This is a genomic window from Flavobacterium frigidimaris, assembly GCF_002217275.1.
Lineage (GTDB): Bacteria > Bacteroidota > Bacteroidia > Flavobacteriales > Flavobacteriaceae > Flavobacterium > Flavobacterium aquidurense.
Map to the genome: position 1 here is coordinate 57,672 of NZ_MUGV01000021.1, position 43,533 is coordinate 101,204.

32 protein-coding genes (1 of these 32 cut by a window edge) are annotated in these 43,533 nt (G+C 33.9%); 16 read left to right on the plus strand and 16 right to left on the minus strand.

Annotation, left to right across the window (positions count from 1 at the left end; all coding sequences use genetic code 11):
* Both B0A65_RS13430 and B0A65_RS13435 read left to right on the plus strand, forming a co-directional pair.
* Positions 1 to 1,049 carry the 3' portion of a TIGR03364 family FAD-dependent oxidoreductase gene (locus tag B0A65_RS13430; protein WP_074663008.1) on the plus strand. 109 nt of this gene lie to the left of the window's left edge, so only the last 1,049 of its 1,158 coding nucleotides appear in the window; its start codon lies off the left edge, out of view; the stop codon is at positions 1,047 to 1,049.
* A gap of 86 nt (positions 1,050 to 1,135) precedes the next feature.
* Positions 1,136 to 1,816: a phosphonatase-like hydrolase gene (locus B0A65_RS13435; RefSeq protein WP_074663006.1), complete on the plus strand. Its 681-nt coding sequence runs from the start codon at positions 1,136 to 1,138 to the stop codon at positions 1,814 to 1,816.
* Positions 1,817 to 1,982: 166 nt separating this feature from the next.
* Here the strand turns inward: B0A65_RS13435 and B0A65_RS13440 are convergent, their stop codons facing one another.
* Complete coding sequence (locus tag B0A65_RS13440) at positions 1,983 to 2,567, minus strand: helix-turn-helix domain-containing protein (RefSeq protein ID WP_089069635.1); 585 nt, start codon at positions 2,565 to 2,567, stop codon at positions 1,983 to 1,985.
* Between the two features lie 712 nt (positions 2,568 to 3,279).
* Here B0A65_RS13440 and B0A65_RS13445 point away from each other — a divergent pair.
* The 3 genes from B0A65_RS13445 (at position 3,280) to B0A65_RS13455 (ending at position 7,019) form a co-directional block, all read left to right on the plus strand.
* Positions 3,280 to 4,263, plus strand: a complete 984-nt coding sequence (locus B0A65_RS13445) for a BstXI family restriction endonuclease (RefSeq protein WP_074663000.1) — start codon at positions 3,280 to 3,282, stop codon at positions 4,261 to 4,263.
* Positions 4,264 to 4,577: 314 nt separating this feature from the next.
* Positions 4,578 to 5,849 (plus strand): MFS transporter, encoded by a 1,272-nt coding sequence (locus B0A65_RS13450; protein WP_074663132.1) that lies wholly within the window; start codon positions 4,578 to 4,580, stop codon positions 5,847 to 5,849.
* Between the two features lie 93 nt (positions 5,850 to 5,942).
* Positions 5,943 to 7,019 carry a Ppx/GppA phosphatase family protein gene (locus tag B0A65_RS13455; RefSeq protein ID WP_074662997.1) on the plus strand — a complete coding sequence of 359 codons (1,077 nt, stop codon included), beginning with the start codon at positions 5,943 to 5,945 and terminating at the stop codon, positions 7,017 to 7,019.
* Positions 7,020 to 7,243: 224 nt separating this feature from the next.
* Here B0A65_RS13455 and B0A65_RS13460 read toward each other — a convergent pair whose 3' ends face one another.
* Positions 7,244 to 8,509: a hypothetical protein gene (locus B0A65_RS13460; protein WP_074662994.1), complete on the minus strand. Its 1,266-nt coding sequence runs from the start codon at positions 8,507 to 8,509 to the stop codon at positions 7,244 to 7,246.
* A gap of 74 nt (positions 8,510 to 8,583) precedes the next feature.
* Positions 8,584 to 8,961: a hypothetical protein gene (locus tag B0A65_RS13465; protein WP_074663129.1), complete on the minus strand. Its 378-nt coding sequence runs from the start codon at positions 8,959 to 8,961 to the stop codon at positions 8,584 to 8,586.
* 1,594 nt (positions 8,962 to 10,555) lie between these two features.
* Between B0A65_RS13465 and B0A65_RS13470 the strand changes: the two genes are divergently transcribed.
* The 6 genes from B0A65_RS13470 to B0A65_RS13495 all read left to right on the plus strand — a co-directional run bounded on the left by B0A65_RS13470 (position 10,556) and on the right by B0A65_RS13495 (position 16,746).
* A complete protein-coding gene (locus tag B0A65_RS13470; RefSeq protein WP_242670282.1) occupies positions 10,556 to 11,590 on the plus strand; it encodes a helix-turn-helix domain-containing protein in 1,035 nt (344 codons plus the stop codon).
* 87 nt (positions 11,591 to 11,677) lie between these two features.
* Positions 11,678 to 12,217 carry a DUF3575 domain-containing protein gene (locus B0A65_RS13475; protein WP_074662989.1) on the plus strand — a complete coding sequence of 180 codons (540 nt, stop codon included), beginning with the start codon at positions 11,678 to 11,680 and terminating at the stop codon, positions 12,215 to 12,217.
* Positions 12,218 to 12,593: 376 nt separating this feature from the next.
* Positions 12,594 to 13,148 (plus strand): porin family protein, encoded by a 555-nt coding sequence (locus B0A65_RS13480; RefSeq protein ID WP_074662987.1) that lies wholly within the window; start codon positions 12,594 to 12,596, stop codon positions 13,146 to 13,148.
* A 267-nt stretch (positions 13,149 to 13,415) separates the two neighbouring features.
* Positions 13,416 to 14,114, plus strand: a complete 699-nt coding sequence (locus tag B0A65_RS13485) for a DUF1826 domain-containing protein (protein ID WP_074662985.1) — start codon at positions 13,416 to 13,418, stop codon at positions 14,112 to 14,114.
* A 216-nt stretch (positions 14,115 to 14,330) separates the two neighbouring features.
* Positions 14,331 to 15,458, plus strand: a complete 1,128-nt coding sequence (locus B0A65_RS13490) for a helix-turn-helix domain-containing protein (RefSeq protein WP_074662982.1) — start codon at positions 14,331 to 14,333, stop codon at positions 15,456 to 15,458.
* Between the two features lie 151 nt (positions 15,459 to 15,609).
* Positions 15,610 to 16,746: a serine hydrolase domain-containing protein gene (locus tag B0A65_RS13495; protein WP_074662980.1), complete on the plus strand. Its 1,137-nt coding sequence runs from the start codon at positions 15,610 to 15,612 to the stop codon at positions 16,744 to 16,746.
* Positions 16,747 to 16,966: 220 nt separating this feature from the next.
* Here the strand turns inward: B0A65_RS13495 and B0A65_RS13500 are convergent, their stop codons facing one another.
* The gene (locus B0A65_RS13500) at positions 16,967 to 17,542 is read right to left on the minus strand and encodes a helix-turn-helix domain-containing protein (RefSeq protein ID WP_207556434.1); all 576 of its coding nucleotides are present in this window, start codon (positions 17,540 to 17,542) and stop codon (positions 16,967 to 16,969) included.
* A gap of 101 nt (positions 17,543 to 17,643) precedes the next feature.
* On the opposite strand from B0A65_RS13500, the gene B0A65_RS13505 reads away from it, so the two are divergent.
* From B0A65_RS13505 to B0A65_RS13530, 5 genes are all read left to right on the plus strand, one after another.
* Positions 17,644 to 20,529, plus strand: a complete 2,886-nt coding sequence (locus B0A65_RS13505) for a TonB-dependent receptor (protein WP_074662974.1) — start codon at positions 17,644 to 17,646, stop codon at positions 20,527 to 20,529.
* Between the two features lie 60 nt (positions 20,530 to 20,589).
* Entirely contained in the window at positions 20,590 to 22,104 is a 1,515-nt protein-coding gene (locus tag B0A65_RS13510; protein ID WP_083370513.1) for an alkaline phosphatase D family protein, read from the plus strand.
* A complete protein-coding gene (locus tag B0A65_RS13515; protein WP_074662969.1) occupies positions 22,097 to 23,182 on the plus strand; it encodes a zinc-binding dehydrogenase in 1,086 nt (361 codons plus the stop codon). Before B0A65_RS13510 ends, B0A65_RS13515 begins: the two co-directional genes overlap by 8 nt.
* 119 nt (positions 23,183 to 23,301) lie before the next feature.
* Positions 23,302 to 24,606, plus strand: a complete 1,305-nt coding sequence (locus B0A65_RS13520) for a M20/M25/M40 family metallo-hydrolase (RefSeq protein WP_074662966.1) — start codon at positions 23,302 to 23,304, stop codon at positions 24,604 to 24,606.
* Between the two features lie 840 nt (positions 24,607 to 25,446).
* Positions 25,447 to 26,409: a CorA family divalent cation transporter gene (locus tag B0A65_RS13530; protein ID WP_074662960.1), complete on the plus strand. Its 963-nt coding sequence runs from the start codon at positions 25,447 to 25,449 to the stop codon at positions 26,407 to 26,409.
* A gap of 58 nt (positions 26,410 to 26,467) precedes the next feature.
* Here B0A65_RS13530 and B0A65_RS13535 read toward each other — a convergent pair whose 3' ends face one another.
* The 12 genes from B0A65_RS13535 to B0A65_RS13590 all read right to left on the minus strand — a co-directional run.
* A complete protein-coding gene (locus B0A65_RS13535; protein ID WP_074662952.1) occupies positions 26,468 to 27,841 on the minus strand; it encodes an MFS transporter in 1,374 nt (457 codons plus the stop codon).
* 33 nt (positions 27,842 to 27,874) lie between these two features.
* A complete protein-coding gene (uxaC, locus tag B0A65_RS13540) occupies positions 27,875 to 29,287 on the minus strand; it encodes a glucuronate isomerase (RefSeq protein ID WP_074662949.1) in 1,413 nt (470 codons plus the stop codon).
* A 146-nt stretch (positions 29,288 to 29,433) separates the two neighbouring features.
* Positions 29,434 to 30,618 (minus strand): mannonate dehydratase, encoded by a 1,185-nt coding sequence (uxuA, locus tag B0A65_RS13545; RefSeq protein WP_074662946.1) that lies wholly within the window; start codon positions 30,616 to 30,618, stop codon positions 29,434 to 29,436.
* A gap of 26 nt (positions 30,619 to 30,644) precedes the next feature.
* Positions 30,645 to 31,457 carry an SDR family oxidoreductase gene (locus B0A65_RS13550; RefSeq protein ID WP_074662944.1) on the minus strand — a complete coding sequence of 271 codons (813 nt, stop codon included), beginning with the start codon at positions 31,455 to 31,457 and terminating at the stop codon, positions 30,645 to 30,647.
* Between the two features lie 20 nt (positions 31,458 to 31,477).
* Positions 31,478 to 32,140 carry a bifunctional 4-hydroxy-2-oxoglutarate aldolase/2-dehydro-3-deoxy-phosphogluconate aldolase gene (locus B0A65_RS13555; RefSeq protein WP_074662941.1) on the minus strand — a complete coding sequence of 221 codons (663 nt, stop codon included), beginning with the start codon at positions 32,138 to 32,140 and terminating at the stop codon, positions 31,478 to 31,480.
* Positions 32,141 to 32,171: 31 nt separating this feature from the next.
* On the minus strand, positions 32,172 to 33,179 hold the full coding sequence (locus tag B0A65_RS13560) for a sugar kinase (RefSeq protein WP_074662938.1): 1,008 nt from the start codon (positions 33,177 to 33,179) through the stop codon (positions 32,172 to 32,174).
* Between the two features lie 63 nt (positions 33,180 to 33,242).
* A complete protein-coding gene (locus tag B0A65_RS13565) occupies positions 33,243 to 35,522 on the minus strand; it encodes a glycosyl hydrolase family 28 protein (RefSeq protein WP_207556435.1) in 2,280 nt (759 codons plus the stop codon).
* 493 nt (positions 35,523 to 36,015) lie between these two features.
* Entirely contained in the window at positions 36,016 to 37,689 is a 1,674-nt protein-coding gene (locus B0A65_RS13570) for a c-type cytochrome (RefSeq protein ID WP_074662933.1), read from the minus strand.
* 8 nt (positions 37,690 to 37,697) lie between these two features.
* The gene (gene mgrA, locus B0A65_RS13575; protein ID WP_074662931.1) at positions 37,698 to 38,687 is read right to left on the minus strand and encodes an L-glyceraldehyde 3-phosphate reductase; all 990 of its coding nucleotides are present in this window, start codon (positions 38,685 to 38,687) and stop codon (positions 37,698 to 37,700) included.
* A gap of 61 nt (positions 38,688 to 38,748) precedes the next feature.
* A complete protein-coding gene (locus B0A65_RS13580; protein ID WP_074662929.1) occupies positions 38,749 to 40,236 on the minus strand; it encodes a glycoside hydrolase family 28 protein in 1,488 nt (495 codons plus the stop codon).
* Positions 40,237 to 40,250: 14 nt separating this feature from the next.
* Positions 40,251 to 42,362 carry a hypothetical protein gene (locus B0A65_RS13585; protein WP_074662926.1) on the minus strand — a complete coding sequence of 704 codons (2,112 nt, stop codon included), beginning with the start codon at positions 42,360 to 42,362 and terminating at the stop codon, positions 40,251 to 40,253.
* Between the two features lie 25 nt (positions 42,363 to 42,387).
* Positions 42,388 to 43,533 (minus strand): glycoside hydrolase family 88/105 protein (locus B0A65_RS13590; RefSeq protein ID WP_207556436.1); only part of this gene is annotated, 1,146 nt, incomplete at its 5' end.

Consider the following 43,533-nt stretch of genomic DNA (forward strand, 5'->3'; position numbering starts at 1 on the left):
GCAAGCCGGAAGGTGCTACTGTTAGAAATTTTGGTCAGGTTGTGCCGTCAGGAATGGACAGGAAATGGCAAAACTTCGGAAAAGAAAGTTTAAAGATTTACAAAGATATTCAATCGCAGTTTGATATCAGTATTCGCCAAAACGGAACGGTTTATTTGGCTTCAAACGAAGAAGAAATGCAATTAATAGAAGAATTGCATCAAATAAATAGCTCAAATGATTATGAATCTCATTTGCTGACAAAAGAGCAATGTCTGGTAAAATACTCGGGTTTGCTATCTGATTATTGTACTGGAGGTTTGTTTTTTCCACAGGAAGTTACCGTTGAACCAGCCACGATGATTCATAAGTTACACCAATTCATGACTGCAAATTTAGGTCTGGATCTAGTGATGACGACGACCGTTGTGAATACTGAAAGCAGAAATGGCGGAGTGGTAGCAACCACTTCCACAGGAAAAGAATACAAAGCCTCAAAAATGATTATTTGTAACGGAAGTGATTTCAAAATTCTTTATCCTGAAATTTACAACAACAGCGATTTGGTTGTTTCTAAGCTTCAGATGTTGCAAACCAAGCCGCAACATAATTACAAATTAGAGGGTTCTATTTTGACAGGATTGACCATTAGAAGATATGAGTCTTTTGAAGAATGCAAATCGTATGCAGCAATTAAATCAAAAGAAAATCAGGATAGTTTTGAAAAGAAATATGGTGTTCATATTTTATTCAAACAAGCGTTGGACGGATCTGTAATTTTGGGAGATTCGCATGAATATGCTTTGGCAAAAGATATTGATTCTCTTGGATTTGATTTGAATATGGACATTGATAATTTCATGATTGAAGAAGCTAAAAAGATAATCGATTTGCCAACTTATGAAATTCAAAACAGATGGTTTGGTCTGTATTCACAATGTAAAACCAAAGATATTTTTGAACATACGATTGGTGAGAATATTCATATCATAACCGGAATAGGCGGTAAGGGAATGACCGGAAGTGCCGGATTTGCCAAACACAACATTGATAAGATTTTTAATGTTTAAGACAGAAAAAACTTAAAATAGAAAAGGATTTAAATAGTAAGGTAACATGCAAATGGCATGTTTATAAAAAATAAATACACTTAAAAATGAAAATTAATGAAATTGAAATGGTTGTTTTTGATATGGCGGGAACAACAATAGATGAACAGAATATCGTTTATAAATCATTACATAAAGCCATTAATAAATTTGGAATTGATGTTTCTTTAGAGTTGGTTTTGGCTATTGGTGCCGGTAAGGAAAAATATCAGGCAATAAAAGATATTTTATCTCATCTTGACAATAATGATTTGGATAAGACAGCATTAATATTTGAATATTTCAAAGAGATACTGGACCAGGAATATCTTACCGCTTCGGTTTTTCCAATTGAAGGAGTTGAGGAAGTTTTGGAGAAATTAAAAAAAGACGGTATAAAAATAGTCCTGAATACAGGATATAGTAGTGAAGTTGCCAATACGTTATTGGAAAAATTAAAGTGGACAGAAGGCAATCAATATGATGCTTTAATCACAGCCAGTGATGTTGTAATTGGACGACCTTCTCCGGAAATGATTGTAAAAGCAATGGAGTTGTTTGGTATTGTAGATGCTTCTAAAGTACTGAAAGCTGGAGATTCTGTTATAGATATCGAAGAAGGTAAAAATGCGAACTGCGGACTGACAATTGGTGTTTTGTCAGGAGCTCAGACGAGATCGCAATTAAAAGAGGCTAACCCTGATTATATCCTGGATTCCCTGGCATCATTATACTCTGTTATAAATTAGAATTACCGAAGAATTAGTTTATGTTTTTTTATTTTTAAAAGGTTATCTCTGTTTTAGAGGTGGCCTTTTTTGTTTAACCGCAAAATTCGCAAAGTTTTATAGTCAAAGCTTTGTGAATTTTGTGTTTTATTTCATTGCGCTCCTTGCGATTAAGTATAATAAAGATTTAACTATTGCTTTCAGAATAAAAATAAAGGACCAGCATAATGCAGTTTTCTTTGGTCCTGTTTTCAGGCACGTGCGGATGTCTTCCGTTGAAGCATAAAGAATCGCCTTCGTTTACTATTACTTCAAGTTCATCAATAATATAGGTTACACTTCCTTTTATGATATACTTGAATTCCCAGGCATCCGTAATAACTTTATCACGTTTGCTATTTGGTTCAACTTCTAATATAACGGCTTCAAAACCAATAGAGTTTATACTTTTGCTAAAAATGCTGTAATAATTAAAACCCTTTGTTTCAGATCGGTCTTCCTTTTCTATTTTTTGGTAATCTTCTTTTTTGATGTGTATGTATTTGGCATTTTTTGTATTCTCAACACCTTCAAAAAAATAACTTACATCTGTATTTAAAGATTGTATTAATTCGATCAAAACAGGTAAGGATGGAATCGTTCTTCCATTTTCAATTCTGGAAATTAGACCGTTGCTAACACCAGCTCTATTTGCGACCTCGTGTATGGTTAGTGCATTCTTCTTTCTAATTTCTTTTAGTCTTTTTCCAATACCAATTAAAAAATCATCCATTTTAAAAATCTTCTGTTTTAATGGTAAATATAGCATAATTATTATCAAAGACAGTAGTACTCAGCAAATAACCTTGGGCTTAAATTTCTTCTTTTTTAAATTCCACGTGTTCTTTTTTAAACAGGTGGGCTCGCTAATTTTATAAAAAGATGAAAAGTGCTTTTTCTAAAAAAGAGAATGCTGTAATCCATCAAAAAAAAACAGATTATCTATTCTTTTTTGTAAGATGAAAAAATCAGATTTGCTTTAACAAGTGTTTAAGTTGTTAAAATTTTAAAAAGTTCAAATCCTTAGGAATGCTGATTTTTGTTTACGTACGAAATAACTCATTCATAAGGTGTCATATGCCGTTTTCAGGTATTTTTACGTAGGAAATAAAGCTTTATTTTGAAAAATTGGCATAAATAAAAATCCGTAAAAGCCCTGAAATTTTAACTAAAAAAGTTCCACAAATTTGATAATAATTGTTAATATTGTTACAATAAAAAAGCCTTTTAGATTTTCGTGATTATTTTTTTGAGCCTAAATTTGATTTTATAAAGCTTTCATAAATTGTCTATATGCCTATGATTTAACATCAGTCTATTCAAGTTAGTTAAATTGCTATACCCCTTCAGATTATGGATTTATTTTTTTAAATAAAATTTACTAATGTATTTCCTGATCTGGCAAATCTATAATAAACCAAAAACAACCAACTAAACAATAACCTATGGCAAAACGACTACCCAAACTACCTCCTCTACTGCAAAGTAAAATCTACAAGACCGGGCAAACCAGAAGTGCAAATGATGATGTAATTTATCAAAACAGGGCCAATAGAAATGGTACTGTTTTAATACCTTTTGAATCAGTCCATTTATTCGATACTTCCGTTTTTACTTCAAACAGATTTGAAAGTGGATTTATTGTTGTCCTTAGTCCTGAGGATTATTACTCAAATCCTGATGCATTAGTTATGATGAAAACCAAGAAATTAAAACTTGGTGTCAATGCGATCTTGCTTTACGAGACAAGGGCGCAATGGAATGAATTTAACCCTTATAAAAATAAGCTTGCTATAGCCGAAAAAAGAACATCTCCTATAGAAGGTCATTTTGTCGCAAGAATACTATCGTCAACTTCAAAAGACGAAGAGAAGATTGTCCTTGGTTTTAATACCAGCAGTTGCAAAGGAGCCGGAATCAGAGTAGCAGAATACGCCTCTCTTTTAACGATAAAATCCTGTCACTTACAATTAGAGTATTTATTCTGGCTTTGCTATAATGCTAAAGAAGTAGCACTAGACGCCGGAATGACAGAAAGTGAGATCGAAGACCGAATGGCAGCTATCAATGCAGCATGTAATAATCAAAAATTATCTAATACCGACCGACTTTACAAGACCCGAATTATCGATAGTGCCAAAAACACTATTTGTCCCCTTTGTTTAAAAAAATTAAGTGCTGAGGCTTTTCTGCTTAACTTCTTTGAATCTCCTGAGAAATCAGATAGCGATAAAGATATTAGCCCAATAAACCTTTTTTATATTAATCAGCTGAAAACAGGAGAATTCAATCATTCCCCTTACAATCTGGCTTGGGGGCATCAAAACTGCAATATGATTTGTAAAGAAACGGGCGTAATCGAAACTATTAAATGGATGAAAGAAGTAGTGGTAAACACTATTATTTTCAACAAGGATTCATCTAATTAAAGATTAAAAAGGATTTAAGATAGGTTTAGCCGGATATTTTGAATAAAAATAGTGCCTGCTAAAAAATGGAATAAATCCATTGAATAATAAATCAAACTATTTAAAAAAAGCGATTTGTAGTTAAAGTAACTTCTATCCAGAGATAGGAAATGTTTAGTATCGCGCTTTTTTGTCTTGGTTTTAAAAGTCATCTTTCATATCAATTATTCAGGTTTATAAAAGTAAGAACAGAATAGCGATTTAAAAAAGTTGTCTTTTTGATTTATTTAAAATTATATCAAAAAAATAAAAAAACTTCATCAAAAAAAAAAGAAATGATTAGCGACTTAAGAAAAAGATATATAGAAAATTATAGTGGTTTTCCAAAAGAAATTTGGATTTTAACCCTAATAACTTTTATAAACAGAACGGGAACAATGGTAATTCCGTTTCTCTCGAAATACATGAGAGAGAACCTGCATTTTGAATACAATCAGATTGGTTGGGTGATGGTTTGTTTTGGTGTTGGTTCCTTTATAGGCACCTGGCTAAGTGGCGTATTGTCTGATAGAATTGGGTTCTACAAAGTAATGATTGGAAGCCTTTTTGGAAGTGGACTAATATTCTTTGCATTACAGTATACAACATCATTTGAAGGATTTTGTATTGCAATTCTGCTCTTAACAACTATTGCAGATATGTTCAGGCCGGCAATGTTGGTATCCTTAAATACCTATACCCGAAAAGAAAATAAAACCAGAGCGTTGTCTTTAGTAAGAGCAGCAACAAGTCTGGGTTTTCTGTTTGGTCCTCCTTTGGGTGGTCTTATCATTATATTGATAGGTTACAAATATCTCTTTTATGTAGATTCCGCTACGTGTATTTTGGCAGTTTTAGTTTTTGTTCTTCTAGTTAAAGAAAGAAAATTACCTTTTAAACTCAAAAAAAACAATATAGGAGTAGACAAATATGCAATATTAAAAGATAAAACTTTTTTAACGCATATGTTCATTTCGCTTATTACAGGAATTATGTATTTTCAGGTGTTTACTACATTAACCCTGTATCACAAAGAGCAATTTAATTTGTCTGAAGTAAACAGTGGTTTGCTTTTAAGTTTTAGCGGTATACTAACATTGCTGTTTGAATTACCTATTGTTAATTATGTCGAAAAAAACAAAATGAATAAGCTTAACGTAATAATGGTTGGTTTATCCTTTATGGTGCTTAGTTATATTCTTTTGCTACTGAATGACAAATGGTATGGAATATTGTACGTAATGATGTTTTTTATGACGCTGGGGGTAATGTTAACTTTTCCTTTTTCAAACTCATTTGCCATGACGAGATCGCACAATAATCAGGAGGGAAGGTACATGTCTGTTTTTACCATGAGTTTCAGTCTTGCGCATATACTTAGTGCAAAGACAGGTATGGAGATTGTCGCGTATGCAAGTTACAGAGCCGACTTTATATTTATGAGTTTAATTGGTGTATTGGCCATTACGCTTTGTTATTGGTTGGTGAAGATGGTTGAGAAAGAAGCCATCGAAACTAAAATAAAAATAGTGCAATCCATTTTTGTTGATAAGAGTAAGAAGCACTAATCTGCTTTGACAGGAAAATGAGTTAGTAATTCTTTTTCAATGTTTGAATACAATTGAGCTACTCTTATTATTAAAAAAAAACACCCATTTAAGATGAAAAAATGTATTGCACTAAAAGTCATAATTATTTTTATTTTTTTAATTTCTCCGAGTTTAATTTCACAAGAACTCTATGCCGGAATTGAAATAGGAAGTAAGGGGGTAAAAATGTCGGTAATAAATGTCCAAAACATTAAAAAAGGAAAATATGAAGTAGTTGATTTCTGGACAGAAAATGTAGCTATCGCCAAAGGTATAGCTGTGGATAAAAAATTAGCGGACAATGATATTGACACGGCCTTTAATGTAGTGGTGAAAAATTATACCAAACTACTTAAAGAAAATAAAATTGAAGAAAAGAACATCTTTATAGTGGTATCCTCAGGAGTTGGAATGGCTGAAAATGTAGATATTTTACTCCAGAGATTGTACGTGTTTACTAATATTAATGTAGGGATAATTACTGCTGAAACAGAAGCAAAGTTATTATTAAAAGGATGTATTCCGCCAAAAGAGTATTCCAATTCTTTGATTTTGGATATTGGCGGCGGAAATACGAAAGGCGGATATGTGGAGAAATTCAGTGAAGATGATATTTTGATATTTTACCCCGTAACATTAGATTTAGGGACGGTTACTTTTACAGAGAAAATAAACAAAAAAGCAAAGACCAATTCGATTACTGAATTTAACGAATTATTGTCTGCAGCATTACCTGAATTAAGAGAACAGACAGATCATTTATATCAGCAAAGTCCAAAAATTTTCAATAAAGATAACATCTACATGTCCGGTGGTGCAGTTTGGGCTTTTTACACCTTGTATAAAGGAAATGGTGCGATAGAAAATTTTAGTCCATTTGAGGTAAAGGATGTACAAGCGTACAATACAATGTTAGAAACAGATTATGCAAAATTTGAAGCCCTGGCACCACAAAACAAGGATGTTGAGAAAGTATTGAAAACCTATTCTCAAAAATACTTACTTGCAGCAAATTCATTATTGCTGACGTTATTAGAGAAAATGCCCGATATCAAATCTAAAAAGATCTATTTTACAAAACAGGGACAAATGGCGTGGTTGCTTTCCTATATTGCTGATTCTGCAAAAAGAGCAAAAAATATTCATTAAGCTTAACTCGTATTTTGACTATACTTGTCTTGATAAAGCATTAAAAGAGTTGTATTGATAATTTAGACAACAAGTAGCGTTGTTCACTGATGGAAAATAAAAAACCCAGTAATCTAATCGATTACTGGGTTTTTTATTGATTTTTTGTAAAGAATGGTCTTTCTGTTAAACTACGCTTTATAGCAATCAAATGTGGTTTTGCAAAGGAATGATAAGCAGTTAGTTTAGCTTTTAATTCTAAAATCGGGTTTTCTTCTCATAGATGCGTTGCTAAATAACTCATCATTTTTAAGTTTTATAAACTCTATTGCGAATTGCTTTGTTTGATACCAATTACTGATTAAGGAATTGAAGTTTGTGTTTTGAGTTGTTCCAATAATCTTTGTGTCATTAATAAGCAGATCTTTTAAGGTTATTTTATTTAAATACTCGTTAGAAATTGGAATTGTATCTGCAAATAAAATAAGGTGACTAAATCCTGATACTACTGAATTGGTTAAGGTTAAAAAAGTATTTTCGCGAATTAATATTGCTTCGTGCTTAAGTCCTTCGGTTTCACTTCCAATATCTTCCGTATGCATCATTGTCATATTCTCAGCATTTACACGTGTCATTTCTTTTTTGCTGTCTAAAACTTCTCCTTTTCTGGTGTCTACAGTTTCCATTTCAAAACAGCGGGACCCGTAGTTATCAGACAAGAACGGACTTCTAATGGCAATACTATTAGAGATATTACATTGAACACCCTGAGTAAAATCAAAGTCATCATCAGCTGATCGCAAAGATATTAGATGGTTGGTATTCACATATCCTCCGTAGAATTGAAAGGAATCGTCATCACATGAGGTAACCTGTATGTATTCTAATTTTGTTTTTCTTCCAACTCCTGCTAATGATAACCCATTTATAGGCTTATTGGCACTTGTTTTTTTTCCTGAAAATTCAATTCGAACATATTTTAAAATACCAGAGTCGCTATCCTTGTTGTCTCCGCCATATAATGCTTTTTGCGGATCAAGTTCGAAATCCAAAGTACCTATTCCTCCGGTTTTGTTTATTGGTGCATCGCCTAAAAGAATAATACCTCCCCAGTCACCGGCATTTCGGTCTCCTGAACCTTTGTTCGAGGTAAAAACAATGGGGTCAGTTTCAGTACCTTCCGCGATAATTTTAGCTCCTTTTGTAATAACTAGTGTGGTCAAAGTAGTTGCATCACATCTTACCAGTGTACCTGGCTGAATGGTTAAAGTTGCATTTGGAGCAATATATACTGTACCAACCAAAAGATAGACATTTTCTTTTTTTAATGTCATGTTTGAAGTAATAGTACCCGTAATTATTATGGAGGCGTCGTTATAGCTAGTGGTTTTAGGATTGAAATTTGTCCACATGTTCAACCAATTGGTATCACCACTGATACCTTTAGTATTCTGCGCATTAATTAGTATCGTGAAAGTAAAAAATACAAGTAACAGTAATTTCGTTTTCATAACTTCTTTTTTTAAAATTTATTTAAAAAAAAGGCCAACCATTAAAAGTCAGCCATTTTACAATTTCAAATCAATTATAGTTTAGAAGCAATTTCTTTTTTATACTTGTTAAGAATTGATTTAGTCATCCCTAAATTAGCTTTGGTTGAATCAACTGCGAGATAGATCATGTACATGTTATTATCAGAAATATCAATAATATGAATTTGAGATGATAGTGTAATCATGATATCCGAAACAATTTGGTTTTTTAGTCCCAGAGCACTAATTGCGTTCATTTTTGCTTTTACAACTTCAAGGTTGAAAGCAGATGCTAACTCAGGATCAAATTCTGGAACTACAGAAAGTGAAAAGTAGGACATTCCACTTTGAATTTCCGCAATTGAAACTGCGATGAAACCTGGTACATTTTTTTCAAGATCTTCTCCGAATTGGTTTAAAAAGTCTGACATAGTTTTAGTATTAAGTTGTTTTTTTCTATTTTTTTTCATTTGTTTTCAACTGCAGTATTGACTTCACAAATATATTTCTAAAAACATTTTGTATTCTTTTCTATTTCAAATGATTTCTTACTTTTTTCTTGTTTTTTTTAGACTAATACCTTTTTTTTAGAAACATTTTTTGAAAAACACTGAGAATGAGTCATTTGTGTTTGATTATTTTATAACCATTCAGTGGTAGTTTTTTTGAATATTTAAATTATTCGCTTTTAAAGATTAATTGATTGATAATTAGGTATTTATGTTTTATTTTTTTTACCATCTAATGGTGTTGTTATTCTTAATTTTTAGTTACTTTATTTTGTTTAAACCTCTTGTTTCGTATAGGTTATATCTTATAATTTTATTTTTCACCCCTTCAATGGTTTTGTTTTGATATAAAACAACCTTTTTATTCTCATGAATTATATGATGAAAAGAAAAAAGGGCGATATCTGAGTATTTTTATATCAAAAACGTCGTAAAACTTAGGTTTGATTTCACTTAAATAAAGTAGTAGCGATAAATAATAGTATTAGGAAAGCTTATTTACAAAAGGAATTAATGTCATTGTTCTGAAACAAAACTCTGAATTTAGAAGTTTAAGTAGAAAAGCAGCAGGATAAAAACGAAAAGGTCTTATTAAAGGAAGCGCAATTCAAACCAATGTAATTCCAACAATACCACATTTTAATTTTGAATAAAGTGCTTATGTAACAGTTTGTCACGATAACTTTTTATGGTAGTATAAATTAAAAAACCTGCAAACCCTTATAATTGCAGGCTCTGAATGTTTTGGAGTGCTATTAAATTTGGCGTAGTTTTAAATTTGTAATATAAATTCTGCACATTTGTAGATTTTTTACTACAAGCTATCGGGCTTAATTTTTACCTTATACCATTATATTTGTTACAGAGAGATTTTGTTACTGTTTATGGTAAAAGCCCAACTTGTCGACGTGATGAGTTGGTTTTTTTTTGTAATAAAGTTATTCTTTTGTACTACGCTATGTTCGCAATTTTATAATTGCATTATTTTTATCTCAAATCACTTTTTGAAATCTTTTCCCCATTACGTTAGCTTCACATTATTCCAGGTAACCTCTCTTTCAAATTCTATATTTTCGCTATAGAACTGCGGAGACATATTTGTTTTGCCGTTAATTAATTCAGGGACCAAATGACACTTTTTCACAATATAATAATAGTATTTAATTTTGAAAACTATTTTTAAAAGAGAAGAATAAGTCAATTAACTTCTTGTGGCAAAAGCTATCAGCGCCATTATTTTTTTATATAAATTAAGTATTCATTTTAGTTAATCATTTCTTAATCCATTAAGGAAGTCATCAGTATTACTATAAATTCGCCTTGTAAATTAGTATGAAATAAGCTATGTTTTAAAAATGGCAGATTAACAAAATATTCCAAAGCAAATCTTAAAAACAACTTTTAGAATAAAAAATTGATTTATACAACACTTTTAAATATAGCGGTTTTTCAGGGAATAATCTTAGGCTTAATTATTTTAAAGTCTTCCTTATTCAATAGTAATTCAAATAAATATTTGGCATACTTACTATTTACGCTTTCAATTATTTTACTGAATCATGTTTTTGAGGTTGAAGACGCCTTTACTCCTTATCCCTTTCTTCGTTTTATTGACCATATCGAGTGGGAATTTCTAATTCCTCCTTTCTTGTTTATGTTTATTATACACCGGATTGATGACACTGTAAGAAGCAAACAAAAAATTTATTTGTGTTTTATTCCATTTGTCTATTCCGCTGTCCTTACTATTTCACAAGATCTTGATCGTGTTGCCGGAATTTATACTATTCCTGAGTCAGGCAGTGTTCTCATCGAAATACTTGGTTTAATTCATCTTGTCTTAGCCATTACCTTCATTCCATTCCTGTCGCTTTACTCTTATTTTATGGTAAAACATTTAAAAGATACACAGGAAAAAAAATGGATCATTACCTTATTGACAATTGTTACTTCATTGTTATTCGCTTTTCTTATTATTTATCTGGCCAGCTTATTTATTCCCTTTGATCTTTCTTCTACTATGAGCATTTTGGCTTTATCTGCAACATTCATAATTCACTGGACTGCTTATATAGGCATTTACAAATACAAACTGGCCAATAACAAAGATGCTGTTTATAATTTTCTAAATACAGATCTAACTCTTTCGTATAGTAATCTTCAAATTGTAGACAATAGTGCATTACAGGAATATAGGGAGCCTATGACGGCAGATAATCTTTATTTTCAAAAACTGGAACTTCTTTGCAAAGAGCAGCACATTTATACAGACAGTACCTTAAACAGAGAAAAGGTTGCCGAAAAACTAGGTATAAGCGCGGGCTATGTTTCACAAATTATAAACACTATCACAGGAGATAACTTTGCCAATTACATCAATCAATACCGGGTTGAAGCGGTCAAGGAAATGATCTCCAATTCTGAATATGAAAACTATAATTTGCTGGCAATGGGACTAGAATCCGGGTTTACTTCAAAAACCACTTTTTATAAAGCCTTTAAAAAAGTTACGGGCCAGACGCCAAACGAATATAAAAACACCAACAAATAAGTACCAATTTATACAGTTTTAAGCTTTTGAAACCTTTTATAGTTTTTCTTATATGAATTTTGAATTAAATAATTCAAATCACTTTTTATGAAAAAAAACTTTTTACTACTGATCATTTTGTTTGCCTTTCATTGTATCAATGCTCAAAATGGAGCGGATCCTTATCAGAAAAATAATGAAATTAAATCAAATGCTCTTGCTCCTTTAGGGCAATCCTTTCAGGTTGGTTACGAAAGACATTTAAATCATAATTCGTCATTAGGGCTTTCTATTTATTATGTGTTTGACAATACAAAGAATGAAAAAGATTTAAATTATTCAATATCTCCGTATTACAGAAGATATTTTGGTAAAAAATACGCATCAGGCTGGTTTGTTGAGGGATTTGGAATGCTGGCTTCAACAGATGGCAAAAAAATATACACTTCAGAAGATCATTCAATATATACCGAAAATCCCGACGTAATTAATTTTGCTCTCGGTGCCGGCGGAGGCTGGAAATGGGTCAGTAAAAGCGGATTTCTTTTTGAAGCAAATGTTGGTTATGGCGGTATATTAATCAATGCAGATAAAACAGATCATACTATTGTTGCAAAATTTGGACTAAGTGCCGGATATCGATTTTAACAAAACGTAAGATTCAGTCTGATAAAGATGTCGAATTCTTATGACAACTTTATAAAAATCATATCGGTTAGATATTAGAATACCTCCTGCGATTAAGACACAGCTTCAGAAAAATCTGAAGCTTTTTTATTTTGTAATACTCCACTGAAACAACTTTATGTTAACCAACTGGATATTGCACCAGTCGAGGAATTAGAATCTGGGTTTACTTCAAAAACAATTTTTTATAAAACCTTTAAAAATGGGATTGGCCAGACACCGGACTACTATAAAAAGACCAATAAATAAGTACCAATTTGTACAATTTTAAGCTTTTGATACCTTTTATAGTTTTTCTTAAACGAATTTTGGATTCAAATAATTAAAATTACTTTTTATGAAAAAATTTTTATTACTAGCTGTTGTTACAGTTTTAGGATTTGCAAATGTTACTGCCCAAGAGATTAAATTTGGTGCCAAAGGAGGTTTGAACTTCGCAACTATAAGCGGAGATAATACCAATGGTATCGATGCTGTGACCTCATTTAATATTGGTGTTTTATCAGAAATTCCTATTTCAGATAAATTTTCTTTTCAACCTGAATTAATGTATTCCGGGCAGGGGTATAGTTTCAATGATAATACAATTGCCTTAAGTTATCTAAATGTTCCTTTAATGGGAAAATACTATGTGACAAAAGGATTGAGCCTTGAAGCCGGACCGCAAATAGGTTTTTTACTTGCTGCTAAAAATGAGAAGACAGATGTAAAAGATTCGTTTAATACTGTTGATTTTGGTGTTAATTTTGGCTTAGGCTATAAATTGGACAACGGACTTAATTTTGGTGTACGATATAATTTGGGATTAACTGATATTAATAATTTAGAGGGGTATTCCGCTAAAAATAAAAACGGCGTATTTCAATTATCTGTGGGGTATTTCTTTTTCTAAAACTTAATAATTTCATCGCTTAAAAAATGTAAGCGATTAAACTAAAAAACCTTATTCAAAAAAAGAATAAGGTTTTTTTATGCTCCATATTGGTTCGTGGTTCTGCGATTATATCCTAAAATTTGCTATAAGTATTAGAAAACCGCCTTAGTTTTTTGTAACAGAAAAGCATTAACTCCAAAAGTTTAAAGCGATAAAAATGCCGTAACTGCATACTATTATATATTTTTGTATGCTATGAATTAACTAGTTTCATACCATTATACTATGAGTAATACATTTTCTGCCAGCAGCCAAATTGGTATAGTGGCTACTTTCTCTGAGCTTGTGCATACCGATTTCAAGGGAGAAATAAATGCGCTATGCTGGTATAGAAATTTGGATGGTGATTTTAAAGAGATTGTGAGCCAATTATCTTTAAAGGAAAATATAACGGAAGTTTATCCTGAAGATCTGGTTGCACTTACACTATCAGAAAAAGGGAATACAGCAAGAGAAATAATCTTAAATGATTTGCAATTATTAACTGATTTTGGCGCTTCTCCCGCTCTTAATTTACTGAAGTGTTATGAGCGTGATGATGAATTTGATTTCATATCCACTGATGTATATTCGTTTCATGTTGATCGTTCGCCCATTGCAACAGATACTTTTTTATGTACCTATCACGGAGCGGCAAGTGATATTATTTCTAATTCGCAGGCAGACCAAAAAATAGTAATTCCGGAAATCCGGGCAAAACTAAAGGAATTGCATGATGGAACAGAGGAAGAATTCGAAAACTTTTTGAAGGAGAATTACTTTGATTTGCATTATCAGGTCCACGCAGATGCACAACCTGTTAATTTAGGATTAGGACATCTTTGGCGACTGGCCGTAGATCATCCAAAACAACAAGTGTTACCCTGTATTCACAGAGCGCCATCAGAAAATGAAGGGGAATACAGATTGTTGCTGATTTGTTAAAGGAAATTGTCAGGACAAGGCAGTAACGGTAAGCTTCTTAACAAATTTAAAGGTTTTCTGTTTCTTGGAGAAGGGGGATAGTGTATTTTTACTTTGTGGCAAAAAAGGTCTGCACCACACGGCAAATTAAAAAAAAGGCATCTTATTAAAATTAAAAATAGTATTTCTGAAAGATTTTTGTTCCTCAGTTATATATTATTTTCACAAAAAAAATAAATGGATAAATTAAGTTTTCTGGAAGTTATTTCTTCAATTGCTGTTTTTATATCGCTGCTTCTGGCTTTGTTTTTATTTACTATCAAAACAAAAAACAAAATAGAAAACCGGTTATTTGCGACTTTTCTAATCATAAATGCAATTGATACCAGCGGATTTTTTATGTATAGGTTCATTAATAATTATATGTTTTTGCACGGTCCCAGAATTTCTTGTCACTTATTGGGAATGCCTGTTTTCTATTTATATGTAAATGCTGTTTGTTATTCTGATTTTAAATTAAAAAGAAAGCATTTACTTCATCTCATTCCTTTTATAATGATTAATTTAAGCTTAGTCCCAAGATTTTATCTTGCAAACGATGCGGCTAAGAGCTATTTTTATGAACATTGGGCGCATAGTCCCGAAATATATTTTCATCAGATACTTTTTGAATTTCAGTTTTTCTTTTATATCGTTGCCATATTCATCATCCTGAAAAAGAACAGGAAAATTTATCTTGAAAATTATACCAATCCAAACACATTAGTGCACAAATGGTTATTTCAGATGACAATTGCGTTCATAATTGTACATGCAGTAGTCATTACCAAAAATATACTGAGATATACAGATTATTATGAGTTATTTCTCTGGATGAATGTGATGACAGGAATTACTGTGTTATTTACAGCCTGCTGGTTTATATTAAAGGTATTAAGTTATCCGGAACTTTTTCGCGGAATTGATTCTACATTACAGCTGACAAAAAATTTCGTCGACACTTCAGAAAATGAAAATATAACTGACGAAACACATAGTATCCAAATAGAACAGCTTAAAAAATTTATGCTTGAAAAAGAGCCTTTTTTAGAACCTGCACTTACGATTCAGGAACTTGCAGATCAGGCGAAAATTCCAGTTCGTGATCTGTCTGTTTTAATTAACCACCATATCAATCAGCACTTTTTTGATTTTGTGAATGAATATCGCATTCAAAAAGCAATGACCTTTCTAAAAGATCCTGCAAAAAAAGAATTAAAAGTTTCGGAAATCTTTTATGAAGTCGGGTTTAATTCAAAATCATCGTTCCATTCTTCATTTAAAAAATACACCAATTTAACGCCAACAGAATTCCGAAAGTCTTGATTTTTAAACTATTGTAAATAGTCGAACTTTTCTCTGTAAAAAGTCGGACTCAATTTAGGAATAAAAAGAAGTCCGACTTTTTTAGCAGGACGTTTTTGAAGATTGTTTAAAGCATATTTGTAATAGATTTTAAAACTCAAATTTACAAACCATGAAAAAAACAGGTCTTTTTATTTTTTTATTATTTTCAGTTTTTGGCGTAGCACAAAGTTCATTAAAAGTAAATATCAATCTTAAATCTTTAGTTGATAGTGCTGCCAATAAAATGGTTGACAAACCATTGATCAATTCGGTATCGATCGGAATCGTTTATCAGGGACAAGAATTTATCGGACATTACGGCGAACTGGAAAAAGGAAAAGCGAACGTGCCAACTAACCAGACCATCTATGAAATTGGTTCGTTAAGCAAAACTTTCACAGGAACATTAGTTGCAAAAGCAGTTTTGGAGAATAAATTAAAACTTGAAGATCCTGTTCAAAACTATTTATCTGAAGATTATCCAAATTTAAAATACAATGGTCATGCTATTCTCATAAAAGATTTGGTAACTCACACCAGTGGATTACCAAAAATGCTTCCTTTAGATGTGAATGACCTTTATAAAGATTTCACTAATAAAAATACGCCTGAAAACATTAACAATGTTTTGAAAAACTACAAACAAAAAGATTTTTTAAGGGACTTGCATACCGTAAAAATTGATACAGTTTCAGGATATAAATTTGCCTATTCAAATGCAGGAATTGAATTATTGAGTATGGTTTTAGAAAAAGTATATCACAACAAGTTTGATGTTTTATTAACAGAATACCTGACGAAAAACATTCAAATGAACAATACCAAATTGAGTCTGTCAAAAAGCGAACAAGAAAACCTTGCAGTAGGCTACCATTGTGATTTTAATGAAATAACTTCTCAATTTCCAGCATTACCCTGGGGTTCGTCTGCCAATGTTAAAGCTACGCTTCCCGATATGATAAAGTATGTCAACTATCAGTTAAAAAACAATCCTGAAATAGAAGAGTCTCACAAACCACTTGTTAAATTTAATGATGAATTTAGTTCAGGATATTGTTGGCAGATTTTTAAAAATGAAAAATTAGGAACAGAATATGTCCATCACGGCGGTGTTTTTCGTTCGCAATGTTTTATTTACATCATACCAAAATATAATCTGGGCATATTTATTATTACAAACCAAAGCGGTGAAAATACGGCAAAAGAGATGCAAGATACATTAAATGAGATTTTCGAAAAAATACAAAAAAATACAAACAACGGCTAAAAGATAATATAAAGGATTTGGGCAATTGATCCTGCAAATCGTTTAATTTGCAGGATTTATGGCTTTTTCTTTTAACTTTTGAAATATTTTTTTCCTTATTTTCAGGCCTTTATCGTAGAAAAAGGGATTTGAACTGCCCTTTCTATTTTTACAATCAACCAGTAGAGGTTCAGGTTATGATAACTTGTCGACAGCTTGTTACTTAAATCGAATGTTTGCATTAATTATCAAAAAAGTAAATTATCAGCATTTTGCATGGCTTTTTACTTCTGTTGATTGGTACATGATTAAGTCTTCCATCAAAAAACAAAGAATCTCCTTCTTTTAAAGAATAAATTTCCTCTGCAATAAGATAGTCAACTTCACCTGAAAGTATATACTTATATTCATAAGCATCGGTTGTAACCTGGTCTCGGGTGCTATTAGGTTCCAGAGTCAAAAAAACAATATCTATCGTAGAGTTTTTAATAGTACGCGTTATAAAACGTTCGTACGAGAAACCATTAGATCCTTCTTTTTGAAAAGATTCATAAGTTCCTTTCTTCTTTATTAAAACGATACTTTCCTCCTCATTAATATCTTTAAAAAATTCGCTAAGGTTTATTTGTAAAGAGCTTACTATACTTAACAAAACGGTTAGCGAAGGTATACTTCTTCCGTTTTCAATTTGTGACACCATGCCTTTTGTAACGCCACTTAAATCAGCAAGTTCCTGTAATGTAAGTCCTTTCTCAAGGCGATAACTTTTAATTCGTTTGCTTATTTCTAATATAATGGCACCTTCCATGTTTAGCATATGTGTACAAAAGTTAATTAATATTAAACATTACTTCATGGTTTGTTTACATATAGTAAACATTTGTATAGTAATATTGCACTGTAAAAATAAACAAAAAAATGGAATTAAATCTTTTTGCTATAACTGGTAGCCTAATCCAGTATAAAAATAAAGTTGGCTTAACATTGCAGGAAAAAGTCATGAAAACAGTACTGTACATTGCAGCTTCATTATTTTTTACTTCTACATACGCTCAAGAAATTAAAGGTAAAATTAGTAATGAATCCGGACCTTTACATCCGGCTTCAATTTTGGTTATAGAACAATCTAAAACCGTGAATAATGATAAAAATGGTAATTTCTCTTTTACATTAAAACCAGGGCATTATCATTTAGAAATTTCAAGTTCAAATCATACAACAAAAGACATTCAAATCAATGTTGCTTCATCCAATATTGATTTGGGAAATATTGTACTGGCAGGTCAGGAAGAAAAACTGAAAGAAGTAGTTTTGGAATATTACACCAGCGGCGAGAAAAAGGCAATAGATATGCGTCAAAAGTCTAATGCTATTATGGACGTTGTAAGTGCAGACGCTATAGGTAAAATGCCGGATATTAGTGCTGCAGAAGCCGTACAGAGAATTCCAGGAGTAAGTATCGACAGAGATCAGGGAGAGGGCCGATATGTTACCGTTAGAGGAACACCTTCGCAATGGAGTTCGGCTACGATTAATGGAGACAGAATGCCATCAGCCAAAACTTCAGGTGATTTATTGGGAAATCGAACAGTACCAATGGATTTACTTCCAACAGAGTTTCTGGAATATATACAGGTAGTTAAAGCGATCACGCCAGAATATGAAGGAGATGCTATTGGAGGAACAATCAATTATATTCCGAAATTTTCTCCTAAAAAAGAAACCGTGCGTGTAACAGTTGCTCTTCCGTTTAACCTTCGCGCCGAAGACAAACTTAAATACAACAGTACTGTTATGTACGGAAACCGATTTTTTAATAAAAAATTCGGCTTTCTGGCGATGACCAATTACAATCAACGCAGTTATTCAACAGATGATTATGAGGTAGTTTACGGTAACCAATTGCACAATGTAAACACACTCGATGTTAGAAATTACCAGGGAGTAAGAACTTCTACAGGATTTAACCTTGCAACAGATTTTCGTTTTAACGACAGAAATAAAATTTACCTGCGCGGCTACTACAGTCAGCTTCTTGACGAAGAGCAAAATCGTAAAACGATGCATTACTTTAATAAAACGACAAGCAATGCGGTATTGCGCTGGAGTACAGTAGATTATTTGTTTAAAAATTATGGTGGCGAATTTGGTTATGAAAGCAAGCTGACAGATAAATTAAAGATGAATGCCAGACTTGCCGCTTACAACTCCTGGGCAGGTTACAATGGTCCTTCGTCTGCGACAAAAAATGACAGAGGTTATTATTATGGAAACTGGATACAAACAGTAAAATATGATAATCTGGTAAAAGTGGACGGAACCAATTACAAATTTTTGCAGGGCGATGGACCTCAGGGATATCAGGGAGATCCGGCAAATAATATTCAACCGCATTTTAGCGCTTCGACACCTTATAATGGCGATAATTATTATTTGGACAGATATGTAACTTCAATTCGTAATGTCGAAGAAAAAGACAGAGTGGCAGCAATTGATTTTGACTATAATACAACAGAAAATTTGAAGATAAAGTTTGGAGGAAAATACAGAAATAAAACGAGTACTTATGACTACCGTTACATTACCTGGACTTACGATACAAAAGCACCAAAAGCATATTTGAATAATTGGGAACGCGAACCTTTTCCAACAAACAACTGGTTTCCGGAACTTAATAATAATTATGATAATTTAAAATTTAACTATCCGACAGAACGTTCTTTTATTGATCCAATGAGTAATCCAAAAATTGCACCTTATCTGAAATACAATTATCAGGATGCTACCAACTCCAGTTATGCTACAGGAAATTATGATGATGCAGAAAATGTCTGGGCAGGTTACGGATCAGCAGAATGGGATATCAGGGAAGACCTTCGTTTTGTGGGAGGTATTCGATACGAAAATACAGCAGTTGATGCAAAAAGTTACGAGTTTAACGACATCACAAAAGTGGTTACTCCTATATACGGAAGCAAAAATTATGGTGCACTTTTGCCTATGGCGCATCTTATTTATAAACCAACACAACAACTCGATTTAAGAGCGGCAATTACCAGAACCTTTGCCCGTCCAGCCTTTAATGAGTTAAGTCCGAGTGTAAGAGTCAATCCTGATAACCTTACCGTTACAGAAGGAAACATCAATTTAAAACCAACTTTTTCATGGAACTATGATTTGGTAGCTTCTTATTATCTGAATAAAAACGATTATATCACCGGAAGTGCTTTTTACAAAGATCTTAAAGATCTTATTTACACCGCGACAACTGATGAAACGAGAACCGTAGGGGGCGAAACAGACTTATATAAAGTTTCAAGACCATTAAATTCTGACAATGCATTTTTGTATGGATTTGAATTGGGATTCAACAAGAAATTTTCTGAATTACCAGGCTTTTTAAGTGATTTTAGTCTTAAGGCAAATTATACTTTTACAAAGTCTGAAACGACTTTATCAGACAGGGGAGATGAAAAAGTGGGTTTAATGAATCAGTCTCCAAATATCTTTAATGCTTCGCTTATTTATGAGTATAAAGGTTTTGCAGCCAGATTAGCCGCCAATTATCGTGAAGGTTTTTTAGTTGAAATACGCGATAACAAAGGTGCTGACAGATATCAGGATAAGGATTTTCATTTAGATATGAATCTTTCTTATACCACGCCAAAGAACATCACCTTCTTCGTCGACCTGAATAACCTTACCAATCAGGAGTTACGCTATTATCACGGCGTAATTTCCAGACCTGAGCAGGTTGAGTATTATGGCATTCGTGGTAAAGTTGGTGTGAGTTATAGTTTTTAATAATTAGCAAACATACAGATAACATTCAAGTAGTACTATTGTATTTTTTATACCAGAAAGATGAACAGAAGGAACTTTGTTAAACGATCAATGCTCGGAATGATTCCGCTAGTGTTTCCAATTAGAGGATTTTCAATATTTGCTCCGGAAAGCAATGAATATTTTATTCATGGTGTAGCTTCAGGAGATCCAACAATTGAGGCAGTAATGCTATGGACACATATAAATACTACAATTTCGGGAGTCTGCAATGTTGAATGGCAGGTTGCAAATGATGCCGCTTTTAAAGATATAATTAAAAAAGGCGCTGTAACAACATCTTCAGAAAGAGATTATACGGTAAAAGTGGATGTTTCCGGACTCCTAAGTAACCAGGTTTACTATTACAGGTTCCTTTATAAAAATATAATTTCGGATGTTGGAGTTTGTAAAACTATGCCGGTTTCACTTGCAAATGCGCTTCAAATAGCGGTTATCAGCTGCAATAATTACGAAGATGGTTATTTTACCTCGTTTCGACATATTGCAGACAATAAGGACATTGATTATGTATTTCATTTAGGAGATTACATCTACGAATATGGTACAGGACAATATGCCAATCAAACCTTTCTTGATGAAAGTAAAAGATTCAACGATCCGCCAAATGAGCTTGTATCCTTAAACGATTATAGAAAAAGATATGCGTTATATCGTAAAGATAAAGAGCTTCAAAAAGCACATCGTACTAAATCTTTTATTTGTATTTGGGATGATCATGAGCTGGCTAATAATGCTTATTTCGGTGGAGCCAAAAATCATCAGAGTAACGAAGGAAGCTGGAGGGACAGAAGTGCGGCAGCTTTACAGGCTTATTTTGAATGGATGCCCGTTAGAGCAAAGTCGGCTAGCGAAATGATACGTTCGATTAAAATAGGAAAAGACGCAAATTTCTTTTTTCTCGAAGAACGATTAGACGGGCGTGATAAACAGCTTTTGAATAATGATCCTGAAAAAATGAGTACGCAGCGAAAAATGATCTCAAAGAAACAATTGGATTATTTATCTGATGGATTGAAACAGAGTGATGCAAGATGGAATTTTCTTGTAAATCAGGTTATGTTTACCGGATACCAGAGTAAGAAAGAAGAAAGCGTAAAAGAAGATGATTGGTGGACAGGATATCCCTATCAAAGAGAACAATTAATTGAAGTTTTTGAAGGCTTAAAAAACCCTCCTGTTATCCTAACCGGAGATCATCATCAAAGTCATGTTTTAGAATTGAATGCACCGGATGAAGCTGCAAACAAAAAACTTGTTGCCTGGGAATTTCTAACGCCATCCATAACATCAAAAAATGATGACCGCCTGACCAGCGAGCAAATTAGTAAAAAAAGCAAATTGCTGTACAAACTTAATCCGCATATGATTTATAATGATACCGCATCACACGGATATTTTGTTCTAAATGTGACTAAAGAGCAAATTAATATCAGTTATAAATTCAATACTAATATTCTTTTGAAAGATAGTGCAGAAAGACAAGGGCCTGATTTTACAATTGATAACTTAAATACCTTAAAGAAAAATGTGTAATTCATGCGTGATGCTGTTTAATGAAAAAAACGGCAGTATACTTCCAGAATATACGACTCTTCCTGAATTGCAAAAAGGGGAGATCTTAGTAAAAAATAAATATACCACCTTATGTGGCAGTGATCTGCATACTTTTACAGGAAGACGAAAAGAGCCATCACCAATTGTTTTAGGTCATGAAATTGTGGGAGAAATTATTGAAATGTCTTTCGATGAACCATTCTGTGACTTGAACGGAAGCATCTTAAAAACCGGCGATCTTATTACCTGGACTATTTTTGCCGCTACCGATACTGATGAATTTGTAACCGATAAAATGCCTCAAAAGTCGGCAAGTTTATTTAAATACGGCCATGTTCAATTTACCGAAAATGAAAAATTCAACGGCGGATTAGGTACACATTGCGTATTAAAAAAAGGAACCGGAATTTTAAAAGTACCCGCATCAATAGACGAAAAATTTGCACCAATAATAAATTGTGCCGGAGCTACTGTAATGGCGGCGCATCGTTTAATTGATCAGATTGAAAATAAAAATGTACTGATTCTTGGCGCAGGAGTTTTGGGCTTAATTGCAGCTGCAGTTGCAAAAGAAAAAAAGGCTTCATCTGTCACCGTACTCGATATTGATGACAGAAGACTGGAGAAGAGCAAATCTTTTGGCGCAGATTATATTTATAATAGTTTAAATCCTATTGAGGAACTGACCTCAATAACTTCGAAATTTTACAAAAAAGGATTTGATGCTATTATTGATATGAGTGGTTCTATTGAAGCCATAAAAATTGGTCTGCAGTTTAGCGCCATAGGAGCACAGCATATTTGGATAGGAGCTGTTACACCAACCGAGAATATTGAAATAAATCCAGAAGTAATGATTCGCAGACTCTTAAGTATAAAAGGAATGCACAATTATAACTATGAAGATTTTATAAAGGCTGTAAACTTTTTTGAAAATCATTTTACAGATTATCCATTTGATACTTTTATAGAGAAAGAATTTGCATTGCAAGATACAGAAGAAGCATTTCAATATGCCATTAAGCATAAACCTTACAGAGTTTTGATAACAATATAAATCATTCTGTAAATTGGGGGGCTAACTTTTACATTACTTAAATTCTTATATTTGATTCTGACAGGTGCGACAGAACCCGTACTTTTGGTTTAACTAAATATTATTTATAAAAGTAAACTATGAAAAAGATTATTGTTAGTGTTTTTGTTCTAAGTCAATGTTTTAATGTACATGGACAGTCGATTGATAAAATTATCACGAACAAGGAAGTAACTCGTATAGAAAAAATACTTTCGGCTGATGATATGCAGGGTAGGAGAACTTTTACTCCCGGTATTGACAAGGCATCTGCCTTTATAGAATCAGAGTTTGCGGCAATTGGTTTGCAGACTTTCAATGCAGCAACGAATTACAGACAAGAATTTTCGATGACTGCCTCTAGCGCCCTTTCTTCAAAAATTACTATTGATGGCAAAGAAATAAATAACAATCAAGTTGTAACATTCTCATACCTTCCTCAAGTTTCTTTAACTGAAAAAAGCGATATTTCTATTGTAAAAATCAATAAAGGGGATAACATTGGCGATAAGTTTAACGAATATTATAAAAGTCCGAAAAATCTTTTAGTACTAGTTGACCCTTCCTTTAATACTGTTTTACCGAATATTCAACATATTGATCGAGTAAATGCTACTCCTGGAAACAATACGATTATTTTTGTTTTTGGTACCACAGAAGCGACCACTTTCTCTGTTGAATTAACGAATACAATCTCCAATAAAAAATTGAATAATGTTGTTGGAATATTACCCGGAAAAACGAAACCAAACGAGTATGTGATTTTTTCAGGTCATTATGATCATTTAGGAGTAGGCTCTCCCGAAGAAGGTGCTCCGCATACGGCAACAGATTCTATTTATAATGGTGCTAATGATGATGCCGCTGGAACAACAGCAGTAATTATGCTTGCGAAATATTTTAAAAAACAAAATAACAACGAGCGTACTATTATTTTTACCACATTTGTAGCTGAAGAACTAGGTGGTTATGGAGCCAAATATTTTTCTAAACAGCTTGCTCCGGAAAAAGTGATTGCAATGTTCAATATTGAAATGATAGGAACAGAATCTAAATGGGGTAAAAACTCTGCTTACATTACAGGCTATGAAAAGTCGAATATGGGACAGATTTTACAAACTAATTTAACAGGAACAAGTTTTACATTTTATGCAGATCCTTATCCAGATCAACAATTATTTTATCGCTCAGACAACGCTACATTAGCCAAGCTTGGAGTTCCTGCTCATACGGTTTCTACTTCAAAAATGGATAGTGAGAAAAATTATCACACAGCCGATGATGAATTTGAAACGTTAGATATTGATAACATGACCCAAATAATAAAAGCAATTGCCTTAAGTTCTTCTTCGATTATTAGTGGAAAAGATACGCCAACAAGAGTAAATACTAGTCAACTGAAATAACATACGTAAATTATAAGAATTAAAAAAGCACTGAAATGGATTGGTTTTCAGTGCTTTTTTATTGTTTGTCTTGTTTTATTTAGATCAAAAATATTTGATTGTCGCCCTAATATCATTCAGTTTAGATTATATGGAATGATTTTAGAGTTTTGCAATTATAATTTTCTTCAAATCCTGCATAAAATGCTCCGTAAATAAGTTCGTGAGGGCCACCATAATTTACTAACCTCCAAAGTAATTTGATTTAGGATATTTTGGTTTTAGTTGTATTTCGAGTGTTTCCGAAAGAGACCAGCTTTAAACCCAAACTCGTTAGCACTAGACACAGTGGTCAAATTTCAAACTGCGCCACGAATGTGCCACAAAGATTTTGTTCGATTTTATAAATATTGAAAAGCGGTATAAAAGAAAAAACCCTGCAAATCGTTGGATTTGCAGGGTTTACCGCTCTTTTTGGCCTTTTTTGAAAACTTTGAAAATCTTGTTTTTCCTTTGTTTTCGGGCCTTCGCGGAGAAAGAGGGATTCGAACTGTAAATCCAAGACCTCCTTTATATACTGCAACTCTTAATATTTATGCCAGGTTCAAAATCTACTGCGCCACGATTCTGCCACCGAAATTTTCGTTATTTTTATAAATATTGAAACTTCAACTTGTTAAAAATGAATGTTATAATTCAAATTTTGAAAATCAAAACTAAGTAATTTTATGATAAATCGAAAGTTTTTAATTGAAAGATATTTTATTGGCTCTTGGCAAATCCGAATAATGGATTTACCTTAGTTCCAAACCAGCAGTAGTAAAATTTTCGCAATAAGCTACTTAAAAAAAAATATTCATCATGACGATTAAACTTTTAGATACAGACAGAAATATTACCAAAGTAAAAAGCATTGATGAGATACCTAAGGATCTTAAGCGAATAAATAGCGTGCAGATTATAAACTATGTTAAGAAAGATATTCCAGTTTTTGAAAAAGTTTTTGATATTGATGCCGCTATACTGAATAACAGTGAGGATATAGAAATAAGCTCTCATTATTTAGAAAAAGAAAATCAATTAGCATTTAACTTTTCATTTCCTTATTTCTCTTCACCCAATAAAATTGAAGAAGTAATTGTATCCTTTATTCTTAAGGAGAAAATTATGCTTTCTTTCATGGATATTAATTTTGAAAAGTTTATTCCTGAAAGCAAAAAACAGGAACATTTTGATAAAACAAAAAATCTTCCTTTTACAATAGATTCATTTCTCCAAATGATGATTGGAATTGTACCTGATTATTTTGCAGATTTAACGGAAGTTATTTCAAAAAATATAAAAACAATCTATTTGAGATTGCAAAAAGAGAATGATTTTTCAGAGCAGGGATTAAATGAAATAACTGCTTTGAAGTTTAATAATTTTATTGTGAAAGAATCTCTAAATGAATTTAGACGAATTTTACTTTTATTAAGAAAAAGTGATAAGCTACAGTCAGAAGTTAAAGAGGCAATTTTGATGGAACTAACTGATTTAACGGTAATAAATGAATATGTTCAAAATAATTTTGAACGTTTAGAGGATCTTAAGGATTACGTGTCAACAAGAATCGATTTACAGCAAAATAAAATATTTAAAACATTGACCATAATAACAATGTGTATTTCATTGCCGATGCTTGTTGCCGGAATTTATGGGATGAATTTTGAAAACATGCCGGAGCTCGATTGGAAATACGGATATGCTTTTGCAATCACATTAATAGTTGCCTGTTTTATTGGACCTTTGATATGGTTCAAACATAAAAAGTGGTTGAACTAATACAAACAAAAAGTGTTCAATAACTGAACACTTTTTTGTTTTTAAATTTATTTAACTATTACAAATCTTTAATTTCTGAATATTTAGGAACTAGAGTTTTCATAACTGTCCATGCAATCAAATATGCGATAGAACAAAGAACGAACATGATAGTATAACCGGTCTGAATATGACCGTGGGCTTCATAATAATCAAAAAGGGCACCACCTATTTTTGACACCAAAACACCACCAATTCCACCAGCCATTCCACCAATTCCTATAATGGAACCAATAGCTTTTTTAGGAAACATGTCTGATACCGTTGTAAATATATTGGCAGACCAGGCCTGATGTGCTGATGCTCCAACTCCAATTAATACGACCGGAATCCAGTAACTAATGTGTCCTAAAGGTTGCGCTAACAAAACTACCAAAGGGAATAAGGCAATAATTAGCATCGCTTTCATTCGCCCTTCATAGGCATTGTAACCTTTATTGATGTAATACATTGGAAAATAACCACCATAAATACTTCCAACCATGGTCATCGTGTACAATACTGAAAGCGGAAAAGCAATATCAGTTTTCACAAGTCCAAATTGTGCTTCTAAATATTTTGGCAACCAAAATAAAAAGAACCACCAGATTCCATCGGTTAAAAATTTACCTGATACAAAGGCCCAGGTTTGTTTGTATTTTAAAAGTTTAATCCAGGAAATTTTTTCTTTTGGTTCTGAAACTCCAGCTTCTTTTTCTTTAACCTCACCTTCAAGAATATAATTTAATTCTGCTGCAGAAAGTCTTTTTTGCTTTTCTGGTTTCTCATATAAGATATACCAAAAGAACATCCAAAGAAAACCAATTGCACCAATGATGATAAAGGCAGTTTCCCAACCCCAATTTACCGCAATCCACGGAACGGTTAATGGCGCTAATATGGCTCCAACATTTGAACCCGAATTAAATATTCCAGTTGCCAGTGAACGTTCTTTCTTTGGAAAATATTCGGCAACGGCTTTGATCGCAGCTGGGAAATTTCCTGCTTCACCAATGGCTAAAAAGGATCGTGAAATCATAAATCCTAAGATAGAAACCGGAACAGCGGCAATTCCCACCCAAACTAAAATGCTATTGACTGTTGTTCCAATCGGGATGGCATAAGCGTGCATAATTGCTCCAAGCGACCAAATGGTAATGGCCAAAATATAACCAGTTTTTGTACCTATTTTATCTATTATCCTTCCTGCAAAAAGCATTGAAATGGCATAAATAAATTGAAATACAGCGGTAATATTTGCATAATCAGTATTGTTCCAATTGAATTCTTTTGAAAGACTAGGCGCTAATAAACTTAATACTTGTCTGTCCAGATAGTTGACTGTCGTAGCAAAGAAGAGTAAACCGCAGATTGTCCATCTGTATTTTCCAATGACTTCGTTTTTATTGTACATTATTTTTCTTGGTTATATTAATTTGTTTATGGTTTATTTTTGATGAAATCCAAAATACTCCACAGCATTCTCGCTGCAAATTTTTTGGACTAAACGTCCAATTAAATTGATGTCATTTGGTAATTCTGCTTTTTCCATTTCATCTCCTAACACATTACAGAGAATACGGCGGAAATATTCATGACGGGGAAACGAAAGAAAACTTCTTGAATCGGTTAGCATTCCCACGAAGCGGCTTAATAATCCAAAATTGGAGAGAACATCTAATTGCTTTTGCATACCGTCTTTTTGATCTAAAAACCACCATGCCGCACCGTATTGCATTTTTCCGGGAACTAATCCGTCGTTGAAATTGGCCGCCATTGATGCGAACATTTCATTATCTCTGGGATTCAGATTGTAAACTATGGTTTTAGTCAGGGCGTCATTTGAGTTTAATTTATCAAAAAAGCCACTCATGCTTTGTGCCATGGTCAAGTCTCCAATAGAATCAAATCCCTGATCAGGGCCAATGAGGTTCATCATCTTGCTATTGTTATTACGAATAGCACCAACATGAAATTGCTGAACCCATGATTTTTTATAATTCATAACGGCAATTTCGAACAATAAAGCCGATTTGTATTTTTCAATTTCTAGTGAAGTTAAAGAAGCGGACTGCATTGCTTTTTCAAAAATCAGGTTGACTTCTTCTTTGGTAGCACTAGCATTATAAAATGATGCATGACCATGATCTGAAATTTTGCATCCTCGGAGATGAAAAAAATCATGACGGATTTGCAACGCTTTTACCAAATCATCAAAACTTTTGATTCGGAACACAACAACTCGTTCTAATTTTTTGATCCATAAAACAAAAGCTTCTCCTTTTTCAATTTCAGTTGCTTTATCAGGTCTAAAAGTAGGTAGTACTGAGATTGTAAATCCTTCGTCAAGAAGTTGCTTATGATATTGTAAATCGTCGGTAGGATCATCGGTTGTTCCTACCATTTTTACATTCATTTTATGCAATAAATTGCGAACGCTGTATTCTGGTTTTTTCAATAATTCATTGCAAGCATCATAAATTCTTTTTGCTGATTCAGCGTTTAATAGTTCGGTTACCCCAAAGTAACGTTGCAGCTCTAAATGTGTCCAGTGATACAAAGGATTTCTGAGCGTGTTCGGAAGCGTTTCGGCATATTTTTGAAACTTTTCAAAGTCAGAAGCATCACCAGTAATGTATTTCTCATCAATACCATTGGCGCGCATGGCTCTCCATTTATAATGATCGCCTTCGATCCAAAGTTGGGTTATGTTTTCAAACTGACGATCTTCAGCAATATCTTTTGGAGAAAGATGCGAGTGATAATCGTAAATGGGTTGTGTTTTTGCAAAATCGTGATAGAGTTTTTTTGCAAAATCGTTATGTAGTAAAAAGTCGTCTGTTATAAAGCTTTTTTGCATGATTTTATTTTAAAATTTTCTTTGAATGGCTTATTTTACGATGAAATCTTTTGTAAAACTTCATAGCTGCTTACGCCAGCCATAAGTGTGAAAATAACTAAAGAATTCTGCTCCAAATTTTTAAATCTGGAGCAGAAAACTATTATTTACAAACTTCTTTTGATTCCCAGTTCCAATCCTCGTAATTCGGCTAGACCTCTTAAACGGCCAATTCCAGAATATCCAGGGTTAGTTTTCTTCTTTAAATCGTCCAGCATTTGGTGCCCGTGATCCGGACGCATTGGCAATTTGGTACCATTTCTTTTTTCTACAATAAGAATTTCTTTTACAACTTCATACATGTCGACATCGCCTTCTAAGTGATTTGCTTCGTAAAAGTTGCCTTGCTCATCACGTTGTGTACTTCTTAAATGGATAAAATTCATTTTATCGCCATGACGTCTTACAATTCCGGCTAAATCATTATCTGCTCTAACGCCGTAAGATCCTGTACACATCGTAAATCCGTTTGATTTAGAATCGTAAGCTCTCATTAATTCTATAAGATCATTTTCAGTACTCACCACTCTCGGTAATCCTAAAATTGGGTAAGGAGGATCGTCAGGATGAATAGCCATCAATACATGATTGCTTTCTGCAACCGGAATAATTTCTCTTAAGAAAAAGAATAAATGTTCTTTTAATTTATTGCTGTCAATTCCGTCATAAGCTGCCAACGTAACCAAGAAATCTTCAACAGAATAAGCTTCTTCAGCACCGGGCAATCCTGCCAGAATATTTTGCTGAAGTTTCTTTTTGTCTTCTGGTGATGCTTTTTCAAAGTAAGCTGTAGCTGCTTTAATTTGCTGTGCTGAATATGATTTTTCAGCATCCGGACGTTTTAAAATAAACAATTCAAAGGCTGCAAATTCAGTCATATCAAAACGAAGTGCTTTTGAACCGTCTGGCATTTCATAAGACAAATCTGTACGTGACCAGTCTAAAACAGGCATGAAATTGTAACAAACGCAGTGAATACCACACTCAGCAAGATTTTTAATGCTTTGTTTGTAGTTTTCGATGTATTGAAGATAATCTCCACTTTGTTTTTTGATGTCTTCGTGTACCGGAATACTTTCAACTACAGTCCAGTTTAATCCTGTCAGGCCATTAGCCTGATTTCCATCTTTGTATTTTACAATATCAATTCTCTTCTGAATTTCTTCAACTTCCCAAACCTGACCGTTTGGAATATGATGTAATGCTGTTACAACGCCTGTTGCACCTGCTTGTGCTATGTCTGATAAAGAAACGGGATCGTTTGGCCCGAACCATCTTAATGTCTGTTTCATCTTCTTTTATTTTAAAATTTTACTAATTAAATACTTGTTGCTCCAAAACCACCATCAACTTTGATCACTGTTCCGGTTACGAATTTTGAAAGGTCGCTGCATAGGAATAACAATACACCGTCTAAATCTTCTGGTACACCAAAACGTCCCATTGGAGTGTGTTCAATAATCTTGATTCCTCTTGGCGTAAGATCTCCTTCTGGAGTTAACAACAAAGCGCGATTTTGTTCTCCAATGAAAAATCCCGGAGCAATTGCATTCACACGAATTCCTTCTCCATATTTTGAAGCCAGTTCTACAGACATCCATTTCGTAAAATTATCGATCGCCGCTTTTGAAGCAGAATAACCAACCACTCTCGTTAAAGGACGTTCAGCTGAAGCCGAAGAAATATTAATGATAATTCCACTTTTTTGTGCTGCAAAAAGTTCAGAAAATACTTTTGACGGCAACATTGTTCCGATAACATTTAGATCCATTACTTTTTGTAAATCGCCTAATTTTAAGTCATAAAATGCCTGGTCAGGTCCGATAGTTGCACCTGGCATATTTCCACCGGCAGCATTAATTAAGATATCCAATCGGCCATATTTTTCTTTTATAAAATCGCGAATGGCTTCAAGATCTTCCTGATTTAAAACATTTCCTTTTACTGCAAAAGCTTTTCCGCCAATGCTTTCAATTCGATCTACAGCTGTCTGAGCTTCTTCAAGTGTCAGTCCGACAATTCCTGTAGTAACACCTTGTTTTGCCAATACTTCGGCCATATTGCTTCCTAAAACTCCAGCACCTCCGGTAATAAGGGCAATTTTTCCTTCTAGATTTAACATTGAATTCATTTTTATAATTTATTGATTTGTTATTTGTTTATAGTTTTTATAATGTTCAGGACGTTTTTAGTTTGATTTTCAATAGTCTGATAATCCTTTTCGTCCATCAATTTTTTGCTAATTAATTTACTTCCCATTCCAACTGCGGATACTCCTGCGTCGAACCAGGCCTGAATGTTTTCTTTGGTTGTATCAACTCCTCCGGTTGGCATAAAAATCAGATCTGGAAAAATGTCTTTTATGCTGGAAAGAAAGTCGGGTTCTATTTTGTTTCCCGGAAATAATTTTATGAACTGAATTCCTTTATTTTCAGCGGCAATTATTTCAGTCGGTGTCATACAGCCAGGGATGTATAAAATTTCTTTACTCTTTAATAAAGCAGCTACTTCAGGAACAAATCCCGGACTTATAAAAAAGTCGGCGCCCAATTCTAAATAAGCTTCTGTTTGTCTTTCATTTTTAATGGTTCCAATTCCGATAAGCAAATCGAACATTTCAGCGTCGCGAACTGCTATCATTTTTTTGAAGTTTTCTGTTGCTTCAACTCCTCTGTGTGTGTATTCAATTGCTTTTATTCCAGCTCTGTAAAGTGCTCGCAATATTTCAATACTTACCGTTTCATCTTTATTGAAGTACAAAGGCAAAGTGCCCTGATTGGTAATCGTCGTTATAATCTGGTCTATTTTACTCACTTTTATTTAGTTTAATTGATTTTCTGATTTATCATCGAATAACTCTTCCGCCCGTGGAACCGTTCATTAAAGCTGTAATGTCATTGACCGAAGCCAAATTAATATCGCCAGCTATTGAATGTTTTAGGCAAGAACCTGCCAAAGCATATTCTACCGTTTTTTGAGGATCTTCCGGCCAGTTGATGAGTCCATATATAAGTCCGGCCATAAATGCATCACCGGCTCCGATACGGTCGATAATGTGTGAAATTTTATATTCTCCGGATTGATATAGTTTTGAATCGCTCCATAAAACTGCCCCAATTGTATTTGAAGATGCGTTGGCATTATAGCGCAGCGTAGAAACAATTGTTTTTAATTTTGGATGCTGTGCGTGCCATTTTTTATAGACCGTTTCGAAAGATTCTTCTTCGGTTGTTTTTATAGCGAGACAATTTTCAGAATCATCAATACCGCCTAAAAGCACATCGCAATACTGGATGAGGTTTGGCATTATTTCATTGGCTTTTTTGCCGTAATTCCATAAGGTTGGCCTGTAATTTAAATCGGCAGAAATAGTTAGTCCCATTTCAGAAGCAATAATTAAAGCTTCTTCACAAACAGCTGCCAAATCCTGAGAAAGGGCAGGCGTGATGCCCGACCAGTGAAACCATTTTGCATCTTTAAAAATGGTTTTCCAGTCAATCATGCCTTTTTTTAATAAAGAAAAGGAAGAACTGTTTCGGTCATAGATTACCCGTCCAGGTCTTTCGGACGCACCTTGTTCGAAATAATATATTCCGATTCGTTCTCCCTTTCTGATAATATTTGCTCTCATTCCATACGAAAGCATTTCACTCTCTGCAGATGCCCCAAGTTCATTTTGAGGAAGTGCAGTAACAACATTCACATCACAACCCATTAAGGCCAACGATGCGCCCACATTTGCTTCGGCACCGCCATAGTGTGCTTCAAATGCTTTTGATTTAAAAATTTTTAAATGATTTGGAGGTGAAAGACGAAGCAATATTTCTCCAAAACACACGATTTTATCTGACATAACTTATTTATTTGTAATTTGCTTTTGTATGGAAATGAGAACCAATATTTTACTATTTAATGCTTAATTAACCATCAGCTTTTTGTTTGTAACTTTGTTGCTTGATTTTAATGAAACCACATAAATTCCAGTTTTTAAAACGGAACTTAAATCAATTTGTAATGCATTTTCAGCGTCTATTTTTTTAGAAAAAACTGTATTTCCAGTGCTGTCATAAACTTGTATTGAAGTATATTTTTCGCCATGAAAATCAATATTTAAGATTCCGTTAGTTGGATTTGGATACACATAAAACCCTTCTTCAGCCAATGGCTCAGTTGTTACTGCAGTAGTTTTAGCACCTTTAGCAGCAATACCTCCAGAAGTAGTTTTTACCACTAAATAATCTACATTCAATTCTGTAGTTCCCTCGGTATCGCGTAATTCGATTACATTATTTCCTTGATTAAGAGCACTGTTTAAAGCAACTTCAGTAAAAGCTAAAGAAGAAGATGTGATCACCCCTTTTTTTACACCGTTTACGTAAAGCCCCATTTTTCTTGTACCTGCAGAATAAACTGCAACATTAAAGGCTAAACTATAAGTACCTGCTGAAGTCATGTTAACATTTCCCCATTTAAGAAATCCGCCCGCATTTAGGTCAACATATCTTCCGGTAGCTCCATCGTTTATAGTTCCTTCGTTGATTAAAGCATTTTCTGCCTCGTAAATATTTTTATTTGTAATCTCAAATTCCATAGTGCTTACAGCTCCACAAGCATTCGTATAAGTTGCTGTGTATGTTCCGTATTTTGCATCCGAGATATTCGAAATAGTAACTTCGCGTGAGCCAGAACTAAATCCGTTTGGTCCGGTCCAGCTCCAGCTTCCATTTGCTGGTTGAGGTCCAAAACTTACAGACGCACCAGTAGCAGCAACAGTAATCGGAACATTTCTCCATGCGCCGTTATTTACTTTTGCGAAAGGATCAACAGGAATTCTGGTACATCCATTAGTTTCATGAACATCAGCTGTTGTACTGTCAAAATAAGTTCTTGTACGGCTGCTGTTTCCTGTATTGATAAAATCACAGCTGTTAATATCCAAACCATCTATTCCACGTGCCCAGATTCCATAGGCATTTGCGATTCCGTTATTTTTAACTTCAGGATAATTTCCGTTCATGCAGGTAGGAATAACTCCGGCATTTGAACTGTAATTGTAAACCGTAATATTGTTAAGCGTAACATCTTCAATTTTAGTAGTTTCGGCACAATCATAATTGAATACTACTGGTTGTATCGTTGCTTTTTTGCAATTGATATTTTCAATTAAAATATTGCTTAGCTTACCATTAAATGGGCTATTATTTCCTCTGTTTTGCAATTCAAGATAGATAGGATTGTAGCAGCTGTTGATCGTAAAATTTCTAACTGTAATATCATGCACATTGGTATTATCATTACTTTGTAAGGTAATCGCTGAAATACAATCACCAGTAGAGATAGGATCTTCTCCTGAAGCAGCAGGATTAGAATGTTTGTTTATAGTAACATTCTCGGCAATGATGTCATACACATCATTTTTTGTATCAGTACCAATCTTAAACGCATTACAGGAAGAAGCCAGAATACAGTTCTTGATTCTTACTTTATGCAAAGGAGCTTCTGGTTTAACTTTTAAACAAAGAGCATCGTCACCTACTTCAATATCGCAATTGGTAATAGTCACATCATAACAGCTTTGAATATCTAAACCATCGGCAGATCCATGAAAGTTGTCAAAAGGTCGACCACGAATCAAAAGATTGTCTGCAATTACAAGGTTACATCTTTCAATATTGATGGCGAAGTTTGGAATATTTCTTACGGTTAAATGGTGAATATTCACATTCGTACAGCCAATTAACTCAATACCACGTCCGGGTTTTTGATAAGGTCGAGTACTACGCTCATAAACCAGACCACCCCCATCAATAATACCACCCCCAGTAATTTCGATATTCTTAAGGTTTTCACCAAAGAATAGATCGCTTCCGTTTTCGCGCCATACATAGATTGTATTGGCTTTGATTAGTGCACCCGGAGAAATGATAACTGTTAAATCGTTTGATTTTAGCGTTAAACCGCTATCCATTAAATAAGTTCCATCAGGAAAAAATAAAATATCACCCGGCTGGCAGGCGTTAATAGCATTTTGGATCTGCACAGTCGCATAAGTGGCCCCCGTGTTATCCGCTCCGTAACCTGTTACCACATTTCGGGTGGCGCTCCAAAGCACTGACGCGTTAAATAAAAACGCTACACTTGTTAAAAATAAAATCTTCTTCATCGAGATCCGATGCAAATTCAAAATTGTTTTCATTGTAAATTGTTTTTTAAGGTTAGAAAATAAAGTGATTGTGTAATAGTTGCGCATTTATAAATTAGCAGGAATTGTATTTGTAATTGGTTATTTTACAGCTAATTATGTTGCGTGTGCGCACACGGTTTTTAAGGTGTTTTTATCATAATTCGTGGTTTTGAAATGTTATTTATTATAATTAATTCTAGTTTTTAATTTTGCAATTCATTAATCAATTTACTTAAAGTGTAATCCCTACAGGATAATTTTATCTTGTTGATTTCTGTATTTTCTACCAATATTTAAATCCTAACGGATTATTTCTCATTGGTAATCATAACTGAAAACACTTTTTGAGACTATTTAAATCCTAACGGACTATATCTTATTGTTAGCCATAATTATATCTCTTAGAGATTATATGTTGGTAGAAAATAAATTACAAATACAACGTTTGTTCCGTAGGGACTACATATCATTACCTAGCTGCCTTACTATCTTCTCATAATATTTGTTATTTAATTTTGCGAACGGCACTAACTTCTTCATTTGAAACAGCATCGGCTTTATTACCAAAGCTATTACGCACATAGGTTAACACATCTGCAATTTCTTTATCTGTTAAAAAGCGGTGTGATGGCATTGCATTACTATACATTTCTCCATCAAGTTTACCGCCTTTAAGTCCATTAAGTAGCGTCTTAATTAGTTTACTTTTTTCACCCATAACATTACTGGATTTTTTAAGTGGTGCATTAAGATTGGTTACGCCTGTTCCGTCATCCATGTGGCATACAGCACAATTTCTGCTATAAATTTGCGCTCCGGCGGCATTTATTTTGTTGGTTTTATCCAATATTTTATCATCATCTTTTATTACGGTTTTAGGTTTAGAAGATTCGAGATTCTGCGTTATTCTGTTTTCATCGTAGGTAATTTTATAGATAGCTCCCTTTTTATCATCAGAAATATAAAGGGAACCATCTGGTCCTTGTGCAAGACCGCACGGACGACGTATTGCCTTTCCCGATGCAGTATTTTCTGCCGATCCAGAAAAACCATCAGCAAAGACTTCCCAGTTTCCATAAGGTTTTCCGTTTTTGAAAGGCTGAAAAACAACAAAATATCCCATTTGAGGTTCCGGTCTGCGATTCCATGAGCCGTGAAAAGCTATAAAGGCCCCGTTTTTATATCGTTTAGGGAATTGATTTCCTGTGTAAAACAAAATGTCATTTGGAGCTAAGTGAGCCGGATAAGCAGCTATTGGATCCAAATATTTAGAACTGCCTTCCTTTTTACCGTCACCGCCATATTCCGGCATCTGGATTTTCTTCTTTTTTAAATAATCGTAATAAATAAAAGGCCAGCCTGCATTGTCTCCTTTTTTCAATGCATACATGCATTCAGCAGGAATTTCAGCATTTTGTTTGATTGTGTATAAATCAGGAAAAAGGTAATCCAATTGATCACGTCCGTGCTGCATTACAAAAAGCTGATTGGTTTGTGTATTCCAGTCAACAGCGACAACATTTCGTAATCCCGTGGCATATCGCACACCATCCTCAATAGTTTGATTCAGGACATTCGATTTAAACTGCCAGACTCCACCGCTGATTTTCAAAAGTGGACAATCAGGGATACCCATTGATCCTTTTTTTCGGTCTTCCTGCTGGCAGGAATTTAATGGACAGCCAATCGGAATATACATGTTTCCTTTATTGTCCATCATAATTGATTTTGTTTCATGCGTGCCATTATCCAATAATCCGGTAACGATGGTTTCGCGTGCTGTTGTATCGATTACTTGTCCGTTTTTATCCAGTTTATACCTGAAAATTTCTGAGTTAGAAGAGGTGTAGAGATATCCTCTGTAAAGATGAACTCCAGTTCCTCCATAATTTCCAAAACCAAATTTTACAGTCGCTTTTCCATTTTGCTGTTCTAATAATAATGTCCCTTTTCCGTTGATAGGTTTGGCAAGTCTTGCATAAATTCTGTCATTGTCTGTAACGGTTATGTGCCTTACCTTTCCAAGACTGTCTATCAGCTTTATAGCAACAAAACCTTGAGGTAATTCTAGCTCAGTATTAAGTATGTAAACGGTGTCTTTGGATTTAATCATAGCCACCACGCTTGCCAGAATAACAAGAACGAGTATAAGTACTGGAATGGTGTCATTTTTTTTCATGATAAAATCTATTTTAGAATAGTATTTATAGTCTGTAATTCCTCATTTGTAAAAGAGGTATTTTTTAATGCTTCAATTGAATCTATAATTTGCTCAGGTTTGCTTGAACCAATTAGAACTGAAGTTACACGCTCATCACGCAATAACCAGGACAATGCCATATGAGCCAGTTTTTGTCCGCGCTGTCTTGAGATATTATTAAGCAGTGAAATTTTTTCTAATATTTCCGGAGTAATATGACTCTCTTTTAAAAATTGTCCGCTAGTAGCAACTCTTGAATCTTTTGGTATTCCGTTTAAATATTTATCAGAAAGTAATCCTTGTGCCAATGGAGAAAACGGGATGCATCCAACACCTTGTTTTCCCAATACGTCCAATAATCCGTTTTCAGGTTCACGAACGAACATCGAATATTTAGGCTGATGTATAAGGCAGGGTGTTCCTAAATGTTTTAATAACTTTACAGCCTGCAATGTTTGTTCAGCATTATAATTTGAGATTCCAACATATAATGCTTTTCCTTGTCTGACAATTAGATCAAGAGCGGCCATAGTTTCTTCCAAAGGCGTTTCAGGATCGGGTCTGTGATGATAAAAAATATCAACATAATCTAATTTCATTCTTTTAAGACTTTGATCCAGACTTGAAGCCAAATATTTTTTTGAACCCCAATCGCCATACGGGCCATCCCACATGGTATAACCGGCTTTAGAAGAAATAATCATTTCATCTCTATGGCATTTAAAATCCTGCTTCAGAATTTTTCCAAAATTTTCTTCAGCAGAGCCAGGCGGCGGACCATAATTATTTGCCAGATCAAAATGGGTTATACCATTATCAAAAGCTGTTTTGATAAGTTCGCGGCTGTTTTCGAAATTATTTACATTTCCGAAATTATGCCATAAACCCAACGAAAATGCAGGTAGCTTAATGCCCGAATTTCCACAACGTCTGTATTCCATATTTTGATATCTTTCTGATGAAGGCTGATAAGTCATTGAAGAAATGTTTATTTGTTTAATCGCTGATTCGTTTATTTGTTCGATTTACCTAACTATTTTACTTTTTCGCTTTATCTACATTCTCACAATCTTCAATAACAATTGCTTCACGCGGATCCTTACATTTCAAATCGAATTTTAAGTTTTCGATTTTTAAACCATTCACGTATTTAAAATTGAAACCATAGCTTGTCATATTTCCAAAAGTATCAGGTGATGGGTATCCGCGTTTTTTGGCTGCAAGAAGTGCCGTCATATCAATATTGCGATCTGCGGTTTCTCCCGGATGAGTCAATTCAATAGCGATATTTTCAAGAACCACATTATTCACTTTATTGGCATTATCTAAACCGGTAACAGAAGACGCCATTGGCCCCGCACCAAAAGCTTTCATATTTGATATTCTAATATTTTTTATACTTCCAATTGGTGGTGTTGGAGCAGAAGCGGTATGTTTGCGGCTTCTGTTTCCAAGAGTTACAAATATGGGTGTAACACAATCAGTAGCTTCGATATTATCAAACCACACATTTTCCATTTTTCCACCGTCGGTAATGATAAGGGTGATTGCTGTGCGGGTTGTTTCTGTTCCGTTTACTTTGTGTAAACCAGTTACAGATTGTACCACTTTACAATTGCGGTATATGATATTTTTAAATCCACCTGTAGTTTCAGTTCCTAATTTTAGAGAATTACAATGACTGGCCGCGGTACAGTTTTCGATCAGTACATTTTCGCACAATGAAGTTCCGTTGCTTTTTAAACATATAGCATCGTCGTCACTGTCGAAACGCGAATTACGAACATACACATTGCGACAACCGTCAATATCGATTCCGTCATTGTTTTGATGTGCGTGATTAAATACATTCATATTCTCAACCATTAGATTTTCGCAATCTAAATAATGCTGTAACCATTGTGGTGAATTTAACAGCATTACACCACTCATATAAATGTTTTTTGAACTGATGATTCGTATTCCGTAAGGTCTGCGTTTGTCATTATTTCCGGTACCTAAATAAGTAGCGCTGGTTCCCTGAAAATCAATTATACCTTTTCCGGTAATGGAAATTCCGTCTACTTTTTCAGCATAAAACAATGATTTATCAACCTGAAGATCAGTGTTGTTTTTGTAGGCAGGCTGTACTACGATATAGTCTTTAGGATCTGTGCTTCCCAATATTCTCACACCTTTATCCAATTCAATATGAACTCCTGATTTTAAAATAAGTGTTCCTGTTAAGTACATTCCTTCTGGAAAAAATAGGCGCGCCGGTCCTTTTTTAGAACATTCATCAATTGCAGCCTGTAGTTGTTTTGTCGTTAATTGTTTTCCGTCATTAATAGCGCCAAAATCTTTTACTACGTTATAAACTGGCAAATTACTGTGATCAGCAGCAAGTGATTTTTCGAGTTTTTTTGCCATTACTTCCAAATCTGAAGCTAGTTTCAAATGATCAAAACTATTGGTTTGTGCAATTGTAATATTGGTACAAATGAAAGCTATAAGGCTAAAGAATGAGATTGATAACTTCTTTTTCATGATATTTTTGTATTTTATTTAAGCGCTATTTTCTTTTTGATAGTTTCGTTTTTCTTTAATGTGATATTTTCTCCGTTGAGGTCGAATTCGCAGTCTTTCCAGGCTTTTAATTCTAATGAAGCCGATTTTCCTTCGAGTTCACCACTCACAATTACACCCAATTTAGAGTAGATATTTTGCAGATATACTTTTTCTTTCCACGGATTACATTTTGCTATTTCAAGTTTGCCGTACCAGTCTGTCACAATGTTGTTTAAAAGTGATTGCGTAATAAGTCCGTTGGTAATATTGTAATAAGCGTCTTTATAAACACCGCTGGTTTCATAAACCTGAATCCATTCGGCATCAACATAATCTGCTTTTCTCAGATTATCCCAATCTTTCTGCCATCCTTCGACATCTCCCATTCTTGAACCAGCCAGTAAAAATTCGCCTAAAGTCCATCCGTAGAAATAAGGTTTTTTGGCTCCCATTGTAATATCATATCGCAGTTCGTAAGCGGTCTTTGAAGTCTCCGAAACTGTTTTTTCGATTGGAAGAAATGCCAGGGGATTTAACTGTACAGGATGTTTTTGACTTCCAAAATCAGATTCTCCGCGTCCTCTGTTGGTAAAATAAATACCTCTTTGTGATTTTAATGCAGGAAAAGACAATCCTTCTTTTAGAATTTTAGCGTAAGTTCCATCTTCATCCAAATCCAATTCTATGGCTTTTTGAAAACAATATTCGGCACTAAAAAGAGCACACAAATAATCATCCTGATTGACACCGCCTTTTTCATCTTGTCCTGTTGAAGGCTGAATGATGATGTGCCAAAGATTATCAGCTTCTTTTTTAGAAATGCTTTTGTAGAATTTTGCCAATTCAGCAATTAAGGGTTTTGCGTTTTTTTCTGTCCAGTTTTTATCGTTTACGAAAACCGAAGTTTCATAAGCCATTCGTGCCATATAACCCGAATTATGAATTTCGTAATAAAACTTATTTGGAACAGCGGGATCGTGATAACCTTCAAAATCTCCGTATGGAAAAGTCCACGGTGCCATAATTCCATCCACATTTAAAAGGCGTTTTGTATAGGCTTTCATTCCCGGAATTCTGTCTGCAAAATTTTCAACCCATGATTTTGCCAAATTGATGTTTCCTGTTGAAAGCAAAATAGCATGTACAAAGGAAACATCCTGCGGATAACCAAACGACCAGTGATTTCCTGTAAAGCCCATTGGCGGTGGCAAACCTAATTTTTGATCATTAAACGAACTTAAAAACTGAGCCATAGAACGAACCCATAATTTTTGCGCATTTAAATCGGGAACAATAATAATTCCCATATTTTGCCATTTCGAATGCCACCATTCACTATTTTGATTTAAAGATTTTTCTGCCGAAATAGAAATTGGTTCTTTAACAGAAAGAAGGATATTGTTTTCTCCCGATTTTAATTTCAAAACCAAATTATTATCCTGAAGTTTAACCGAAGCATTTGTGTTTAGATAAACAATTGTTTTGGCATTCAAACAAGAAAGTTCAATTTTCCATTGATCCTTTTGCTGTGTTATTTTTGATATTTGAGTCAATTTTTGATCGTAATGAACATCTAAAATATCAGACGGTTTGAAAATAACATCAGAAGCTTTTCCTTCTACATTAATTTTTATTCCTGCCAGATTTGTATTAACGGCATCAAACCAGGTTAATACAGTAACTTTATTTTGAGCTTCTTCAAAATGAGTTGAAATAGTTCCATCATAATAGCTTTGATTCTGACTGTAATTTGTTGTTTTTACAGGTTCTTTTTCCCAATAAAAATGAGCAAGCGGTATCAGATAATCAGCGCCAAATTTTGCTCTGATATAATGGTGTATATTGAAGTATTCTGTTTTTCCGTATTTGGTAAAGGAAGCATTTTTTGAAGGATCAATATGCAATCCAAGCGGACCGTATGAACTTCCAAAAACACCATTTCCCTGATACAAATTAATAGTGGCTGTATCAGACAAAGATTTTCTCTCGAGCTCTGTCGATCGTATTGTTTTTTCAATATCCTTAGCACTTATAGCTGTTTTTTGTGCCATAATTGGACAAAGAACAGATAGGAATAAGCCTAATAGTATTATTTTTTTAGTCATTATTTTTTATTCTTTTGTCATTAAATTAGTTTCGAAGTAAGGCCGTTGCGCACCATAATAAAGGCGCTTGCCCGTGCATATCTCCGGTAAGTCGGGCACGATCGAGATAATATTGCCTGTCGTTCTTCTTGTTGGTTCCCTGGCAAACTTCCCGAATATCTCCATTTTTATCAAAATAGGTTAGAAGAGCTAACCAACCTTTTCTTGCTGCAGGCTCGTATAATTTTTTATCCAACCAGCCATTTTTAACTCCCGTAATTATAGCAAACGTAAACATGCCTGTGCAGGAAGTTTCCGGCCATGATTGTGGATCATCAATTAATTGTTTCCACATTCCCGTTTCATCCTGATATTGTAATAATGTTGCCATCATTTTTTTATAACCTTCCATAATTTTTGCCCTTTGAGAATGATTTTTAGGCAAGGTTTTTAATAGCTCAGCACAACCTGCTGCCATCCAGCCATTGCCACGTCCCCAAAAAAAGGGAACATCGGGCGCGTGGTAAAAAAGCCCATTTTCTCTTTGCAAAGAATTTAGATATACAACCATTTCATTAGCGGCACGGTCAATATATACAGTATTATTTGTTGCACGTGTTGCTTGTGATTGGATAAGCGTGATCATGTACATATCGTCAATCCACAATCTTGTTTGCCATGAAAGTCCCTTCCTTAAATACTCCTGTAATTCCGGTTTCAATTTTAAACTATCCGGAGTATTCCATTGTTTGTCTGCATAATTCTTACCGATCGCGAAATAAACTTCTTGTTTAGTTTGTTGGTACAATTCCAATGGGATTGCTCCAAAAACTGTACGGTCAACATGATCTGGAACCGGAATAAGATTAGCTTCTTTTTTTATCAGAATATCAAATCGATCTTTCAGTTGGCCTGCTAATTTTTTGTTTCCACTTTCCTTAGCAAAAGTGAGTGCGCCGTACCATACACAAACTTCAGAATAAGTGATATTTTTTGGCGGTGTTGGTTTTCCAAAATTTGTATGTGGCGTTTCAATAAACCTTTGTGCAACACGTTGTCCAATTTCTTCCGGCGAAGTTCCCTTAGGCCAATGTTTTAAATCAGCTTGTGCATGAGCAAAGCTGATCATTGAAAGAGATACTGCAACGGTAAAAATTAGAATTTGTCTCATCCTATTATTATTATTATTATT

Excerpts from the sequence above, each read along its gene's own strand:
- uxuA (WP_074662946.1), bottom strand. The coding sequence starts at position 30,618 with ATGAAACAGACATTAAGATGGTTCGGGCCAAACGATCCCGTTTCTTTA.
- mgrA (WP_074662931.1), bottom strand. The coding sequence starts at position 38,687 with ATGACTTATCAGCCTTCATCAGAAAGATATCAAAATATGGAATACAGA.
- B0A65_RS13485 (WP_074662985.1), top strand. The coding sequence starts at position 13,416 with ATGAGTAATACATTTTCTGCCAGCAGCCAAATTGGTATAGTGGCTACT.
- B0A65_RS13510 (WP_083370513.1), top strand. The coding sequence starts at position 20,590 with ATGAACAGAAGGAACTTTGTTAAACGATCAATGCTCGGAATGATTCCG.
- B0A65_RS13520 (WP_074662966.1), top strand. The coding sequence starts at position 23,302 with ATGAAAAAGATTATTGTTAGTGTTTTTGTTCTAAGTCAATGTTTTAAT.
- B0A65_RS13445 (WP_074663000.1), top strand. The coding sequence starts at position 3,280 with ATGGCAAAACGACTACCCAAACTACCTCCTCTACTGCAAAGTAAAATC.
- B0A65_RS13550 (WP_074662944.1), bottom strand. The coding sequence starts at position 31,457 with ATGAATTCAATGTTAAATCTAGAAGGAAAAATTGCCCTTATTACCGGA.
- B0A65_RS13570 (WP_074662933.1), bottom strand. The coding sequence starts at position 37,689 with ATGAAAAAAAATGACACCATTCCAGTACTTATACTCGTTCTTGTTATT.
- B0A65_RS13480 (WP_074662987.1), top strand. The coding sequence starts at position 12,594 with ATGAAAAAATTTTTATTACTAGCTGTTGTTACAGTTTTAGGATTTGCA.
- uxaC (WP_074662949.1), bottom strand. The coding sequence starts at position 29,287 with ATGCAAAAAAGCTTTATAACAGACGACTTTTTACTACATAACGATTTT.
- B0A65_RS13535 (WP_074662952.1), bottom strand. The coding sequence starts at position 27,841 with ATGTACAATAAAAACGAAGTCATTGGAAAATACAGATGGACAATCTGC.
- B0A65_RS13475 (WP_074662989.1), top strand. The coding sequence starts at position 11,678 with ATGAAAAAAAACTTTTTACTACTGATCATTTTGTTTGCCTTTCATTGT.
- B0A65_RS13455 (WP_074662997.1), top strand. The coding sequence starts at position 5,943 with ATGAAAAAATGTATTGCACTAAAAGTCATAATTATTTTTATTTTTTTA.
- B0A65_RS13440 (WP_089069635.1), bottom strand. The coding sequence starts at position 2,567 with ATGGATGATTTTTTAATTGGTATTGGAAAAAGACTAAAAGAAATTAGA.
- B0A65_RS13495 (WP_074662980.1), top strand. The coding sequence starts at position 15,610 with ATGAAAAAAACAGGTCTTTTTATTTTTTTATTATTTTCAGTTTTTGGC.
- B0A65_RS13565 (WP_207556435.1), bottom strand. The coding sequence starts at position 35,522 with ATGAAAACAATTTTGAATTTGCATCGGATCTCGATGAAGAAGATTTTA.
- B0A65_RS13515 (WP_074662969.1), top strand. The coding sequence starts at position 22,097 with ATGTGTAATTCATGCGTGATGCTGTTTAATGAAAAAAACGGCAGTATA.
- B0A65_RS13560 (WP_074662938.1), bottom strand. The coding sequence starts at position 33,179 with ATGTCAGATAAAATCGTGTGTTTTGGAGAAATATTGCTTCGTCTTTCA.
- B0A65_RS13460 (WP_074662994.1), bottom strand. The coding sequence starts at position 8,509 with ATGAAAACGAAATTACTGTTACTTGTATTTTTTACTTTCACGATACTA.
- B0A65_RS13435 (WP_074663006.1), top strand. The coding sequence starts at position 1,136 with ATGAAAATTAATGAAATTGAAATGGTTGTTTTTGATATGGCGGGAACA.
- B0A65_RS13580 (WP_074662929.1), bottom strand. The coding sequence starts at position 40,236 with ATGAAAAAGAAGTTATCAATCTCATTCTTTAGCCTTATAGCTTTCATT.
- B0A65_RS13505 (WP_074662974.1), top strand. The coding sequence starts at position 17,644 with ATGGAATTAAATCTTTTTGCTATAACTGGTAGCCTAATCCAGTATAAA.
- B0A65_RS13500 (WP_207556434.1), bottom strand. The coding sequence starts at position 17,542 with ATGCTAAACATGGAAGGTGCCATTATATTAGAAATAAGCAAACGAATT.
- B0A65_RS13465 (WP_074663129.1), bottom strand. The coding sequence starts at position 8,961 with ATGTCAGACTTTTTAAACCAATTCGGAGAAGATCTTGAAAAAAATGTA.
- B0A65_RS13450 (WP_074663132.1), top strand. The coding sequence starts at position 4,578 with ATGATTAGCGACTTAAGAAAAAGATATATAGAAAATTATAGTGGTTTT.
- B0A65_RS13585 (WP_074662926.1), bottom strand. The coding sequence starts at position 42,362 with ATGACTAAAAAAATAATACTATTAGGCTTATTCCTATCTGTTCTTTGT.
- B0A65_RS13530 (WP_074662960.1), top strand. The coding sequence starts at position 25,447 with ATGACGATTAAACTTTTAGATACAGACAGAAATATTACCAAAGTAAAA.
- B0A65_RS13490 (WP_074662982.1), top strand. The coding sequence starts at position 14,331 with ATGGATAAATTAAGTTTTCTGGAAGTTATTTCTTCAATTGCTGTTTTT.